This window comes from Campylobacter gracilis (assembly GCF_001190745.1).
GTDB classification, from domain to species: Bacteria; Campylobacterota; Campylobacteria; order Campylobacterales; family Campylobacteraceae; genus Campylobacter_B; species Campylobacter_B gracilis.
Genome location: NZ_CP012196.1, coordinates 2,057,002 through 2,114,672 on the forward strand (window position 1 = coordinate 2,057,002; position 57,671 = coordinate 2,114,672).

General features: G+C 47.5%; 52 protein-coding genes (1 of these 52 running past the window's edge). 26 read left to right on the forward strand and 26 right to left on the reverse strand.

What is annotated here, in order from left to right:
- The 6 genes from CGRAC_RS10210 to CGRAC_RS10235 form a co-directional block, all read right to left on the reverse strand.
- On the reverse strand, window positions 1-87 hold the 5' portion of the coding sequence (locus CGRAC_RS10210) for a DUF2809 domain-containing protein (protein ID WP_050346353.1). 375 nt of this gene lie to the left of the window's left edge; 87 of the gene's 462 nt are visible here — the first part of the coding sequence; it begins with the start codon at window positions 85-87; the stop codon falls past the left edge of the window.
- Between the two features lie 50 nt (window positions 88-137).
- Window positions 138-884, reverse strand: coding sequence for a nickel pincer cofactor biosynthesis protein LarB (gene larB / locus CGRAC_RS10215; protein ID WP_005870827.1), 747 nt, complete (start codon window positions 882-884; stop codon window positions 138-140).
- Entirely contained in the window at window positions 871-1,653 is a 783-nt protein-coding gene (gene larE, locus CGRAC_RS10220; protein ID WP_005870828.1) for an ATP-dependent sacrificial sulfur transferase LarE, read from the reverse strand. Before larE ends, larB begins: the two co-directional genes overlap by 14 nt.
- On the reverse strand, window positions 1,625-2,866 hold the full coding sequence (gene larC, locus CGRAC_RS10225; RefSeq protein WP_005870829.1) for a nickel pincer cofactor biosynthesis protein LarC: 1,242 nt from the start codon (window positions 2,864-2,866) through the stop codon (window positions 1,625-1,627). The genes larE and larC overlap by 29 nt, the downstream gene beginning before the upstream one ends.
- Window positions 2,867-2,868: 2 nt before the next feature.
- On the reverse strand, window positions 2,869-4,119 hold the full coding sequence (locus tag CGRAC_RS10230; RefSeq protein WP_005870830.1) for a lactate racemase domain-containing protein: 1,251 nt from the start codon (window positions 4,117-4,119) through the stop codon (window positions 2,869-2,871).
- A 172-nt stretch (window positions 4,120-4,291) separates the two neighbouring features.
- Window positions 4,292-5,959 (reverse strand): anaerobic C4-dicarboxylate transporter, encoded by a 1,668-nt coding sequence (locus CGRAC_RS10235; RefSeq protein ID WP_005870831.1) that lies wholly within the window; start codon window positions 5,957-5,959, stop codon window positions 4,292-4,294.
- Between the two features lie 294 nt (window positions 5,960-6,253).
- Between CGRAC_RS10235 and CGRAC_RS10240 the strand changes: the two genes are divergently transcribed.
- The 20 genes from CGRAC_RS10240 (at window position 6,254) to CGRAC_RS10330 (ending at window position 28,377) form a co-directional block, all read left to right on the forward strand.
- Window positions 6,254-7,411 carry a hypothetical protein gene (locus tag CGRAC_RS10240; protein WP_005870832.1) on the forward strand — a complete coding sequence of 386 codons (1,158 nt, stop codon included), beginning with the start codon at window positions 6,254-6,256 and terminating at the stop codon, window positions 7,409-7,411.
- Between the two features lie 12 nt (window positions 7,412-7,423).
- Complete coding sequence (gene nosZ, locus CGRAC_RS10245; RefSeq protein WP_005870833.1) at window positions 7,424-10,015, forward strand: Sec-dependent nitrous-oxide reductase; 2,592 nt, start codon at window positions 7,424-7,426, stop codon at window positions 10,013-10,015.
- A 42-nt stretch (window positions 10,016-10,057) separates the two neighbouring features.
- Window positions 10,058-10,834, forward strand: coding sequence for a hypothetical protein (locus tag CGRAC_RS10250; protein ID WP_005870834.1), 777 nt, complete (start codon window positions 10,058-10,060; stop codon window positions 10,832-10,834).
- Window positions 10,831-12,036, forward strand: a complete 1,206-nt coding sequence (locus tag CGRAC_RS10255) for a nitrous oxide reductase family maturation protein NosD (protein WP_005870835.1) — start codon at window positions 10,831-10,833, stop codon at window positions 12,034-12,036. Before CGRAC_RS10250 ends, CGRAC_RS10255 begins: the two co-directional genes overlap by 4 nt.
- Window positions 12,033-12,827: a 4Fe-4S dicluster domain-containing protein gene (locus tag CGRAC_RS10260; RefSeq protein ID WP_100067313.1), complete on the forward strand. Its 795-nt coding sequence runs from the start codon at window positions 12,033-12,035 to the stop codon at window positions 12,825-12,827. Before CGRAC_RS10255 ends, CGRAC_RS10260 begins: the two co-directional genes overlap by 4 nt.
- On the forward strand, window positions 12,824-13,426 hold the full coding sequence (locus CGRAC_RS10265) for a c-type cytochrome (protein WP_005870838.1): 603 nt from the start codon (window positions 12,824-12,826) through the stop codon (window positions 13,424-13,426). Before CGRAC_RS10260 ends, CGRAC_RS10265 begins: the two co-directional genes overlap by 4 nt.
- Entirely contained in the window at window positions 13,423-13,872 is a 450-nt protein-coding gene (locus CGRAC_RS10270; protein ID WP_005870840.1) for a c-type cytochrome, read from the forward strand. The genes CGRAC_RS10265 and CGRAC_RS10270 overlap by 4 nt, the downstream gene beginning before the upstream one ends.
- Before the next feature lie 3 nt (window positions 13,873-13,875).
- Window positions 13,876-14,778 carry a NapH/MauN family ferredoxin-type protein gene (locus tag CGRAC_RS10275; RefSeq protein ID WP_005870842.1) on the forward strand — a complete coding sequence of 301 codons (903 nt, stop codon included), beginning with the start codon at window positions 13,876-13,878 and terminating at the stop codon, window positions 14,776-14,778.
- Between the two features lie 8 nt (window positions 14,779-14,786).
- Window positions 14,787-15,425 (forward strand): ATP-binding cassette domain-containing protein, encoded by a 639-nt coding sequence (locus CGRAC_RS10280; RefSeq protein WP_005870843.1) that lies wholly within the window; start codon window positions 14,787-14,789, stop codon window positions 15,423-15,425.
- Window positions 15,409-16,089, forward strand: coding sequence for a hypothetical protein (locus tag CGRAC_RS10285; RefSeq protein ID WP_005870844.1), 681 nt, complete (start codon window positions 15,409-15,411; stop codon window positions 16,087-16,089). Before CGRAC_RS10280 ends, CGRAC_RS10285 begins: the two co-directional genes overlap by 17 nt.
- 661 nt (window positions 16,090-16,750) lie before the next feature.
- On the forward strand, window positions 16,751-17,578 hold the full coding sequence (locus tag CGRAC_RS10290; protein WP_005870848.1) for an ABC transporter permease: 828 nt from the start codon (window positions 16,751-16,753) through the stop codon (window positions 17,576-17,578).
- A complete protein-coding gene (locus CGRAC_RS10295; protein ID WP_005870849.1) occupies window positions 17,575-18,243 on the forward strand; it encodes a nitrous oxide reductase accessory protein NosL in 669 nt (222 codons plus the stop codon). Before CGRAC_RS10290 ends, CGRAC_RS10295 begins: the two co-directional genes overlap by 4 nt.
- Before the next feature lie 217 nt (window positions 18,244-18,460).
- Window positions 18,461-21,181, forward strand: coding sequence for a carbon monoxide dehydrogenase 1 (locus CGRAC_RS10300; protein WP_005870850.1), 2,721 nt, complete (start codon window positions 18,461-18,463; stop codon window positions 21,179-21,181).
- A gap of 860 nt (window positions 21,182-22,041) precedes the next feature.
- Window positions 22,042-23,034, forward strand: coding sequence for a FecCD family ABC transporter permease (locus CGRAC_RS10305; RefSeq protein ID WP_005870856.1), 993 nt, complete (start codon window positions 22,042-22,044; stop codon window positions 23,032-23,034).
- Window positions 23,027-23,803, forward strand: a complete 777-nt coding sequence (locus CGRAC_RS10310; RefSeq protein ID WP_005870858.1) for an ABC transporter ATP-binding protein — start codon at window positions 23,027-23,029, stop codon at window positions 23,801-23,803. The genes CGRAC_RS10305 and CGRAC_RS10310 overlap by 8 nt, the downstream gene beginning before the upstream one ends.
- A 364-nt stretch (window positions 23,804-24,167) precedes the next feature.
- The gene (locus CGRAC_RS10315) at window positions 24,168-25,607 is read left to right on the forward strand and encodes a DUF4139 domain-containing protein (protein ID WP_005870860.1); all 1,440 of its coding nucleotides are present in this window, start codon (window positions 24,168-24,170) and stop codon (window positions 25,605-25,607) included.
- A gap of 451 nt (window positions 25,608-26,058) precedes the next feature.
- Window positions 26,059-26,886 (forward strand): hypothetical protein, encoded by an 828-nt coding sequence (locus CGRAC_RS10320; protein ID WP_005870865.1) that lies wholly within the window; start codon window positions 26,059-26,061, stop codon window positions 26,884-26,886.
- Between the two features lie 49 nt (window positions 26,887-26,935).
- On the forward strand, window positions 26,936-27,085 hold the full coding sequence (locus CGRAC_RS12095; protein WP_156187210.1) for a hypothetical protein: 150 nt from the start codon (window positions 26,936-26,938) through the stop codon (window positions 27,083-27,085).
- Window positions 27,082-27,843: a hypothetical protein gene (locus tag CGRAC_RS10325; protein WP_005870866.1), complete on the forward strand. Its 762-nt coding sequence runs from the start codon at window positions 27,082-27,084 to the stop codon at window positions 27,841-27,843. Before CGRAC_RS12095 ends, CGRAC_RS10325 begins: the two co-directional genes overlap by 4 nt.
- Before the next feature lie 195 nt (window positions 27,844-28,038).
- Entirely contained in the window at window positions 28,039-28,377 is a 339-nt protein-coding gene (locus CGRAC_RS10330) for a hypothetical protein (RefSeq protein WP_005870867.1), read from the forward strand.
- Between the two features lie 455 nt (window positions 28,378-28,832).
- Here the strand turns inward: CGRAC_RS10330 and CGRAC_RS10335 are convergent, their stop codons facing one another.
- Window positions 28,833-29,405, reverse strand: a complete 573-nt coding sequence (locus CGRAC_RS10335) for an RBBP9/YdeN family alpha/beta hydrolase (RefSeq protein ID WP_005870869.1) — start codon at window positions 29,403-29,405, stop codon at window positions 28,833-28,835.
- 59 nt (window positions 29,406-29,464) lie between these two features.
- Complete coding sequence (locus tag CGRAC_RS10340) at window positions 29,465-30,286, reverse strand: DUF364 domain-containing protein (RefSeq protein WP_005870873.1); 822 nt, start codon at window positions 30,284-30,286, stop codon at window positions 29,465-29,467.
- 241 nt (window positions 30,287-30,527) lie between these two features.
- Here CGRAC_RS10340 and CGRAC_RS10345 point away from each other — a divergent pair, with 241 nt between their 5' ends.
- Together CGRAC_RS10345 and CGRAC_RS10350 are read left to right on the forward strand one after the other, a co-directional pair.
- Window positions 30,528-33,839, forward strand: coding sequence for a S8 family serine peptidase (locus CGRAC_RS10345; protein WP_005870875.1), 3,312 nt, complete (start codon window positions 30,528-30,530; stop codon window positions 33,837-33,839).
- A gap of 317 nt (window positions 33,840-34,156) precedes the next feature.
- Window positions 34,157-34,405 carry a hypothetical protein gene (locus CGRAC_RS10350; protein ID WP_005870877.1) on the forward strand — a complete coding sequence of 83 codons (249 nt, stop codon included), beginning with the start codon at window positions 34,157-34,159 and terminating at the stop codon, window positions 34,403-34,405.
- Window positions 34,406-34,460: 55 nt separating this feature from the next.
- Here CGRAC_RS10350 and CGRAC_RS10355 read toward each other — a convergent pair whose 3' ends face one another.
- The 15 genes from CGRAC_RS10355 to CGRAC_RS12790 form a co-directional block, all read right to left on the reverse strand.
- Entirely contained in the window at window positions 34,461-34,970 is a 510-nt protein-coding gene (locus CGRAC_RS10355; protein WP_005870878.1) for a hypothetical protein, read from the reverse strand.
- Window positions 34,967-35,920: a hypothetical protein gene (locus tag CGRAC_RS10360; protein ID WP_005870879.1), complete on the reverse strand. Its 954-nt coding sequence runs from the start codon at window positions 35,918-35,920 to the stop codon at window positions 34,967-34,969. Before CGRAC_RS10360 ends, CGRAC_RS10355 begins: the two co-directional genes overlap by 4 nt.
- A complete protein-coding gene (locus CGRAC_RS10365; RefSeq protein ID WP_005870880.1) occupies window positions 35,917-36,594 on the reverse strand; it encodes an ABC transporter ATP-binding protein in 678 nt (225 codons plus the stop codon). Before CGRAC_RS10365 ends, CGRAC_RS10360 begins: the two co-directional genes overlap by 4 nt.
- The gene (locus CGRAC_RS10370; RefSeq protein WP_005870881.1) at window positions 36,591-37,700 is read right to left on the reverse strand and encodes an ABC transporter permease; all 1,110 of its coding nucleotides are present in this window, start codon (window positions 37,698-37,700) and stop codon (window positions 36,591-36,593) included. Before CGRAC_RS10370 ends, CGRAC_RS10365 begins: the two co-directional genes overlap by 4 nt.
- A complete protein-coding gene (locus CGRAC_RS10375) occupies window positions 37,690-37,878 on the reverse strand; it encodes a hypothetical protein (protein ID WP_005870883.1) in 189 nt (62 codons plus the stop codon). The genes CGRAC_RS10370 and CGRAC_RS10375 overlap by 11 nt, the downstream gene beginning before the upstream one ends.
- On the reverse strand, window positions 37,875-38,996 hold the full coding sequence (locus tag CGRAC_RS10380) for a nitrous oxide reductase accessory protein NosL (protein ID WP_005870885.1): 1,122 nt from the start codon (window positions 38,994-38,996) through the stop codon (window positions 37,875-37,877). The genes CGRAC_RS10375 and CGRAC_RS10380 overlap by 4 nt, the downstream gene beginning before the upstream one ends.
- Before the next feature lie 31 nt (window positions 38,997-39,027).
- Complete coding sequence (locus CGRAC_RS10385) at window positions 39,028-39,861, reverse strand: tetratricopeptide repeat protein (RefSeq protein ID WP_005870887.1); 834 nt, start codon at window positions 39,859-39,861, stop codon at window positions 39,028-39,030.
- A 10-nt stretch (window positions 39,862-39,871) separates the two neighbouring features.
- The gene (ccsA, locus tag CGRAC_RS10390) at window positions 39,872-42,562 is read right to left on the reverse strand and encodes a cytochrome c biogenesis protein CcsA (RefSeq protein WP_005870889.1); all 2,691 of its coding nucleotides are present in this window, start codon (window positions 42,560-42,562) and stop codon (window positions 39,872-39,874) included.
- 15 nt (window positions 42,563-42,577) lie between these two features.
- Window positions 42,578-43,549, reverse strand: coding sequence for an NrfD/PsrC family molybdoenzyme membrane anchor subunit (gene nrfD / locus CGRAC_RS10395; protein WP_005870890.1), 972 nt, complete (start codon window positions 43,547-43,549; stop codon window positions 42,578-42,580).
- 1 nt (window position 43,550) lies between these two features.
- Entirely contained in the window at window positions 43,551-44,258 is a 708-nt protein-coding gene (locus CGRAC_RS10400) for a 4Fe-4S dicluster domain-containing protein (RefSeq protein WP_005870891.1), read from the reverse strand.
- A gap of 28 nt (window positions 44,259-44,286) precedes the next feature.
- A complete protein-coding gene (locus CGRAC_RS10405; protein WP_005870892.1) occupies window positions 44,287-45,060 on the reverse strand; it encodes an FKBP-type peptidyl-prolyl cis-trans isomerase N-terminal domain-containing protein in 774 nt (257 codons plus the stop codon).
- A gap of 51 nt (window positions 45,061-45,111) precedes the next feature.
- Window positions 45,112-47,187 carry a hypothetical protein gene (locus CGRAC_RS10410; protein ID WP_005870893.1) on the reverse strand — a complete coding sequence of 692 codons (2,076 nt, stop codon included), beginning with the start codon at window positions 47,185-47,187 and terminating at the stop codon, window positions 45,112-45,114.
- Between the two features lie 104 nt (window positions 47,188-47,291).
- On the reverse strand, window positions 47,292-48,710 hold the full coding sequence (locus CGRAC_RS10415) for an ATP-binding protein (protein ID WP_005870894.1): 1,419 nt from the start codon (window positions 48,708-48,710) through the stop codon (window positions 47,292-47,294).
- The gene (locus CGRAC_RS10420) at window positions 48,700-49,389 is read right to left on the reverse strand and encodes a response regulator transcription factor (protein WP_005870895.1); all 690 of its coding nucleotides are present in this window, start codon (window positions 49,387-49,389) and stop codon (window positions 48,700-48,702) included. The genes CGRAC_RS10415 and CGRAC_RS10420 overlap by 11 nt, the downstream gene beginning before the upstream one ends.
- Before the next feature lie 347 nt (window positions 49,390-49,736).
- Entirely contained in the window at window positions 49,737-50,342 is a 606-nt protein-coding gene (locus CGRAC_RS12790) for a DUF6803 family protein (RefSeq protein WP_005870897.1), read from the reverse strand.
- 313 nt (window positions 50,343-50,655) lie between these two features.
- Here CGRAC_RS12790 and CGRAC_RS10435 point away from each other — a divergent pair, with 313 nt between their 5' ends.
- Entirely contained in the window at window positions 50,656-50,874 is a 219-nt protein-coding gene (locus CGRAC_RS10435) for a hypothetical protein (RefSeq protein WP_040303889.1), read from the forward strand.
- A gap of 1,059 nt (window positions 50,875-51,933) precedes the next feature.
- Here CGRAC_RS10435 and CGRAC_RS10450 read toward each other — a convergent pair.
- From CGRAC_RS10450 to CGRAC_RS10460, 3 genes are all read right to left on the reverse strand, one after another.
- Window positions 51,934-52,350 (reverse strand): hypothetical protein, encoded by a 417-nt coding sequence (locus CGRAC_RS10450; protein ID WP_005870906.1) that lies wholly within the window; start codon window positions 52,348-52,350, stop codon window positions 51,934-51,936.
- Window positions 52,351-52,673: 323 nt separating this feature from the next.
- Window positions 52,674-54,074, reverse strand: coding sequence for a multiheme c-type cytochrome (locus CGRAC_RS10455; RefSeq protein ID WP_005870908.1), 1,401 nt, complete (start codon window positions 54,072-54,074; stop codon window positions 52,674-52,676).
- Between the two features lie 10 nt (window positions 54,075-54,084).
- Window positions 54,085-54,642: a cytochrome c3 family protein gene (locus CGRAC_RS10460; protein ID WP_005870909.1), complete on the reverse strand. Its 558-nt coding sequence runs from the start codon at window positions 54,640-54,642 to the stop codon at window positions 54,085-54,087.
- A 199-nt stretch (window positions 54,643-54,841) separates the two neighbouring features.
- Here CGRAC_RS10460 and CGRAC_RS10465 point away from each other — a divergent pair, with 199 nt between their 5' ends.
- The 3 genes from CGRAC_RS10465 to CGRAC_RS10475 all read left to right on the forward strand — a co-directional run bounded on the left by CGRAC_RS10465 (window position 54,842) and on the right by CGRAC_RS10475 (window position 57,664).
- Entirely contained in the window at window positions 54,842-55,687 is an 846-nt protein-coding gene (locus tag CGRAC_RS10465) for a fumarate hydratase (protein WP_005870911.1), read from the forward strand.
- Between the two features lie 10 nt (window positions 55,688-55,697).
- The gene (locus CGRAC_RS10470) at window positions 55,698-56,258 is read left to right on the forward strand and encodes a Fe-S-containing hydro-lyase (protein ID WP_040303892.1); all 561 of its coding nucleotides are present in this window, start codon (window positions 55,698-55,700) and stop codon (window positions 56,256-56,258) included.
- A gap of 377 nt (window positions 56,259-56,635) precedes the next feature.
- Window positions 56,636-57,664: a DUF3137 domain-containing protein gene (locus CGRAC_RS10475; protein WP_005870913.1), complete on the forward strand. Its 1,029-nt coding sequence runs from the start codon at window positions 56,636-56,638 to the stop codon at window positions 57,662-57,664.
- The last annotated feature ends 7 nt before the right edge of the window (window positions 57,665-57,671 follow it).

The following is a 57,671-nucleotide window of genomic DNA, read 5'->3' on the forward strand; positions in this document are numbered from 1 at the left end:
GCTTTGCCTAGTTTGCGGCTTTTGCTCGTGCCTTACTGCGTCCTTCGGCTCGTTTGGTTTTTGTTCTCTTAAATTTTCCTCTCGCAACGCTTTCCTTTTAAATTTAGCCGTTAAATTTGACCCGCGCGGGCGTAAATTTAGAGATGATTTATCAGGCTCGCGTTATATGCAGCGCCGAAACCGTTGTCGATATTTACAACGCTCACGCCGTTTGCGCAGCTGTTTAGCATCGCTAGTAGCGCCGCCAGCCCGCCAAAGCTCGCTCCGTATCCCACGCTGGTGGGCACCGCGATCACGGGCACGCTCACGAGGCCCGCCAGTACGCTAGCTAGCGCGCCCTCCATGCCGGCTACCGCGATCACGACCTTTGCGCCGCGTATTTGCTCTAAATTTGCGATCAGTCTGTGCAGCCCCGCCACGCCCGCGTCGCTAAATTTACGCACGTCGTTGCCTAAAAATCTCGCCGTCTCGTATGCCTCCTCCACTACCGCGCCGTCGGCGGTGCCGGCAGAGACTATCGCGATGTAGCTTTGCGTGAGCGCGGGCTCTTTAAATTTGACGCTGATCACGCGGCCGCGAGCGTTAAACTCCGCCTGCGGCAGCGTCTCGCGCACCAGCCCAAAAACCCGCTCGTTCGTGCGCGTTATCAGGATATTTTGCCCTCTCGCGCCGATCGCACCAGCGATACGTAAAATTTCATCATCAGTCTTGCCCTCGCCGTAGATCACCTCGCCCGCGCCGTTTCGCAGGGCGCGCTGGGTGTCGATCTTTGCGCAGCCCACGTCCTCGTAGGGGTAGTTTTTCAGGTATTTTAGCGCCTCTTGCTCACTCACGCGGCCGCTTTTTATCCCAGCAAAAAGCTCTAAAATTTCATCCTCTCTCATACAAAACATCCTCTCTAAGCCCCTTTAGATCGAGCGTCACATCAGCAGCGCCGAGTGAGACGAGCTGCCTAACGATGCTTTTAAATTTCGCGTCGTTTAGAAAGCTTTGCATGCTAGAAAAGGGCATTTGCAGCTTTATATTTTTGCGGTCGCACCGCGCTCGGACGTTTGTGTAGCCGCTTGCGATGAGCAGATTTTCCGCCGCTTCGATCAAATTTAGCTCGCTCTCATCGATCTTGCGCCCGTGCGGCAGGCGCGTTAGCAAGCACGCATAGCCGGGCTTTTCGGCGGTGGGCAAGCCCAGCTCGCGCGATAGCTCGCGGATTTCTGATTTGGTTAAATTTATTAGCGGCGAGAGCACGCCTAGCTCCTCTTTCGCTTTGAGCCCGGGGCGGTGTTCACCCAGATCGTCTCGGTTCGTGCCGTCTGCGACGTGGCTAAAGCCAAGCTCGCGGGCGCGCTCGATCAGCCTCGAAAACACGGCTTTTTTGCACAGATAGCAGCGGTTTTCGGGATTGTCTTTGATCCTCTCCGCAACGCTGAGTTCTAAAATTTCGTGTCTGATGCCGTAGATGCTAGCAAATTCCACGGCTTCGGCGATCTCGCGCGAGGACATGTAGGGCGATCTTATCGTTATGCCGATCGCTCGCGCACCCAGCGCATCGTGCGCCGCGCGCAGTAGCAGAGAGCTGTCCACACCGCCGCTAAATGCGACTGCTAGCTCGCCCAGCCCGCGCAGATCAGCCTTTAGTTTTTCTAGTTTCGTCATAGATTTTTAGCGCCTCTTTTCGCACACGCTCTATCGTCGTGTCGTGCGCGAGCGCCGCGGCCTTGCACTCGTCAAATTCGGGCTTTGCTTTTTGCGTTTGGCCGCTGCCAGAAATCTTAAGTCCTATCTCGCCGAATTTCGTCTGCACCCGTGCAAACTCGCGCTTTAGCTCGATTTTAGCAATCTCTACCTCGCGAACGCCGATCGCGGTGGTGTGGGTAAATATCAGATCCTTTAAATTTTGCGCGTCCTGCTTGCTGCACAGCGCGTTTAGCTCAAAACCCATGCGCCCCTTTTTCATAAAAATAGAGCGGCTAAACACGTCCAGCGCGCCATTTTCTCGCAAAATTTCGCACGCAAGCGCAAAGCTCTCGGCGTCCATATCGTCGATGTTTGTGGAGATCAGAATTTGCTTGCAAACTGTGCTGCATCCAGCCTGCGTGCTTAAATTTGACTCGCCGCTTTCGTCGCTTAAATGCGACTCGCAGATCATCGCGCGAAGCACGTTTGCAAAGCCCGCGGCATCTTTGTCGCCCGCGCCGTAGCCGATCTTTTCGATCCTAAAGCTCGCGCCGTCTGTAAACTCGTCCGCACAGGCCTTTAAAATCGCCGCACCCGTGGGCGTAGTCATCTCAAAATTTGCGCGTCCGAGGCTTACGGGCACGCCTTTTAAAATTTCGCAAACGGCTGGCGCAGGCACGCTAAGTGCGCCGTGATCGCAGAGCGCTACGCCGCCACCGAGCTCGATTTTGGAGCTTACGACGCGCGAGACGCCGAGTTTTTCAAAAAGATATTCGATGCAGATCGCCGCGCCAGCGACGTCGGCGATGCTATCTATCGCGCCGATTTCGTGAAAATGCACCCGCTCTACCTCTGTGCCGTGAACTTTGGCTTCGGCCTGCGCGATCGTGCGAAATATCGCGCCCGCTCTTTGCTTGCAGCTCCGGCTTAAATTTGAACTTTCTAAAATTTGCCTGATACCCGCGTAGCTTCTGGCGTGAGGCTGCGATTTTAGCGGCACGACGTCGATTTTTGTCGCGGCGATGCCGTTTTTTAGCACGTTCTTGCGCTCTAGCTTAAATTCGCCGGCTAAATTTAACTTCTCTAGCTCGGCGCAAAGATAGTCAAAATCCACTCCGAGCTCCACCAGAGCGGCCAAGTTCATATCGCCGCTGACGCCCGCGCTCGCGTCGTAATATAAAATTTTAGCCAAGCCTAGGCCTTAGGCACCGTCATCGAGCCAAACGGCAGGATGATGATCTTCGCGTCTGCGCCCTTTTGCGCGAGCGCGTCGTCCACCGCCTTTTGGATGTCATGATACGGCTTTAGGTGTACGGCTCGCATCTCATCATCGCTTAGGTCGCTCACCGCCCAGGTCTGCGCCCAGAGCGAGATTTCGGCCATTTTAGCGGCTTTGTGATAGCCGAGCTTAAAGCCCGCGCTGATCTTTTCTAGTACCTTTTTAGGCGTATCGGCGGAAGCCATCAGATCAAAAAACGGCTTTGGTCCGATGCCGGTGCGGCACTTTGCGACCATTATTAAAATTCCATCCTGCGCGAGTGCTAGTTTGCCGTTATCTAGGGCTTTTTGCGCCTGATAGAGATCGACGTCCATCGGATAGGGCGCGACCGAGATCACGATATCTGCCTTGCGCGGGATATTTACGCAAAAGACCTCGTCTGCCTTTTTCACGCAGTCGTAAAAGCTGTCGTTCAAATCGCCCGCGCTTGCGTAATACACGCCGTGCTCGCTGTCAAGCACCGTCTGAATCGAAAAAACATCGATATGCGCAAGAACTTTCATCGCATCGATCATATCCTCGTGCACGGGGTTGCCCTCTAGTCGCAGAGCTTGTGCGTCGGAGCTAAGGGCTAGTTTGTGGTTTTGCGTGATGCTCTCGTACGATGCGGTGCCCGGCAAAAAGGCCTTTCTACCGCCCGTGTAGCCCGCGAAATAGTGCGGCTCGACCGAGCCTATGACGATTACCTTTTTGGCTTCTGCTACGATTTTGTTTAGATACATCTGCGTGCCGTTTTTTGACTCGCCTAAAAACACCATCTCGTCGTGCTTGGAGTCGTGATCGTGAACTTCGTTTTTGGCTCTGATCTCCGCGTAAATTTCTTTGCCGAAGATCATCTCGTACTCATCGAGCGAGCACTGCCTGTGGCAGCCGGTGGCGATGATGAAAATTTTATTTTTCTCGCGGATTTTTGGGTAAATTTGCTTTAAAATTTTTGCCGTCGGCGTAGGTCTCGTGCCGTCGTTTACGATGATAACGATCTTTTGCTCGCCCGCGATAAACTCGTCAAAGCTTTTTTGATTTATCGGATTTGCCAGAGCCTTTGCGATGAGCGCCGTTTCGTCAAATTTAGCCACGGGGTTTGGATCGAAAACGCCGAGCAAATTTTTCTCGTTTATCTCTAGATTTAGATGATCATCTTTGCCGTATGCGATAGGGATTTGCATATCTGCCTCCTGTGTGGAATTTGGCGGGATTATAACGTAAATTTTATTTAAAACGATTTAGCCTCGCGCGGGTTATGAACGGAATTTAGAAAGCTTTAGAATTTAAAAATTTTAAAAGCCGCTGGAGTTTGAAATTTAAAGCTCGCGAGCCGTCTGCCCGCGAGCATAACTATTATAAATAGCCGTAAAGATGTGCAAGCACAAAACCCACACCGCAAGCAGTAAGAACGCCGATCAAGCCAGGGAAAATGAAGCTATGGTTGATGACGAATCTACCGATATGCGTAGTGCCCGAGCGGTCGAACTGGATCGCCGCAAGATCACTTGGATAAGTAGGTAGGATATAGTATCCGTAGCAAGCCGGTGCAAACGCGATTATTAGACCCGGATCGATGCCGATAGTGACAGCAAGCGGAACGAAGGTCGCGATAGCCGCGGCTTGGGAATTTAAAAATTTACTGATGAGCAAAGAGACGATGATGTAGGTCCACGGATAGGCCTTAACGACCTCGCCGAGAGACGCTTTAAGCATCTCGATATGGGCGGTAAACATAGTCTCTGCCATCCATGAAATTCCATAAATGGCTACGAGCGCGATCATACCGCTATGAAAAATTTCGTTTTTAGCGATATTGCCCGCTTTGATACCCGAAGCAATCATCATGATGGACGCCGCTAAGAGCATGAAAATTTGAATGGTTAAGACCATATTTAAATTTGTGGTCTTTTTCATAGTATCTTTTACGACTATACTTGCGTTTGCGATGCTTTCGCTCTTATCGCCTGTCGTGATGACGACGTTTCCGTCTTGAGAGACGATGCTTTGGGTAAGCTTTTTATCTTTGTCGTAAATTTCGACGCTATTAAATTTCGTCGCATCTTTGGCTTTAGACTCTTTGACGTTTGAGACGACCTTGCCGCCGTCTACCATGGAGATGACCTGACCATCTTTGATCGTGATATTTTTGACCATTTTTTTATCGACGATGATCTCTACGGATTTGCCCGGGACATTTTTAGTCCACGCAGGACGCAAGCTTTTTTCGTAACCTAAAACCGCAACTAGCGCAATAGTGGCTAAGAATATCCACATGCAGATCCACTTAATCCTAGGAAGCTTTTGACCTAACAAGGTCGTGCTTTCGCCGTAGATATATTTTTTCTGCTCTGGATCTTTGATCTTTTCTTGAAATTCCGGATCTTTATCTAGATCTTTACCTCTAAAAATCGACCACGTTCCGATCGCAAGCATACCGATGAAAGTAGAAGGGATTGTTAATTTAAGTAGATCCAAATACGTACTAAAGCCCTCGATATGCACGCCTTGACCTAGTAAGATCGCGACCATCGAAACGCCGGCAACCGAAACGGGGCTAGCGATGATAGCAAGCTGCGAGGAGATCGTAGAAGCAGCCATCGGGCGCTCAGGGCGAATCCCGTTTTTAATAGCTACGTCATAGATGATCGGAAGCAGCGTATAGACGGTATGTCCCGTTCCACATAAGATTGTAAGCGTCCACGCAACAGTTGGAGCGATGATACAAACCATCTTTGGATGCTTACGAAGCAATTTCTCCGCTATTTGAAGCATTACATCAAGCCCTCCCGTAGCCTGTAGCGTTGCACTTGCTACGACAACTGCGAGGATAGTTAAAATAACGTCCACTGCCGGCTTACCCGGCTCTAATCTAAATCCAAACACTAAGATCACTAAGCCTATACCGCCTAGAATTCCCAGCGCCATACCGCCTTTTTTAGCACCATAAAACAAACAGCCCAAGACTATAATGAGCTGCAAAAAGAATTGAGTGCTTTCAGACAAACTTGTCAGAAACTCCATAGTTTCTCCTTCAGTAAAATTTAAAACAAACTTTGGCGATTATACTAACTTTTTATTTAAACAAAATTAAAGGAGCATTACGAATTGTAAAAATCTGTCAAAATAAAAATTTACTGAAATTATAATTTTAAAGCGGAATTTATATAACGAAATGCGAAATAAAATTTCACTTAGAGCTGTTTTATATCATAGAATTTCGCAACTTTTAAGAAAACTTAGAATTCCATTATAGCTCAAGCTTTAAACCGATTTTTAAGCCTTGGGGTAGTATCATTTCGCAAAGAGCGGATTAAGATGAATTTTAAAAAATTTTGTATTGCCTTTTTGATTTGTTTATCGCAGATGGCAGCAGCTGATAGCTTTGATCTAAACGCCACGCTGCGTCTGGGTGCATTCGACGCAAGCTCGCACCGACTGCTTTTATGCGGCAGTGGCGGCGAGCTTAGGATGTTTGATACTGCTAAATGGAATGTGGAGTTCGCGCAAAAATACAGCGATAATGAAATTACGGCTCTAAATTTCAAAAACGGCAAAATTTATCTAGCTTGGGGCGGGGCCGAAATCGCGGTGCTAAACGATAGACTAAAGTTTTTACGCACGCTTAAGACGGGGCGTAGCGGCACAGCCCAAATAGATGCGATCTATGCCGCAAAAGACGCGATTTACGCGGTAGTAGATAAGAATCAACTAATAAGATTAGACGAATACCCTGATAACAGCGCGGATGGCGGCTACGCCCCAGGTGAGAATTCCACCGCGAACGGGCAATCTTTAAATAAAAATTCCGCCCCAGATGGGCTGCGCGGAATTTCGTTTCATTACGGCAGGATCAATGCCGTTAGCCTGGGCGCTAACGGACTTTGCGTCGCAAGCTGGAACGGCGTAGCCTGTTTTAGCGCAGATCTTGTCGCGACTAAATTTAGCGGCATCGATACAGCGCCTAATCGCGCCGCGCAGGGAGAGCTTGGTAGCGTGAAATTTAAAGATGCAGAATTTAATAGCACGAGAATCGTGCAAGGCTCCGAGCAAAACGAAACAAAAGCTGGCGGCGCAAAGAGTGCGGAATTTCAAGGCTTAGAATTCAAAGGCGCAAAATTTCAAGACGAGGGGCTTAAAACTCAAAGCGAAATTTCAGCCGAAGCTGGCGATAAAAATTTAAGCGGCTCTATCATCACTGCGCTTGCAGACTGCGACGGGACGCTATTTGCAGGCGATATAGAGGGGAATTTTATAAATTTAAAAAGCGGCGAGCGCAAAAGCGTGGGCTCTTGGATCAAATCCATCGTGTGCGCCCGCGGCACGCAGTTTATCGCTACTAAAGATAAAATTTACGAAAATCAAAAAGTAGGATTAAAGGAGGTTGTGGATTTAAAAAGCGAATTTTTAGCGATGTACGCAGACGGGGAAGCGATCCTCGTAGTCAGCAAATCAGGTAAAATTTTAAAATTCTAAGAAAGGATTAGTATGTTAAAAAGTTTCAAACCCGTGCTTTTGGGCTCGGTTTTGTTCGCCGCAAGCGCCCTGTGTGCCGCAGATAGCGACTTAGAGCGCGTGATGAAAGAACGAAATTTAAGCGAAAAAGACGTTTTGGCGGCGGCTAAGACCTATCAGCCGACCGGTCGGAAGGACGATTATATGGTCTTCTCTTCCGGCGGTCAAAGCGGACAGGTGATCGTTTACGGCGTGCCGTCGATGAGGATCTACAAATATATCGGCGTATTTACCCCGGAGCCTTGGCAGGGATACGGCTTTGACGAGGAGAGCAAGGCGGTCTTAAGATCGGGCTCTATTAACGGCAAAGAGATCAACTGGGGCGATACTCACCATCCAAATTTCAGCGAGAAAAACGGCGAGTATGTGGGCGATTATCTCTTTATCAACGATAAGGCGAACCCAAGAATCGCGGTTATAAATTTATCCGATTTCGAAACCACTCAAATAGTTGTAAATCCCGTAATCAAAAGCGATCACGGCGGCTCTTTCGTAACGCCTAATACCGAATACGTCATCGAAACCAGCCAATACGCAGCCCCTTTTGATAACGACTGGCACCCAATCGAGGAGTATCAGGCGGTTTATCGCGGTGCAGTAACGCTATGGAAATTTGACTACGATAAAGGTAAAATAGACGTAAATAAATCCTTCTCGCTAGAGCTTCCTCCGTATATGCAAGATCTAAGCGACGCAGGTAAGGGCGAGAGCTTCGGCTGGGCGTTTACCAACAGCTTCAACTCCGAAATGTACACAGGCGGCATCGAAAAGGGTCTGCCTCCTATGGAAGCTGGTATGAGTCGCAACGATACTGACTACCTGCACGTTTATAACTGGCAAATTTTAGAAAAGCTTGCTCAAGACAGCAAAAACTACAAGGTTGTAAACGGACACAGAATAGTTACGATAGACGCCGCTGTAAAAGCGGGAGCGCTATTTTTGATCCCTGAAGCTAAATCCCCTCACGGCGTTGACGTTAGCCCTGATGGCCGCTATATCATTATCGGCGGCAAGTTAGATACTCACGCTAGCGTTTATGATTTCAAAAAGATCAAAGAGCTAATTGATAAAAAAGAATACGCAGGCAAGGATCCATACGGAATTCCGATCTTAGATATGCAAAAGACGCTTCACGGACAAGCAGAGCTTGGTCTTGGACCTTTGCATAATACCTTCGATTCGCAAGATGGCGTAATCTATACATCGCTTTACGTTGATAGCCAGATCGTAAAATGGAACTACAAAACGCTAAAGGTTTTAGATAGGATTAACGTCCACTACAATATCGGTCACCTCGACTCCATGGAGGGCAAATCCTCAAAGCCTGTCGGCAAATACGTAATCGCACTGGATAAGCTTTCGATCGATAGATTTAATCCTATCGGACCGCTTCATCCGCAAAATCACCAGCTAATCGACATCACCGGGCCTAAAATGGAGATGCTTTATGATCTTCCTATCGGTCTTGGCGAGCCGCACGACGTAGTTTCTATCGCAGCTAGTAAACTTCATACGAAACCTACCTATACTATGGGAACAAACTCTCGCACCGGCAAACAACACCCTGCTATGACGCTAGCGGGTCAAGAACGCATCGAGCGCGACGGCAAAAACGTAAAAGTCTATGCTACGGCGATCCGCAGCCATATTAATCCTGAGCACATCGAGGTTAATAAGGACGATAACGTAACGATCTATATGACAAATTTAGAGCGTGCCGAGGACGAAACTCACGGCTTTACGGTTGATGATTACGATCTGCATATGTCGCTTGAGCCGGGTAAGACTGCGAGCGTAAATTTCATCGCAGATAAAGAGGGCGTATTTCCTTTCTACTGCACAGAATTCTGCTCTGCGTTGCACCTTGAGATGTTTGGATATCTATATGTAAAAGATCCGAATAAAAAATATACTTCAGCTAAAGCGTCTATGCTAAAAGCTCTTAGCCCAGAAGCTCTAAAAGCCGAATACGACAAGGTAGTAGCTACGAATAAAGCCACCGACGACGTTATTCAATCAGTCGTTAAATTCTTAAAAGAGAAAAACTACGAGAAATATCCTAAGGTCAAGGCTTTAGTCGATGACGCGCTGGATCAATACGGCAAAATTCCTGAAACCAAAGCCAAGGCAGATGCCGCGGTAAAAGCAGGCGATATGAACGGCGCGATACTTTGGGAAGGTCAAGTTTGGCAGTATCTAGTAAAAACCGCAGATGTCGGACTTCGCGCTAAAAACAATCTAATCCGCGAGCTCTCCACCCCTATGAGCGAGGCTGCATCTAACGGCGAGAAGGCTTACCTACGCGGAGGCTGCAATGGCTGCCACGTCATAGGTCAAGTAAGCTCGGGTCCTGATCTAACGGGCGTCCTACTTCGCCATGAAAACGGCGAGAAATGGGTAGCCGATTTTATCAAAGACCCTGCTAAATTCTACGAAGACGACTACGTTAAGGCAATGATAAATTACTTCAACCTTCGCATGCCAAATCAGCATATGAAAGACGAAGAGATCAAAGATATCATCGAATACCTAAAATGGGTCGATGAGAACGCGGGTCTTAACTAGCCCCACTCTCCCCCGCAAGGGGGAGAATTTAAAGGAGACGAAATGCCAAAATATAAAATTTACGCGATTTTAGCGCTGCTTATTATGACGGTCGCTTTTACCATCCCTACGCTCGGATTTTTCAAAGTCCAAGGCAAAATCGTATCGGGGCAGGTTAGCAGCGTCTCGCAGCTGCCCGCATACTCCGCACCGATATGGAATTTTTATACGAAAGCATCGTATAAAAATCACCTAATTCCTAGTGATGTTAAAAACGATCTAGGCGCGATGCTGGAGCATAAATTTGAAGTGGGAGTCCCTAGCATACCGGTGTGGAAAATTTCACTCGAAGCGCCGAACTACCCTAAAGAGGCTTTCCCTGACGGGATTCCGCTCTACGTCCACGTTGACGGCTTTAGCGGCGATGTCGGCGAGATGAATACCCTAAATCACTATATCGGAATGTATCCCGTCTGGCGCGGCGGCACGCTCGAGCACTCGCTATCGCCGTATTATCTCATAATCGCTACGATCGGCATGCTCGCGTTTTTGTACTACGACGGCAAGGGGCAGACCCTGCTTATGATCCTGCCGATCATTGCGCCGCTTATCTTCATCGGCTGCTACGTAGGCTGGCTGTATTGGTTTGGGCACAACCTGCAAGACTGGGGCGCGTTTAAAATAAAGCCTTTTATGCCTACAGCATTTGGCGATGGTAGCGTGGCGCATTTTACTACCCATTCATATCCGGCTCTTGGCTTTTGGCTGATGCTGGCCCTATCGCTGCTATCGGCGTTAGCATTACTATCTAAGAAAAAATTCCTACGAGAGCATAGATGAGGCTTTTGCTTCTAGTAATCTCGCTCGCGCTAAGCTTAGGTGCGGGCGAGCTTCAAGACGCGATCGATAGCGCAAAAGCGGGCGATATTATCGAACTAGCCGCAGGCGAGTACCACGGCAATATTTTAATAGATAAACCCCTTACTATCGACGGACTAGACCGTTCCGCCGTGATCATAGGCGATCGCAACGGAACGGTCATCCGCGTCCGCTCGCCGCATGTTACAATCAAGAATTTAACAATCCAAAACGGAGGCTTCGAGCATCTTAGCGAGGATGCGGGGATCAACGTAAGCGACGTAAACGGCGTAATCATAAAAAATAATCTCATCAAAGACGTGCTCTACGGCGTCGTGCTAAGCAAGGCAAACGACGTAACGATCGAGGGCAACGAAATTTCAAGCAATACCTACCGCACGAGTTTCAAAGGCGACGGCATCAAGCTTTGGTATTCCAATGCCAATAAAATTTTAAATAACGACGTTCATAACGTCCGCGACACCGTTTTTTACTTCTCTAACGGCAATCTCGTCGCAGGTAATAAAGGTCATAGCTGCCGCTATTCGCTGCACTTTATGAACTCCGGGCATAACGTCGTGGAGGATAACTACTACGACGGCAATAGCGTGGGATTATTTTTTATGTTTTCAAGCGATAATATCGCCAGGCGTAACGTCGTGCGTAATGCAGACGGCGCTTACGGCGTAGGTATCGGTATGAAGGATAGCTCAAATTTCAGAGTTACGGATAATAAAGTCGTCTACAACGCCCGCGGGTTTTATCTGGATCAATCCCCCTATCAGCCGGGCTCGCTTAACGTTTTTGAAAACAACGATATCGAATACAACAGCATCGGCGTGCAATTCCACGCCACGCAGCTAAAAAGCGTATTTAAAAACAATAAATTTAAAGGAAATATGGAGATCGTGCTAAACGATACGCCTGAGTCCAAGCTCTTGCAAAACGAATGGAGTGGCAACTACTTCGACGATTACGACGGATTTGATCGCGATGGCGACGGCTACGGCGACGTTAGCTACAGCTCATATGCTTATGCCGACAGACTTTGGGCGCATAAGCCTAGCGTGCGGTTTTTTTACGGCTCCAGCGGGATCGCGCTTTTAAATTTCATCTCCAAACTCGCTCCGTTTTCCGAACCCGAGCTACTGCTAAAAGATCCAAAACCCAGGATGAGGCAATGACAAAGAATAGACGCGAAGCGATAAAACTACTCGGCGGAGCGCTCGGGACACTCGGGGCAGTGAGCTTGTTTGCGGATGAGAATTCTACCAATTCCGCGGGCAGTGAAGCGCAAAATTTAAACGAGCAAAATTCCACAGGGCAAAATTCCGCGCCGAATTCTATAAAACAAAATTCTAGCGGGAATTCCGCCTCTTTATATCTGCGCCCGCCCGGAGCGCTAGCGGAGCGCGGCTTCCGCTCTAGCTGCATCAAGTGCGGCCAATGCGTGCAGGTCTGCCCCTATCACAGCATCTATCTGCTGGATATTACTCATCTTTTTGACATCGGTACGCCCGTCATCGACGCCAAAGAGCGAGGCTGCTATCTTTGCGGCGCGCTTCCTTGCGTGCTCGCCTGTCCAAGCGGAGCGCTCAGCCACGAAACGAACGAGCCTAAAAAGGTTAAAATGGGAATCGCCGTGATTAAAAATTTAAACGCCTGTTTGGCGTATCGCGGGCAGGTTTTAAGACCGGACGATCTGCGCCCAAAACCCGCTAAGACCGAGCAAGAGCGCGAGTTAAACTCAGCGCTGGCGGCGAAAGAGGGCAAACTCTGCGATCTATGTGCGTCGCTGTGCCCTTACCCGCAGCCGCTTGATGCCATCGCTATGATAGAAGCGGGCGCGCATTTCGCTCCGCAGATCCGCAGCGCTTGCGTCGGCTGTGGCGCGTGCGCAGAGCTCTGCCCGGCGCGTATCATCGAGATAATCCCGCGGGCGGATTACAAATCAATCTATGAAGGAAAACAATGAAAAACTCTATTAAATTCTACCTCTGCTCGCTAGCTGCGGCACTTTTGCTATGCGGCTGCGGAGATGACGACGATTCAAGCTCCGCAGGGCAAAATTCCGTTTCGCAAAATTCTGTAAGTTCAAATTCTACGCCGCAGAGCGTGGAACAAAATCATACTGCCAAGCCTCGCATCAGCGTTAAAAGCGGCGAAGCGCCCAAGAAGGACGATAAGTTCGTAAGCTACGATTTTTACGGCGAGCGAAAGGTAAATTTTAACCTAAACGGCGATGTAAACGAAACGACCAAAAATATCGTGGCATATTCGAGCATCAAAAACCAATACGAAAAGCTAAATTTCGACCTGATGAAAAAACGGCTTGGGCACGATTTTATCCTGCGCTGTTCGGCGTGCCACGACGACTACGCCAACGGCATCATCGGTCCGTCGCTTCTGGATAAAACCGACGCGCAGATCGTGGATATGATTAAAAAGTATAAATTCAAAGAAAAGCCTAATCCTCTTATGGTGCAGCTCGTAAACGGCATGAGCGAGCAGCAGATAGAGACGATGGCGAAAGAAATTTACGAGTTCAACAAACAATTTAAGGAGCAGAAATGAAACCGGGCAAAATTTTAGCTTTGATTCTGGGTGTAGCGCTGATCGCGCTGATGATCTTTATGGCAAGCTCGGGCGGCTCCGGCGTGCCGAAACAGGAGCAGGCTAAGCCGCAGGTGCAAACAAAACCAGCGCCGCAGAGTAAAAGCGTCGATCTCATCGACGATAAGGACGTAAAAAATATTAAAATTTTACAGCAGAGCGTTAAAGAGCGCGACTTTGAGGTAAGCAGCTCATATCTGGTAAGCTGTGCGCCTTGCCACGGCGACGACGGACGCGGCAAGATCGCTCCGCCGATCGGAGGCAAGAGCAAGGATCAAATTTTAGCAAGCCTCAAAGATTATAAAGCGGGCAAGATCAAAAACAGCCTGATGAGCGGACTTTTAACCAACGTAAGCGACGAGAGCCTAGATAAGCTCGCGGATGAAATTTCAAAATTTAAAGAGTAGGTCTTGGATAAATATAATTCGCGATGCACGATCAAAAATACGAGCTTTTTCTCGACCTTCGCGCTTAAAAACAGAAGCGGCAAACTGCGCCCCAGTATTCGGGCGCTGCGCTACGCCACGGTATTTTTGGTGCATCTGCTTTTCGTGCTTTCCTTTCGTGCGGATATTCAAATTTTAGAAGGCGACATCAGCGGCTCGCGGATACTTGGCTTTCACCTAGCCGATCCCTTTGCCACTCTTGAGGTGATCGCCGCGCACAAGGATCTGCCGATAAATCTACTTATCGGCTCGGGCACCATTTTGCTGTTTTACTTCATCGCGGGCGGCAAGGCGTTTTGCTCGTGGATCTGTCCTTACGGAGCGCTTAGCGAGATCGGCGAAAAGCTGCATAATACGCTAATTTCAAAGCACGTCATCAAGGAGCGCTCATTGCCGCGCGGTATGCGATATGCGATCTGGGCGGTATTTTTGCTGCTAAGCGCGATTACGGATCTACTCGTTTTTGAAATTTTTAACGTAGTTGGAATTTTATCGCGCCTCATCATCTATGGCTTTTCGCTGGCTGGGCTTTGGATCGTTTTTGTATTTTTGCTCGAAGTGTTTTTTAGCAGGCGAGCGTGGTGCGCGCATCTATGCCCGCTAGGAAGCACCTATTCGCTTGCGGCAAAAGCAAGCCTAAGCAAGATTACTTGGGATAAGAGTAGGTGCGATCACTGCGGCGTTTGCCAAGACGTCTGCTTCGTTTCACACGTGCTAGACATCACCAAAAAAAAGGCATCCGAAAACCTAGGCGATAAGAGCAAATTTATGTTAAAAGGGATCGACTGCACGCTGTGCGGACGCTGTATCGACGTGTGTCACCAAGACGCACTGAGTATCGGCAACAAGCTAAAAGATATGATCTAAGGAAGCCTATGATAGAGATTAAAAACGTAAGCAAGAAATTCGCAGATCAATTCGTTTTAAAAGATATCGATCTAAATATCGATGATGGCGAGCAAGTGCTTTTCGTCGGGCAAAACGGAGCGGGCAAAAGCTCGCTGATGCGGACGATTTTAGGCGAATACATACCCACAAGCGGCAGCGTCGCCATCGACGGATTTGATTCGTTTAAGCAGCGCAGCCGCGCGCTACGCGGTATCAGCTTCGTGCCGCAAACCCCGCCGCCGCTTAAGCTGAGCCTAAATGAGCTCATCTACTTCGCCGAGCGCACGGCTGACGCAAGCAGAGCAGACATCGTAAAATTTTGCGACGAAATGGAGCTTGATCTGGGTTTAAATTTAAACAAGCCCTTTCATAAGCTATCCGGCGGTATGAAGCAGAAATTTTTAATTGCGCTAGCATTCGGCAGAGCCAGCAAGGCGATGATTTTTGACGAACCGACCGCCAATCTCGATCCGAGCGCGCGCGAGCGTTTTAAGACGCTTTTGCACAACCACGCAAAAGATAAGAGCTTGATCTTTATCTCGCATAGGCTCGAGGAAGTGGGAGGACTGGTAAAAAGAATGATTTCAATGGATCTAGGGAGGATCGTAGATGACAAAAATGTTTAAAGCTTTACTTTGCGCACTTATTGCGCTTACGTTTTTAGGCTGCGGCGACGAGAAAGACTACGGCAACGTCCATTACGACAGAGACGTATGCGAGCACTGCCAGATGGCGATCAGCGACAACCGCTTCAGCGTCGATGTGCGCGTGGACGGCAAAAACCACTACTTTGACGACATCGGCTGCTTGGTGGATTTTATGGTTACCAACGACAAACTAAACTGGCTAAAGGACGCCAAAATTTACATCAATGACGCTAGCGGCAACGGCGAGTTTATCGACGCACGCACGGCGCATTTTTACAAGGGCTTTAAAACCCCTATGTCGTTCGGCTGGGGCGCGTTTAAAAACAAACAAGAGGGCAAGCAAGACTTCAGCTTCGATCAAGTAGTCGCGGCACTTAAGGCAGGCGGCGGCTCGCACGGCATGGGAATGGGCGATATGGGTCGCGATGCGCACGGCAATATGGGAAGTATGCACGATCATGGCGATATGGGCGGCATGAAGGACCCTCACTCCGCAGAGCACGGCATGAGCGAACCTAAGCATGATATGGGCGGCGGCGATGCGGGTAGCACGGCACATCCTCAAGGCTCACCGCACGATATGGGGCAGATGCACGAGGGCAACGGCACGGCGCACGATATGCATTCGGGGCACGCGCATTAAGGACGCTTTGGCTAAGACGAAATTTTAAGCGGCTTCGTTTTACGCTAAATTTAAAGCGTAAAATTTTATCGCGCCGCCGTAAACGAGAGCAGACGAGATAAAATTTTACTTTGCAACTTCGGCACGAGGCAAAGCTAGGCTTAGGAAACGGCTGCAAAATTTTATCTTGTAACGTAGCTAAATTTAACGCACGGCGCGAGATTTCGTTCTGCCGAATTAAAATTTACATGGACGCGCTAGCTTAAAATTTCGCCGTAAATTTAAAATTTATCCGGCGCAGAATTCGCCGATGCGGGATTTTTAGAATTTTAAAATTTATGCCGCGGGATACGCCCGGCTTTGAAATTTTGCGGAATTGAAATTTAAGCGGCCCGTCAAACGGCTAAATTTTAAAACTGCGGCGGACGACGGATAGCGGACTGCGAACGACGCGCTGTTTGCAAGCGCCACAAGCAAGCCGTAAATTTAAAATTTATGCGCGATCCGCAGTCGCAGGCGGCGGATAAAATTTCGCCGCCTGTTTAAACGCTAGACGGGCAAAATTTAAGGCCGCGAAATCCGCGCTGCAAAACGAGGCTAAAATTTAAAGACGGGCGGTGCATTTAAGCCGCGCGAGAAATATAAATTTAAAAGCGCGCCTAGGCGCAATAAAGGAATATGAATGAAAAATTTACTCACCATCGCCGCTTTGGATATCAAAGAATCCTTCCGTTCGCGCTGGTTTTTGCTCTATCTGCTGATCTTTAGCGGGCTCGTGGCGGCGTTTTTCATCACGGGGGTGACCGACTCGCGCGTGCTCGGCTTTAGCGGGCTTTCGCGACTGCTGCTGCTGTTTATTCAGATCTGCATCATCATCCTGCCCGTATTCGTGCTCGTAACCACTAGCAAGGCGATCCTAGCCGACCGCGACCTAAATATCTTAGAATACCTGCTAAGCTTTCCGATCTCGCAGGCGCAGTATTACTACGGCAAGGCGCTGGGAAGGCTGTTTGGAGTGTTCGTGCCGATATTTTTATCGCTGCTGCTCGCAATCGTTTGGGGCGCGATCAAGGGCACAGGCATTCCGTGGGCGATCTGCCTGCTTTATACGGGGCTGCTTTTTAGCTTGTGCGCAGCGTTTTTGGGGATCGCGTTTTTGATCTGTGCCGTTTCAAAAAGCCAAGAGATGGGGCTTGGGCTTGCGTTTTTCGTCTGGCTTTTCTGCCTTGCGTTTTTGGATCTCGTGCTGATCGGACTGCTCGCAAAAACGGGCGTAAACGAAAATCTCATTTTCGCAATCGCCCTAGCAAACCCGATGGAGGACTTCCGCATCGCCGCTATCAGCCTATTTGATCCCGATCTTGCGGTCATCGGCACGACGGCGTATTTTATCCTAGATCACTTCGGGCGCGGGCTTTTCATCGCCTTTTCGCTACTCTATCCGATTGCGCTGGGCGCGGCGAGCCTGATTTTGGGCTATTTTATCTTTAGATCGAAGGATTTGGCGTGAAATTTACACTCATTTTGACGGCATTTATAGCGCTTTGCGGCGCAGCGGAGATGCAAAATTCTGCGCCGCAAAGCTCTAGCTCGGCACAGAATTTAGGCGCATCAGATAAGACAGGCTCCGATTCGGCGCAAAATTCTAAAAGCGTGCGCGAGCCCGCGTGGCTTAAAGACGTAAATCTTACCTGCGCCAAATACGGCATCGATACTAGCGCGCATCCCGAATTTCGCGCCTATGCAAGACTTAAAGACAGCAGCGCGCTAGCGTTTGCTTCGCCCAAGGCGATGTTTGCATATTTTTTTGAAAGTGAGAGCTCGGGCGCAAATTTTAACGGAGCTTCCGCAGAGATGAATTCTGAGAATGAAAATTCTTTGGGAGCGAATTCTGCGAACAAAAATCCCGCTAACGGCAATTTAGGCGAGGCAAATTCCACGGACGTAAATTTCGGCGGCGCGGAGCTTTACGTCACCGATTATGCAAGCGGCGAAATTTTGCGGGCGCAGGACGCGTTTTATGTCTTCGGCAGCGTGCTGCAAAGCGCCAGAGGCGACGATCTCATCACGTTTGCTAGACTTCAGGACGCACAAAATTTCATGCGCGAGAAAAAGGGGCATAAAATTTTGCAGTTTCACGAAATCTCCGCCAAGCTAATCGATTATCTAAGATGATCGAGCCGCTTGGCAAAATTTAAATCCAGCTATTTTAGTATATTTTATTCATAAAAATTTATCTTTTATTTTAGTGCGCTATTAAGGGAATTTAAAGCAATTAAAAAATACAATCACGTTAAATTTTATCTATAAGAATTAAATAATGTAGTTTTTAAGTATATTTATTGAGGGCTGCATTCTCGCTTATTTTTAAAATAAATTTTAAGGAGACGTCATGGCAAACGACAAAATCGCAAAACAAAAAGGCTCACGCAAGAAAGCTGCGACGGATGAAAATTCCGCTGCGAATACGGGAGAAAATTCCGTCGCAGACGCAGCCAAAAGCTCAGCCGCATCCGTTTTTGATAAAAGCACAAATATCGCTCAAAATTCCGCAGCAAATTCTACGACTTCTGCCTCACATGCTCGCGACAAAATTTCTAAAAATCGCGCCGCAGGTGAGAATTCCTGCGACGAGTGCGACTGCGAAGCCAGAAATTCCGCGTCTGGCTACGATGATAGCGCACGCTCTGCTTCAGGCACGAACCCTGCGGCGCACTCAAGCACTCAAAGCGCAGGCAACGCTAAAAAATCCGCAATAAACTCTACGACAAATTCCATGGCTGATTCTTTGACAAATTCCATCTCAAATCCTGCGAAGAGCCCAAGCAGCAAAGACCACTTCTCTTGCTCGCACGAGCATAGCGATAACTCCGCAATCCATTCGCATCTACACGACGAAGATCTTGCGACCCACCCACACGATCAAGAAGAAAACCTCGCAGCTTATTTGCACGAATACGGCGTAAATTCTGCAGCGTCTTCGCATGAGTGCGACGAGAATTCCGCCATCAGCTCGCACGAGCACGACAAACATTGCCATGATCACAAGCCCCACTCTCATCGCGCGATTATTGGATTTGACGAGCACGGTATCCCAAAAGTTTTAGTGCCCGCAGAGGCTAGTCCGCACACACATAAAGGCGCACAGGGCAATCTTTTCGAGCATTTTCACGAGGCGGAATTTACGGCGGATTATATGAAGGCGGTGCTTGAATACAAAAAGACCTTCCCCACAAAGCAAGAGGTACTTGAGAAAACCCCTGATCCCGCCGTGCGCGAAATGATGCTTAGGATGGAGCAGATCGGTGTAGATACGGCGTTTGATCGTTTCGACAAACAGATGCCTATGTGTAGCTATGGACTTACCGGAGTATGCTGTAAGATCTGCAATATGGGACCTTGCAAAATTACTAAAAAGGCCGATCGCGGCACTTGCGGTGCGGACGCCGATCTCATCGTATCGCGCAACCTACTGCGTCAAGTAGCTGCAGGCGTAGCTCAACATGGCGCGCACGCTAGAGAGCTTCTACTATCGCTAAAATGGGCAGCACAAGGCAAGCTAGATCTGCCCATAATAGGCGAATACAAAATCATCAATACCGCCAAAGCCTTTGGAATTCCAACTGAAGGCAGAGAGTTAAAAGAGGTAGCGATCGAGCTTGCCGATACGCTTTTGACAGATCTTTCGCAAAGCAGCGGCGAGTATAAAACCATCACTGCGCTCGCACCCAAGGAGCGTCAAGAAGTATGGCGGAAGCTAGATATCTTGCCGATTAGTGCGTATAACGAAGTCTTTGAGGCGTATCACCGAACGGGTGTAGGCACGGACGGAGACTGGCGCAGCGTGATGCAGCATCTTTTGCGCTGCGGGCTTGCTTTTACCTTCACCGGCGTAGTAGCTGCGAATATCGCTACGGATGCGCTATTTGGCGTAGGAGATCGCGTAACTTCCAAAAGCAATATGGGCGCACTTAAAAAAGGCTGGGTCAATATCGCCGTGCACGGACATCTGCCGACATTAGTAAGCCTAATAGTGGAGATCGGAAATTCTAAGGAGTACCAAGACAAGGCTCGCGCAATAGGCGCACAGGGTATCGCATTTTACGGCGTGTGCTGTTCTGGGCTATCGGCGATGTATCGCAACTGGGGCGTCGTGCCGCTCTCAAACGCCGTAACTGCCGAACTCGTCATAGGCACAGGCGCACTTGATCTGTGGGTCGCCGATGTCCAAGATGTCTATCCTGCGATCATGGATGTAGCTAACTGCTTCCAGACCAAGGTCGTTACCACAAGCTCATCAGCTAGGCTTCCCGGAGCCGAGCATATAGGCTACGATCATCACCATAGTAATATCGCCGAGACTAGGAATTTGGCGCGTAAAATTCTAGATCGCGCATTGCAATCTCACGAAAAGCGCAAAGGACTGCCGGTATATATCCCGCCGTATGAAGTCGAGGCCGAAGTGGGCTTTTCGGTAGAATTCGTCCATAAACACTACGGCGGTATGGAGCCGTTAGCGCACGCGCTAAAAAGCGGTGAAATTTTAGGCATCGTAAATATGGTCGGCTGCACCAATCCTAAAGTGCCTTATGAGCGCGCTATCATAGATGTCGCACAAACCCTAATCGAAAATAACGTCCTAATCCTAACCAACGGCTGCGCGTCGTTCCCGCTAATGAAGCTGGGCTTTTGCCAAAAAAGCGCGTATAAAAAAGCAGGCGCGTCGCTACGGGCGTTTTTAGAAAAAGATGAGCTTCCGCCGGTGTGGCACGTGGGCGAGTGCATCGATAATACCCGCTCCAGCGGAATTTTCGCAGGTATCGCAGGAGTGCTAGGCAAAAATCTCTACGAGCTGCCGCTTGCCTTCACCTCTCCCGAGTGGGCGAACGAAAAGGGCGTCGATGCCTCGCTTGGATTCCGTCTAATGGGCATCGACTCGTATCACTGCGTCGAGTATCAAATCCACGGCTCCGCAAATGTCATACACTTTTTCAAAGAGGGCACCAGGCGTGCGCTTGGCTCTGTGATGCACGTAGATACCGATCCAGTCGCACTTGCGCTAAAAATGGTAAGCGACATGCGCTTAAAACGCAAAGCCCTAGGCTGGCAGTAGCGACGACGGATTCATTTCGCATCGCATTTTAAGCGATGCGAAATTTCATGATAAAATTTAACCTCTTGCGGGCAAATAAAATCCCGCGGCCAAACGGCAAGTAAAATTCTACGACTAAGTAGCTAGCAAAACCGGGGTCAAATAAAGAGAAAATTTTCGCGCAGTATCCGTTTACGGAATTCTAAATCAAATCTTAAAATCCTACGTAAAATTTCGCCGCGCGCTGTCTGCTGCTAAATAGGCGAAATTTAGCCAGGCAAAATTCTGCCATCAGGTTTAAGTCTATCTTTCGCGAACGGATGAAATTTTAAAATTCCATCTCAGCATAAATTTCGTAGACGCTCATCTGAAATCCGCAAGCTAAATTTTGCTAAAAGCCTTATTACACGGAGCTGCACGCCATTAAATTTCGCTCGCGTATATGAAAGCTAAAATCATAAAAATTTAATATGATATATGCTAAAATGCCACATCTGTTTAAGGATTTAGATGTATAAATCAAAGTCGCTGCAGTCTCTGCGTCATCATCGATAGAAAATGTCGTGCGAGGCGGAGGCGCTGCTGTCAAGTCCTGCGTTTCGCAGCTTGAGGCGGTGCGACAAAAGCGCGTCTATGCTGCGCCTGCAAACATTTTCGGCTGGGACTGCACGGGCGCGAGGACGTCACTACAAATCTTGTAGGCGGCTAAAATTTTCATCCGGATCTTTTCTGAAATATTGATCTTGGAGCCATCACGAAGGAATTTTACTGCAAGCCTTTCGCCTACGAGCCGAAGGGCGGAATTTTAAACAGGTTTCAACGAGGCGAAATTTCAAAGATTAAATTTAAGGCAAAAGATAAAATTTAAAGCAAGGGAAGGTATGAAAAATTTTAAATTTATGCTCCTGCTGCTGATACTGGCGACGATTGCAACGATTGCGATATCGCTTTGTATAGGGCGCTTCGGCCTAAGCATCGCCGAGGTTTTAAAAGCGCTTAGCGGCGGCGAAGTAGCGCAAAACGTCCACAACGTCGTTATGGATGTGCGCTTGCCGCGCATCATCGCCGCGGTGCTCGTGGGCGCGGCGCTGGGCATCAGCGGCACGGCGTATCAGGGTGTCTTTAAAAACCAACTCGTCTCGCCAGATCTCTTAGGCGTCAGCGCCGGAGCCTGCGTAGGCGCGGCGATCGCGATCCTGCTTGATCTAAATATCCTTTTGATCCAGCTTTTCGCCTTCGTTTTTGGGCTTGCGGCGGTTTGCATTACGCTTCTGATTACGCGCGCGCTGCGTTCGAGCGCCACCATAATGCTTGTGCTTGCCGGCATCATCGTAAGCGGTCTGATGGGCGCGTTGATTGGGTTTTTAAAATTTATGGCGGATCCCGAGACGAAGCTTGCAGACATCGTGTATTGGCAGCTAGGAAGCCTCGCGAAGGTCGATCCCTCCGTGCTGGCGATGATAGCGCCGGTGATGGGGGTTTGTATCGCTATCTTGGTGCTGATGAGCTACCGCATAAACGTCCTATCCATGGGCGATGCGACGGCAGCGAAGCTCGGCGTAAACGTCGTGCTGGAGCGGGGCATCATCATCGTCTGCGCGACGCTGCTAACCGCAAGTAGCGTGTGTATCAGCGGCATAGTCGCGTGGGTGGGGCTTTTGATGCCGCATCTAACGCGCATGATCGTGGGCGTTAGCAACACCAAGGCGATCCCGGCGAGCATATTTTTAAGCGCGATCTTCGTGCTCATCGTAGACGACGTAGCGCGCAGCATAAATCAAAGCGAGATCCCGCTAGGCGTGCTTACGGGCTTTATCGGCACGCTATTTTTTATATTCATCCTACTTAAAAACAAAAGGAAGCTAAATGGTTAGGGTTGAGAGCTTAGACTTCGGCTACGTAAAATCCGCCCCTCTAACACTGCGCGACGTGAATTTCAACCTCGAAGCGGGCGCGATGCTGACGATTTTGGGGCAAAACGGCGCGGGCAAATCGACGCTTTTAAATTTAATCAGCGGCACGCTTGAGCCTCTGCGCGGTAAAATTTCAATCGACGGCAAGGATATGGCGAGCCTCAGCGCCAAAGGGCGCGCCGAGATCATCGGCTACGTCTCGCAAAGCGAGGTCTGCGAGTACGATTACAGCGTCTTCGAATACGTCCTGATGGGGCGCACGGCGCATATCGGGATCTTTTCGCAGCCGAGCGAAAACGACTACAAGTTCGCGCAGCACTACATGAAAATGCTTGAAATTTGGCATCTAAAAGACAAGATCATCACGCGTCTAAGCGGCGGCCAGAGGCAGATGGCGTCCATCGCGCGCGCCCTTTGCAGCGAGCCTAAGATCGTGATCTTCGACGAGCCCACCTCGGCGTTAGACTTTGCCAACCAATACAAATTCCTCCGTGCCACAAAAGAGCTTCTCAAAAACGGCTACACCGTCGTTTTAGCCACGCACAATCCGGACTTCGCGCTGCTTTTGGGCGGATACGTCGCGCTCGTAAAAGGCGGCGGCGAGGTCGCATACGGCAAGGCCGAGCAGATCATAAAAAGCGAAATTTTAAGCAAGCTATACGATCTGAAGCTTGACGTCAGCTACAACGAAAAGGTCGGCAGGGTGTGTTGCTTGACGTATCCATTCTAGTCTTTACTTCTCGGCCCGAACAAAGTCCGAGCCTGCGAGTGGGGCTCTGCCCCACGCCCCGCTAAAGTTACGGCAGGCTAGCGCCTGCATTTTTATCGGTTTGACTTCGCGGAGGGGTACAGCTCATCCTTAAAATAGAAGCTTCTTAAATTTAAAATTTTATCGCTTAGGCTGCGCGAGTGAGAGGACTTAATGAACGCTAGCGGCGGTAAAATTTTAGCGTCCGCGGCGGGGATTTTGAGGCGGCGAAATTTTAAAATTTCAAAGCGGGCGGCGGGGCCGGAATTTTAAAATTCACTCCAAATTTTAAGCATAAAAATCAAAATTTATCGTTACAATTACGTAAAATTTTTAAGGAGCAAAAATGAAAAAAATAGTGCTTTTAAGCGCAGCTGCGGCGCTTGCCGTAAATTTAAGCGCGCAGGAAAATAGCCTTGAGATCTACGCGAACTCCGCCTTCTTGTACCAAAACTTCGGCGCGCAAAAATCAAACTTCAGCGTGAACGTGCCGGAGTACTTGGATATCCGCAGCATCGAGATCGCGGGCTCTTGCGAAGTGCGCGAATTGTCTTTGGGAGAGATTGAGCCCGTGAAAAACGCGGAATTCGCCAAAAAAGAGGCGGACGAAAAGAGCTTGCGCGAGCTAAACGACCGCCTGGTCGCGCTTAAGGCGCAGCAGCGCTTTTTAAGCGACTTCGCAAGCCTAAAAGATAGAAGTTTGGCGAGCCTAAAAGCGGATTCGCAAAAAATTTACGACGAAGTCCTGCTCGTAGCAGGCGAAATTTCAAAGACGGACGAGCAGATCGGAAAGCTCAAAGAGAAAATTTCAAAATACGTGATCAAAAACGAGCGCAGCTTAAACGCGAACTTTGACTGCGATCCGAGCTTTGTAAAAATAAGCTACCCCGTTGACGTAAGCGCCTACACGCACAACGAGCTCTCTGCCGATCTTGCAAGCGGCAAAATCGAAGTCGCGCAAAAGCTCTCGGTGCAAAATCCGCTAAACGCGGAGCTAGCGAATTTAACGATCGCGCTGTATCCTTACGAATACTCCTCGCAGACCGCGCCGCAGCCGTTTTACCCGTGGTACGAGGGCGAGCCTGCAAGACCAGCGCCTGCGGCGGCTTATAAAAAGGATGTGATGCTAGAGGAAGCGACTATGGATAGGGTCGCGCCTGCGATGGAGGCTAGATCATCGTATCAAAGGACGGGCGCAAATATCGAAAACTCGCTCTCAAAGGTATGGAAAATTAGCGGCGTAAGCCTCAAAGCGGGCGAGACGGGCGAGTTTAGCTTCGATAAACAGAGCCTGGATGCGAAATTTGATCTGCTCATCGACGGCTACGGCAGCGAGGCGGCCTACGTGCGAGCTAAATTTAGTCCCGAAAGAAACATAGAGGAGAGCGAAACGCTAATAAAGCTCGACGGCGTGCAGATCGGACTCGTGCATCTAGGCTTTGCCGCAAACGCGGAGGCTACGGCGTATCTGGGTAAAAATAGCCTGATCGAAGTCAAAAAAGAGCAGGCGAACAACTTCACGAAAAACTCCTTTTTCGGCGGAGAAAGCAAAAATTCCATGGCTTGGGACTACGAGATCAAAAACGGCTCCAAGCGCGCGTGGAACGTGGTTTTACAAGAGCGGGCGCCCGTCTCGACGCATGAGGACGTAAAGGTCGCGCTGAAAAACTCGCCCGAGCAGAGCAGCCTCGGCAAGGACGGACTGCTTAGCTGGGACTTTGAGCTAAAGCCGGGCGAGAGCAAAAAGATCCGCTTCGGCTATGAGCTAAGCAAGCCGAAGAAATAACGAGCTTTGGCGCGGCGCGGTTAAATTTTGCGCAGCGGAGTAGCTTTTGCGGTGCGGCTAAATTTTATGCGGCACCGCTTTATGAGACGGGCTCCTTTCGCCGCGCCGCTGAATTTTACGCGCAGACTGACTTTTTGCGGTGCGATTAAATTTTGCGAGCATAAAACCAAGGCGTGGCTTTAGAGCTTATCTGAAATTTTTGGTGCCGCGCCAAGTAAAATTTGAGCGCCGCGAAAACCAAAATTTAAATGCTGCAGCAATTTAAAATTGGCTAGCGCAAGATATAAAATTTAGCGATGCAAAGAGGTTTAGCGCAGATAGAAAAACTTTGAGCATCGCGTAAATTTATCTCAAATTTAAAAAGCTCAGGGCGATGAAGGCGGAGCAAAGGTATAAATTTAACGAGGTGGTGAGGTGCGTTTGCTTCGCTGGCGGCATTTAAAGGATCGTTATGAAATTTCGCAAACTTAAATTTAAAATTCTAGCCGCAGTGCTACTTTTCTGCGCCCTATTTGTCCGCATCGTGCCCGATTACTCCACTTCGCAAGGCTTCGCCGTGGTTACTATTTTTGACTACAACAAATACAAGCAAGGATACTGCCTAAAAGAGAATAGAGCTTTAAGCAACGAAGAATTGCTTCAAAATGCCGCTATAAATTATTTTAAAAGATATCACGACTATGAGGTTCTGCGAAATACCATTATCGATGAGCACGATATAAAAATTTTCGGCCATAGTTTTTATACGGCGCACATCTCCAAGCTCTATCTAATCGGCGATTTTAATGAAGAAAACTGGTTTGATTTTTTGGTTGAAAATACCGATAGAAAGAGTTTTGATTATGAGATAAAAGACAAGACGCAAATAGATATCTCCGATCTATCCAAATACTTTGTGTATAAGGATGAAATTTTAGGCTTTAAAAAGCCTATCATCTTATCCGAAGAGAAAAATCCATTTCATAACGGAAAAATGTTTTTAGAAAAATCATTTTTAATAAAAGAGAATCAATTTTTTGTGAATTATGCTAGACCTGATTATATAAGTTGGTATATTGAGCTTAACAATAAAGAAGATTTAACAAAAATCAAAAGCAAAGAAAATTTAATGCGAATAAAAAACGGATATGAGAACTTAGAAAGCTTTAACGAAGTCTTGGCTTATACCCATATGAAAAATCTGCGACGTAAATTCTCATACGATAATTGTGGAAATATAAATTTTGATATCAAAGCTCCGGCGGAACAGGAACTGGATATGTGGATTCACGGCGGATAAAGTTAGTTAAAATTTTATCTTAACGAATGTAGCCGAAAAAGGATAAGAGATGAGCAAAAAAGAAACTGATTTGAGATTAGAATTAGAGGGTAATTACGGAGCCGATATATTGAGTTATTATTTGTGGGGGAAGAAAACTCCTCCTGGTCCGAAAGAATTAGCCTCTAACGAATGGATGGATAGAAAAGAAACGATATGAAATTCTACAGGTCTATTAAATTTAAAACCCTGGCAGGCACGCTACTTCTTATAATAATACTTTGCGCCGCATTTATCCGTATAATCCCCGATTATTCCACTTCACGAGGTTTCGCTGTCGTTTCTCTTTCCGACTATAACAAATACAAGCAAGGATACTGCCTCAAAGAGGATAGAATTTTACCCAAAGAGGAGCTATATAAAAGAGTAGCCGGGGCATATTTGGACTATGATGTAAAGCTATATTGGATGATTGATGCTTATAGGTTGAAAACCTTCGGTAGTCTTTGGTCTAGCAAATACGAGGTTGCATACTATGAACTAGAAAATATAAACTTATCAAATTGTTTTGAAGTATTAGAAAAATATTACCAAGAGGGAAAAACGACCGAGGAGATACTGATGAAAGAGCTAAAGGCTAAAAAAACCGATCCAAAGAAATATTTAAAAATAAATTTGAAAGATACGAGCGTTGGATTTGACAGACCGATAGTTATGGTTAACGGCGACGATAAAGCTGTTACAGGCACTTTGTTCCTTGATAAATTCGCTATATTTAACGGTAATTATATGCAATTTAACCATTCGGAGTATATTTATGACTTGGTAACAAATTTTGACATTACTAGAGAATACTATAAAGAGAGAAAAAATGCCGTAGTCGGTATTGGAAAAGGTTTTAAATTTGATAACTGCGGCAATATAAACTATCCGCTGGAAGAATATTATTTGGGCGGTAGAGATATAGAGATGCGCTAAAAGTTTTATAATAAACTTTATTAAAATTTTGAAATAAAAAATTTCATATAAAACTTTAGAAGACTTAAGGTGATGGATGCAGAGCAAAGGTATAAATTTCACAGGATAGCGAGATATTTGCTCGCTTAGCAGGTGGTCTTCTTGCTTGGCGGGCGGCATCTTTGATCGGTTCGGTTTTGTAGGTGGGCGGCAGCTTTGATTTTGGCGGTTTTGCCTTTTGAGGGCGCGCTAAGGATTGCCGTTTTTGCGGCGACATTTGCGATTTTGGCTTGCGCGCCGCTTTGGTATCTGCTCAAAAGGTATAAAAATTTTAAGCACAGCAAACTGTTTGTAAAAAATCCAAATCTTAGTTTACTGCTTTTTGCGGTAGAAAATTTATCGCTCGGTGCTTTTTACGGTGGGTTTTTGGCATGCCTCGCGGCGGGATATTTTTGGGGCGAGCATGCCGCCGGCTGGAGCGCGGTGTTTGCATTTGCGCCCGTTTGTCTGATCGTTTTCGTGATTTCGTATATGTTTAACGAAAAGAGAAGCTAAGCCTATGCGCCTTTCGCGCCCGTTAAATTTTATCTCTCGCGCGGCGCGGGCTTAGGCACGGATTTAACCCGCGCGAGTTGGGCGAGATTTAAAATTTAGCTCATCCCGCTTGCTTTAAAATTTTAAAATTCTATCGTCGCAAAAGCTCCGCCGCGAGCGCTAAATTTTATCTTGCCGCAACCAGAAACCCGTCAACTGCTGCGTTTTGACATTTATGCATAACACGCTTATGTCGCTGCGACATTTACAAAATTTTAAAACCGCGCGGAACTTGCTTTTGCAAACGACGATTGCGCCGCGGGCTTATCTATTTATTTATGCGGGTAGCGGAGCCTTCGGTGGGCTAAATACGAGACCTTTATCTTAGCCGCAAAGCAAATCCGAGCTTTAGCATAGAAAAATGCGAGCGGCGCGAATGCGGAAGCAAAAACCGAGCAGGTGCGTTTGCCTAAAGCCTAGCCCTTTAGCTTCATCATTTTTTCTAAAATTTCATACACGAGATCAAGCTTCGTAAAGCCGTCTCTATCCAAAAAATGCCCACCCTTTTGCACCTCGTAAAACTTAGCATCGATCTGCCCCGCTAGCTCACAACTGAAGCTAAACGGCACGATATAATCGTCCTTTGCGGCAACCACCGCGCGCCGTTTTGCGGCGGCTTTTATGCGCTCAAAATCAAAGCCTTTATCCATAAACTCGTCTAAAATTTTAAACTGCGGATCACTAAGCGGCTTTGCAAGCCCCGAGACCAGCACTACGCCCTCTACTGCGCCGCTTGCAGCGCTACTTTGCAAAAAATTTAAGATCGTAGGACAGCCGAGGCTGTGTCCGACCAGATAAACTTCGCCTTCAAATTTTACGCTTTCTCGCAGGGTTTTCAACCACTCATCAAGCCTCGGATGCGCAGGCGTGGGCATCGCTAAAATTTCCGCCCTCGCGCCCGATTTTTCGATCTCGCTTTTAAGCCAAGGAAACCAGTGCTTCTTAGGCGAAGCGTCGTAGCCGTGCACGATATAGACGCACTTTTGCATATTTTCTCCTTTAAATTTAAGCCCTTTGCGCGCAGAATTTTAAAATTTCAATCTGCGCGCTAGCCCTTACAGATCGTGATTTTATCGGCAAATTTACCCAAAAAGTGATACCCCGAGCCTGCCTGCGCGATGATATCGAGCACCGCGTCGGCATCCCGCACGAGCGTGCCACCCGCAAAGTCCACGCCGCGCTCAAACAGCGCCTGCGGCAGTAGCGGCGTGGTAGGCCCCACGAGCACGAGCTTGGCGCCGCTTTTTTTCAGATGCAAAAGCCCATCCAGCGTGTCGTTGATGAGCGTCGTAGCCGTGATTATCACGTTATCGGCGCGCGGCACGACGCTTGCGGCCTCGCTTGCAGGCAGGTAAAACGGCAGCTCCGCCTGCTTGAGCGTGGTTTTGTCAAGCTCTAAAATTTTAAAATCCGCGCCCTTTTTCATCAGCGTCTTGATGTAGGGCACCAGCGCACCCACGACGACGCTAAAGCTGCCGCGCTCGATCTGCAGCTGCTCAAAGGGATCGGCGCCGAATTTCACGTCGTAATCCGCGCTGATTTTATCGAAACACGCCCTTCCAAGCGCATTTAGCGCGGCGAGCGCGAGCGTCTTTTTAAGCGGCGCGGCAGAGCCCAAATCGCGCAGCAGATAGCGCACGCTTTTGCCCGCGATATTGCCCGAATCGGGCATCGCGCTTGCTTGCGAGGGGCAGCAAACGGCGCCCGATAAGGACTTTAGCGGCGTATAGCTAAGCCCGCACGCGCCTCCTTGCAGCTTCACGCCGCTAAAAAATAGCCCCACGACCGCGCGCTCAATCTTAAGATCCAGCGCCTCCGCTCCTAAAATTTCTTTCGCACGCTCTAGCGTCTGATCTAAAATTTCGCTCATTTTCGCTCCTTTGATATGGAATTTAGCGCCATTATAACTTAAAATTTCGGCGCCCGTATTGATATAAATTTATTTGTTGAGCATTTATTTTATATGCCGTAATATATAAAAAGTTTAACTTACGCAAGCTCATTCCTTCTGGTATTATCTAAAATTTGTAATTGAAATTTCTTATTTATAATAATTAATATTTAATTTTAAGCAATGTATAATTAAATAAATTTTTTACGAAAGGATACCTATGAATTACGATCTAACATCGAAATTTACAAATTTGCACTGCAAAGAGCGCTTAAACCTACCTACGCTATCCATAGCGGCATGCTTGCTGTTGTCGGGTACTTGTCTAGGCGCCTATACCGAAACGGGAATGCTCGGTAATACGAGTAGTTGGGAGAGTGACGAATATAAAAAAGATTGGGGTTTAACCTCAATGAATGCTTCTACGGCTTATGCGCTAGGCTTTGACGGTAGCGGCGTAAAAATCGGCGTTATGGACTCGGGCGTACTGCTTAGCCACCCAGAATTTGGAGGCGGAAGAATTCACATCGTAAAAACGATCGGAAACTATGACAAAGACGGGATGAGATACCCTGATGCCGCTTATGGCAATGGACCGATAAATAAAAATCAGCCTGTAAAAAACGGCAAAAAGAATTTTGATACTACGGATAACGGCGCATTTAAAAAAGGAGAAGCCTTTGATATAGATGGTGCATGGATAAGGGGTGTAAACGACGCCCACGGCACACACGTGGGTGGCACTATGGCAGCAAATAGAGACGGTAGTGGTATGCATGGCGTAGCTTACGGAGCGCAGCTCTACTCCGCCAACACGGGTGGCAACGATAATATGACCTACGGTCCAAATCAGGACTATAACTACTTCCTAAAAGCATACACCGCCCTATCTGATGCAGGAGCTAGAGTTATAAATAATAGTTGGGGTTCAAATAGGCGCGTGAATTCATCATTTTCTGGTGCTCTAGGCTATAAATCTACCTACGGCTGGCGCGCTGTACCTGAATATGGCGTAGAATTTTACGATGTAACGGTAGCTAATCAAACTACTGAAGCCAAAGATCATATAAATTTAAAAGATATCGAAGAAGCCAAAAAAGCCTATTATCAATTTGTTACTAAAGACGAGAAAAGCTTCATAGACGCCGCTTACGAAGTAGCGGTCAAAAGGCAGGTCATTCAGGTTTTTACGGCGGGAAATAGAAGTCTTATGGCGGAGTCTTTTACACGTGCAGCCCTACCGTATTTCAGGCCCGATGCAGAAAAATACTGGGTAAATGTCACGGGACAAGCCGGTGGAGAAGGCTATCCAAACGATTCAAGTGAATATATCAGAGGCTACGCTTCCGCATCCGATATACAAGAGTTTAACTACGCTGGACACTCCAAATGGTGGACAATCGCCGCACCTGCCGAGGAGATATATTCCGCCTATGTCGAGCTTACGAATGATGCTACCTATGGCAATGCGATTTATAAGTCCTCGGGTGGTACCTCTATGGCGGCTCCACACGTAAGCGGTGCGTTAGGTGTCATATTCCAGCGCTATCCATATATGAATGCGGCACAGGTCCGCGATACGATGCTTACTACCGCAAGACAAACGACGCTTAGAGCAGGTCACGAAGGGCAACCCTTGGAGCGCTGGGGCAGTGACGGGCTCGGCGTACCAAGCAAAGTCTGGGGCTGGGGTATCTTAGACCTTGGCAAAGCAATGTTTGGTCCTGGGCAATTTTTAGGAAATTTCGACATTACTATGGATCAAGACGATATATGGAGCAACGATATATCTGATAAAGCTATCAAATTTAGAAAAATCGAGGATCAAAACGAAGCAGCCGTTTGGGCAGCAAGAAAAGCCGTCCTTGCTTCAAAACAAAATTTAAGCCCAGAGGAAAAAGCTGAGCTTACTTTTGAGACCGCAAGAGAGAAGGCGAGAGCCGAGCGGGCCGCACAGGGCTATGAGGGTGCGCTCATCAAAAGAGGCAGCGGCACCTTAACACTTACGGGCGACAACACTTTCACCGGAATTACCACTATCTATGGTGGCAAAATTTCGGCGCTCAATCAATCAATCGGTAAAAGCAAACATATCGATGTACAAAATGGCGGCGAACTTGAAATTTTGCACTCTGCAGTATATAGGGTACCTGAAAGGAACGGCTGGCGAAGCGTGAGCAAGGCAAGCGATGCAACCACCGTAAAAGCAACAATCAATAGCGGTGGTGCATTCATAGTAAATGATGGCGTGAATAATTTAAATTTAAGCTTTAAACAAGGCTCATTACTAAGAGCAGGGCAAGTTAATACTAGCGATCTTCAAAACCTCGTCGACAACCCCGGCTCTAAGAAAATTTTAACCGCCACGGGCACATTTAGCGGTGCAAATTTAGCAAACACTCAGGATAGCTATGCGTTTTTCAAAACGAGCAAAGAGGAGGCGAGTGGCTCAAATTTACGCCTTTCGATCCAAAGTGGAACAAGTATGCAAGATTTTGCACTAAGCTCTTCGCAAAGGGCGTTCGCAGATCTACTCGTCGCCAATCGCGGCAGCGGAATTTATACGCAAATTTTAGGCTCAAACCATGCTCAAGCGCGAGAGTATTATAGCGCGTTCGCAAATGATGCTGAATTTGCTGCGGCAAATAATTCCGCGATAAATTCCATAATGATGGCAAGCATCGTTAAAAACCGAGGTGGCGCGAATGCTGTAAATATTGATAAAGACACTAGATTTTGGATCTTTTCGGGCACAAATCGAATTAAATCTGATAAAGATACCGGTATTGGCAAATTGCATTCCGATTCGTTCGTAAATTTAATCGGTATTGACTCTTTAATCGGCGATAGTTCAAGCGTCGGTGTATTTGTAGGCGCAGGGCGTACGGACGATAAAATAAGCGGCACCAAGGAAGTCAAAAGCAAGGATTTTCATAGCGGAATTTATTCCGACATCGGTTTTGAACCCGTTAAATTTAGCTTCGGTGCGATATATTCGAAATATGATCGAGATAGAAAGCTAATCTCATCGGTTTCGCCTATAGCTTACGAATATGTAGGCTCAAATGCCTCTAGTTTAAGTGCATTCGCACAGGTTTCTTATATGGGTTTTAGCAACGCGGACAGCTTTAGTGTAGAACCCTACGCTGGTGTTTCGCATACTCGCACGAAAATAGATAGCGTCAGCAACTCTTTGATTCGCATTGAAAACAAAACGCGAAATTTACAAGCCGTAAGCATTGGTATAAAACCTAGCGTTCCGTTTAGAATCGGCGGAGTAGGTTTAAGAGCAAGTGCAGACGTGGCATATAATCGCTTCTTTTCGGATAAGCAGCCGCAGGCTTATTTATACGTAAACGGGCTAGGTGGTACGCAGCTAAAAGGTGAGAAGTTGCAAAACCTAACGACTGCCGAAGCAGGAATCGAGGCATCTCTTTCAAGCCGCGCTACGCTTAAGCTCTCCTACGTCGGAGCATATGGAAGCGATATTAAATCTAACGGCATAGGACTAAGATTTAGACTGGAATTTTAGTAGAAAGGTAACGATGAATTTCAGTGGCACCGAATTTTGAGCCAAGCGTTTTAATTTGGATCGAATTAGACATTTTTTAATTCTATGGCAAGACGGCATAGGAGGTGTGAATTTCGCATTTTAAAGGCGATAATTTTCGCGCCTCACACCGAAAACCGCATAAAATTTAACGAGCGAGTACAGTTTAAAATTTTAAACTGTTCGGCGGTGCGGGCGGGTCAAATTTAACGAGCAAGCCGATGTGAGCCCAGGTAAATGCGAGCTAAATTCCATGAGGACGAATGAGTGAGGGTTCGGGTCGGGCTGGCTAAATTTCAATGAATACGAATGGGCGCGAGCTTGGGCAAATACGAGCAAATTTAATAATTGCGAGCGAACGCAGACTCGGACGCGAGATAAATTTAACGAAAGAGGCGGGAGTGAGCAAAATTTTAATAAAAGGTGCGGGCACGGGTAAAATTTACGCGGCGGCCGTATCTGCGACAAGTCGCGCCCGCTGCGGGGTTAAATTTTATTTCCTACCTGCCGCACGGCTAAATTTTATTTCATATCCGCCGAAGAGTTAAATTTTATTTCCCATCCATCGCGGAGCTAAATTTCATTTTCCGATCCGCCGCGAGGCTAAATTTTATTTTCAGATAGCAGGATGTTGATGAGTGGATTTAGCAGCGTCTCGCCGCGAGCGGCGCACAGCACGATCTCGTCGTAGTAGTAGTCGCTCCTGCCGTAGTTGTGAAACTCATACGCTCCAAAGCCGTAGCCCATCGGCGTGATCTCGACGCGCGAGTACCAGGCGTCCTTGGCGATGATGTATTTCTCGGTGTCTTGCGAATAAACCCACACCACGATCTCATCTTTGTTTTTTTGCCGCATCAGCCACATGAAGACGTTTGCGATGTCGTTGAAAAAATATGTATCGCCGTTTGGCATAACGGCCTGAGCGGTGTTGTACAGATCGTTTATCACCGTGCCGCTCTCGTGGCATAGATATTTGCCGAATTCGATCTGCAGCGGCTGCTTATCGGTGTTGCCGTGGCGCACGGAGATTTTGGATTCGGCTATATCCATGGACGATATGAGCAGCCCCATCACGCAGGCGAGCAAAACCGCGGCAAAAATTTTCTTAATCATAGCAGAGCGCCCCGCACGAAGTAGTATTTGACGACGTAGGCGCTGCAGATGAGCGCGTTTAGAATGAGCCAGAACGAGGAGTATTTAAGCAGGTGGGTGTAGGCGCGCTTGGTGATAAGCTCCGTTAAAAAGGGCACGATGCCGAAAAATATACCCAAAAATAGCGAGCCCCAGATCGCATAGCCGACGAAGTAATAATCCTTCAAAAGCATGCAATACGGGCATTTGTGATTGGGCTGCTCGTAAACGTAAAGCCCGAAAAAATAGGTGATCGCGTAGTATGCGACGAACAAAAAGAGCAAATTCAGAGCAAAGCTCGCCATCGACTGCTTTAAGAAATTTAAGATCAAAATGGCGCCTAATATCGCGTAGAAAAAGGTTGCTAAAAGCGCCTGCGTGTAGCCAAACGGGAGCTTCGGCGCGCGAAATACGACCGAGCAGCAAAACACCGGCACGCGTAGCGGGATATTGGTAAAAAATAGAATTTCTAAAATGAACTCCGCCAAAACGCCCGTAAAAAGGATGGTAAAGATCAGGTATTTGCGCTTTAGATAGGGAAATTTGCCCGCTTTAAGATCGAGACTGTTTAAAATAAGCCAGAGCCCAAAGCCGAAGATCAATAAAATTTTTAAAAGCAGTAGGATGTTGCCGTAGCGGTTCGAGCCCACGACGCCTGCGGAACACATCGCGCCCGGCACGATCGAAGAGAGCTCGTTTAAGCATAGCGCGAAAAATATAAACAAAATGATCTTGCACGCTATCGTGAAGAACAAAATGGTGTTGATGAGATAGTTTCTTTTCTCCAGGGCGTATTGTAAATTTGAGGTGGCGTTAAAATCCCAGTAGCGCATGATCCGCACGATATAAAACTGCGAGATCGTCATCAGCGCTATTACGATCAGCTCCACGGCCAAAAACGCGATCACGCTACCCGATAAAAATACGCTCATGCAGAAATTTCTCCATCTTTTAAAAACACGCGCTGGTCCACGAAACTTAGCTCGTCGAAGAGTATATCGTGCGTCGCGATCAAAACAGTCTTTTTAAGCTCTTTGAGCTTTGAAAGCATCTCGATGAAACCGAGCGAGTTTTGTTTGTCTAAATTTGCCGTCGGCTCGTCGGCCAAGATGATCTGCGGATTCATCACGAGCGCCCTTGCGATAGCGCAGCGCTGCTTCTCGCCGCCGCTAAGGCTGGAGACGATCTGATCTTTTTTATGCGCGATATTAGCGATCTGCATCGCTTCGTCTATGCGCGCGCCAAGCTCATCTCTGCTCAGCCGCTCAAGACTAAGCGGCGCAAGGACGTTTTTATAGACGCTAAGCGCCTCAAGCAGATTGAAAGACTGAAAGATAAAGCCGATTTTTTTATGGCGATACGCGGAGCTTTCGATATCGGCGAGCTTAGAGACGTTTGCGCCGTCTACTAAAACCTCGCCGCTACTCGGCTTAGAAAGCGCGCCTATGATGGATAGAAGCGTACTTTTGCCGCTACCGCTAACGCCTTTTAAGATTACGATCTGCCCTTCCTCGACGCTTAAGCTTATATTTTTCAAAGCGAGAAATTCATTCGCCCTGCCCTCGTTGTAAATTTTATAAAGCTGTTTGATCTCTATTTTGCTCATTTGACCGCCTCGCTCATATCGCCTATAGCGATGCGCCAGGATGGGATGATGACGAACGCCAAAAACGGGATCACGCTAAAGACGAAGATCAAAAAGAGCATATTGAAATTTATCGCGGGCGTGAAGGTGATGAAATTTCGCAGCTCGCCGCCTAAAAATATATCGCGCAAAAGCGGCGCATCCAGGATAAAAACATAAGCATACGCGCCCGCGACGCCGAGCAGATAAGCGCTTAGCGAGACTATGAAATTTTGAATAAATTTCATCGCGATGATGTCCTTTATACAAAAGCCGATGCTGCGCAAGATCGCAATCTCCTTTTTCTTCTCGCCGTATGCGAGCGAAATTTGATTTTTCAGTAAGATAAAAAACGAGATCATCGCCACGGCGTAAAGCACCATAAAAATTCCGCCTTTGTAATAATACAGATGCCTCACTTCGGCTACCGCGTCCTCGGCACTAAGGGCTTGCGTGTTGGGGTATAAATTTACGATCTTAAGCGCTACTTCGCTTACTTCGTTGGGGTTGGGCACGCTTACGTAGAGCTTGGTGTATTCGCCCTCCTTCAGGCTTAGCACCTCGCGCGCGGTAGCGGGATTTAGATAGATCACGTCGTTTGAGACGATGCTGCTTTCGTGCGGCGAAATTTTATTAATCTTAATCGCAATTAGGCGCTGTTCGGTCAAGAAGTGAAACTCGTCCTCATAGTACCACTCGCCCATCGCCGCCTTTACTCCCTCGCCTACGATCATTTCGTTTTCGCTCAGGCTTTCGTCGCCTACGATATGAAACCAAACGCGCTTTTGAGCGAAGTAATACATCCCGTCCACGGCGCCCTGCACTTCGCTGACGCCTGCGATCTTAGAGACGTCGTAGATATAGCCGTCGTGCATCAGATCGCGTTTGCCCGCGCGTAGAGCCTCTACTACGATGTCGGGTCTGAGCTTGATGACCTTTTCAAGATCGTTTTGAATGGAGCCCGAGATGAAAAGCACCGAGCTTAAAATAAAAACGATAAAGGCAAATATCGCGAAGCTAAAGGAGTGATCGGCTCTATCTTTTCGCAGCAGAGTTACGGAGTAGTCGATGAAGCTTTTACTTATCATAGACGAACTCCGCGTAGGCTTTGCTCTTAAAGCTGCTTGAGAGCCGCACGTCCTTTATCTCGCGCGCGATCTTTTGTAGGCACTGCTCGCCCTTTGCTCGATCAAAGCTTACGTAATGCACCGCAATGAGCGCGTAAAGGGCGGCAAAAAAGATAATTAAAGCGCAAATGAGCCTCATAGCCCTTCTATTACGCTCTCTTTGATTTCGTCAAATTTAAGCATCTTGCCTCCGTGATCTTTGGCGAAGGTCTTAGCCGCGCTCTCGCTCTCAAATGGAATGAGCTCGTCGCCCATCGGCCCTAAGACGTTGGAGCCGAGCACGAAAAAGGCGCTTTTAGCGTCGATCTTGTGTAGCTTGTAGTAGTCGGTTACGAAAATTTTATCAAAGCCTTTGCCCTTTTGGAAGTAGTACTTCATCAGATCTTTCACGCCGTCAAAATACAGGTTCTCGCCGCCTTGGATCTCTATCATCGCCGCCCAGTTAGGGTTTTTGCCCACTAGCATACCGCAGACCGGGCATTTAGCGCCCTCGGGCACGACGATCTTTTCAGGTTTTTTCGCTTTTGTATCTTTACCGCTACTGCCTAAATTTGCCGGCGCATCCCATAGATACAGCGCCGCGGCTTGCAGGTGTTTGTCGTACTCAGGCTCCTTGCTCGCGCCTTTTGCGTCGCAAACATTTTTGAGATGAGCTTTAAGCTCGGAGATAGCTTTGAAGTTTTTCGCTTCGGTTTTAGCGCAGTTTGTCTCATAAAATTCCTTACCGTGCGCGTAAACGCCGCCCTCACGGTTGGCTTTAATCATCTTATTATCGCCCGCGAAGTCCTGTCCCGCAATCTCGTAGGCTTTGGCAAAGTTCACTATCTCGCCGCCGTTTTCGGCTTGGAATTCTTTCGCGTCGGCTTCGGTTGAGAAGGCGTATTTGCTGTTACGCGTCATCGTGCCTTTGACCTTGCTACCCACGACGTAAAAGGTTTTATTTACGTCGATCAAATTTAGATTTTTCGTATCGACGACCTGCGCATCGCTTGGAATTTTGCCGCCCGTAATCTCGTACAAGCAGTGCAGAGAAGCTACTTGCTTGCCGTTCCAAACGTGGTTGGTTTTATAAAATTTAACCAGGCTCATTCCGCAAACGGCGCAGTATTCTTTGCCCTCGCCGCTTCCTACAAGCGTAGCCTTACTAGGATCCACGCTTTGAAACATAGGCTTTGCCGGTTTATTGGCCCCGTCCATGGAGGCGCCGCAAACGAGCGCAACAAGCGCAGCCGAAACTAAAAACGAACGTAAAATCATACTGTCTCCTTAAAAATTTGATGTTTTAAATCTACTTACTAATCGAATTTAAAAATTCCAAATTCTCGCATCCCATCTTGATGCCGCCGTCGCAGCTTTTTTTGAAAAGCTCTTTTGCTTTGGCGTTATCGGACTTCACCCCTTTTCCTTCGGCATACATTATGGCTAAGTTATTGCAGCCGTCGAAGTGACCGAGGTTGCACGCCTTCTCATACTGCTGCTTTGCCTGCTTATAATCCTGGCTTACCCCCTGCCCAAAGGCGTATAGATAGCCTAAATTGTTGCAGCCGATGCCGATGTCGCCGCCGCAAGCTTTTTCGTAAAAAATTTTAGCCTTTGCGAAGCTTTGCTGCACGCCTTCGCCCTTTAGATACAGATAGCCCAGGTTGTTGCAGCCCATCATATCGCCGTAGGTGCAGGCCTTCTCATAAAGGCTCGCCGCCTTGGCGACATCCTTTGCGAGCCCCGCGCCGTTTGCGTATAAAAGTCCGAGCGAGGTGCAGCCTTCGTTATCTTTGCAGGCTTTTTCGTAATAAGCCGCGGCTTTGGTAAAATTTTGATCCGCGCCGTTGCCGCTTTCGTAGATATAGCCTAGATTGTTGCATGCAAGCGCAAATTTAGCGCTGCACGCCTTCTCGTAGAGGCTGATCGCTTTTTCGAAATTTTTCTCTACGTTGCCGGTGCCCTCAAAATACAAAACGGCTAGATTATAGCATCCCGAAGCTTTATTTTCCAAACCGCACGCTCGCTCGTAAATTTCTGCGAGTTTTTTATGATCGCCGCTTTGCTGCGCCTGAATGCCCTCGCTGATAAAGCCCGCATTTGCCGCGGCAGCCAAAATCAGCGCTATTATAAATTTTTTCAAATTTACTCCTTTATATCGTTTTTACGTCCCTGCCCCTGAAAGCAAGAGCGATTATTAAAATTATCGCCGCTATTATACAATAAAACGGCGCGGGTATCTGCGGCGCATCGCCCGCGGCATAAGAGTGCATGCCGGTGAGGTAGAAATTTACGCCGAAATAGGTCATTATGATTGAGCTATACGCGAGCGTCGAGCTTACGCAATAAACGTAGATCGAGCCGAGCTTCGGGATAAGCTTTAGATGCAGCACGATCGCATAGACGATGATCGAAACATACGACCAGGTCTCTTTGCTATCCCAGCCCCAGTATCGCCCCCAGCTCTCATTCGCCCACACGCCGCCGAAGAAATTTCCGAGCGTCAGCATCGAAAGCCCCACGATGAGGCTGATCTCGTTGATCGCCGTTATATATCTGATCTGAGCATTGAGCCGCTCGCAATTGGCGCTGTTTTTAAGAGCCATCAAAACAAGAGCCAAAAGACCGAGCAGACAGCTAAGCCCTAAAAATCCGTAGCTAGCCGTGATAACAGATACGTGGATGCTGAGCCAATACGATTTTAGCACCGGCACGAGGTTGGTAATCTGCGGATTTACGAAGCTCATATGCGCTACGAGCATCACGATGCTAGCTAGTAAGCAGCTCGCGCTTAGCGTAAGTAGGGACTTTCTAAAAAATATGATCCCCGCAAGCGCCGCCGACCAGCCGATGTAGATCATCGACTCATAGCTATCGCTCCACGGCACGTGAGCCGCGACGTACCAGCGCAGCGCAAGCGCTAGGGTATGTGCGGCAAAACATATCGCAAAGGCCGCAAATAAAATTTTTTGCGCGAGCGCGAAGCTCTTGCCGCAAAGCGCGCCCAAAAGCGCCAATATTAGAGCTACGCCGCCTAGGATCATATAGAAATAAACTAGCTTTTTGAAAACCGAAGCTTTGTTATAAAACACCTCGGCCTTGACGCGGCTAACGCTAGGAAGAATAGCCGCCGAGGTGACTCTTTGGTAGTTTTTCAGCTCCGCTAACGCGGCGTCCGCTTTAGCCCAATCATTATCCGAAATTCCGTCTTGCAAGCCGTTTAGATAGTCGTTTAGCACGCCTTTGATCTGCGGAGCGATACTATAATCCGCGAAGGCGTCGTTCGGCGAGAGCCACGCGTTTTGCGGGTCGTTCGGCACGGGGATAAATTTAAAAAATACCCCTCTGAAAGTCAGATACGCGATGTTTAGCCGCTCGTCGAATTTAATCAGCTCGTTATCGAGCACGCCGCGGCGCGAGGCGCTTTTTTCATTCGCCTCGTCCAGGGCGTGGGCGAGCTTGTAGTTGCCGTTTTCATCAAAGACCGAATTAAAGCTCGCATATCGCTCCTGCGGCGCCAAGCCCAGCATCTTTTTGATCTCGTCGTTTTTGATCTTGATGATCTTTTGATCGCGCCAGAACGCGGGATTTAGGCTCATTCCTAGAATCATCTGCTCGGCGCTTAAGCCGTAAAGCGAATCCGTGCCTGAAATTTTATTTACGATCTCGCTTGCTTCGGTGCTAAGCGGCTTGATCCTGCCCATGTAATCTTGTACCAAAAGCTCCGCGAACGCGCCGTTTGCATGAACTCGCGAGTTAGCTTTAAGATTTGCCAGATAGTTTTCGTCCGCGGCGCGAAGCTCAATGCCGAAAAAAAACGGCGCGATCAAAAGAAGCGCGGCAGGCGCGTTGTTTTTGATAAATTTAGCGAGCTTTTTAAATCTGCTGCCGGCGGTAAAAAGATTGCCGATAAATCCGACGCAAAGCAAGAAATAGCCGAAATAGGTAGGAATTTTACCCGGATCGCGGTTAAGCTCCAGCACTGTACCTAGCTCGTCGGTGTCGTAGGAGGATTGAAAGAGCTTGAAACCGTCAAAGTTTAGCGGATGATTCATATAAATTTCATGCTCCCCCGCGCTCTTGCCCTCTTTTAAAATTTCAACGTCGCTGGCGTAGGATGACGGGCTTTGCGAGCCCGGATAGCGCTCGAGCTTAAATTTCAAAAGCTTTACCGCAAACGGAAGCTCTATGAGTTTCGAGCCCCAGCTTAGCATTATCTCCTCGCCGTCAAAGCTTAAAATTTTAGGTTCCCCGAGCCAGCCCGCGCCTCCGCGCAGCTGCGCTTCTTGCTCGCTTCCGCCCTCAAAGCCCGCTTTTACCGCAAGCGTGCCCTGCTCGCCTTTGGGCGCGGGTTTGTAGGAGCTAAATTTGACGGTGAAGCTTTTAGAATTTATACTTTGCGTGAAGCTAAAATCGTTATCGCCGATCTGAGATAGATTTAGCGGATGCTCAAACAGCGCGTCTTGCGTGCGGATTTGCAAGTATGGTTTGACGCTTACCATCTCGCTTTCGCTCTCGCCCGCCCTTACGTGCAGCACGCCTTCAGTGCCGAAATAGCGCGTCAGCGCCGCGCCGATAAAGATGATGATAAAAGCAGCGTGAAGGACGAAGGAGCCAAAGCGGCGCCACATTTTGGTTTTAATTATAATGCCGAGCAGGCTCAGCGTCGCCGCACCCATGACGCACTCGTACCAGCGCGCCTCATAGACTAAAATTTTAGCAGTTTGCGTATCGTAAATGCTCTCTAAAAAGGTTGCGACGCCGGCACCTGCGGCAAGGATAAAAAGGAGGCAGAGCGCGAACTTGTAAGAGATGAAAAATTTTAATATTTTTAGCGCGCTCATTAACCCTCCGCAGTTTTACATTATTATATCGTAAGTTTGTCCTGCGTATAGTATAAACATTCTAAGAAGTAATACTCCGACCACGCTGGCAAGCGCGCTAACGTAGAACGCAAACGCGGTGTGAGCGATCTTTTTGCCCAGTGCAAAATTTAAAACTAGCGGTACGCAAAAACCTACGCCCACGACGCCTAGCCAAAACAGCTGAGCGTAAACGCCTTCGCTAAAGGCTACGCTGGCGGCTTTTTGCACGTCGCTGCCCGTGATGAGCGAAACAAAAATCATGCCGATTAGTAAAATTTCCATCGCCAAAACCGGCCACTCGACGGCATGCAAGGTTTTTAGATCGCCGCCGTGCGGGTCCGCTTTAAAGAAAAGCGCGGCTATTAGGCTTGAGCCCGCAATGCCCGCCGATAAGCCAGACGCCACGAAAAGCGCAGGTAAAACGGCGGTATTAAGGATAGGAAATCTAACTAAAACCGAGATCAAAAAGCCCGTATAGGCGCAGATCGCGACCGCAAAAACTAGCGTAAGCGCAAGAAACAGCGGACGAAGCGCGTTTAAAATTTTCATCGCAAGCTCGAAAAGCCCTTTTAAAAAGCTAAGATTATGCGTCAAAAACTCTCTAAGGCACTCTTCAAACGCATAAAGGCAGGCTACGAAGGTAAGCGGAATATAGACGCAAAGCGCCGCCACGCCCACGGACATAACCGATGTGAAGTTATAGTTAATCAAAATTTTCCAAAAAAGTAGTGGTCGCTCTAAATCGGCTACCAGACAAACCATACCGAGTAAGATCGCTACGAAAGATAGCAGCGACGCGGCCTTAAACAGCGGCGTACTTGCAGTCTGTTTTTTGTAAAATTTAACGAGGATCGCGACTATCAAGGCGCCGCCGCTCATACCCGCTAGCAAAAGATAAACCGCGATCGGCCAGCCCCACTCAACGCCGTGCGAGAAGGTCGCAGTGAAATTTATAGCTCCGTTCATATCACACCCCTAGTTTTACCGCAGGAATATAGCGCAGGCTCGGCTTCGTGCCGCACTCAGGATGCATTCGTAGGCTATCTTTTACGCGAAGTAGCTTGCTGATGTGCGAGCCTTCGTCGTTTAGATCGCCAAACACGATCGCCTCGTATCTGCACGCCTCGATGCAGGCAGGCTCATGGCCATCTTTTAAATTTGTATCCAAGCAGAAGTTGCAGCTCTCTGCGGCTTTGGTTTCGTGGTTTATAAAGCGCACGTCGTAAGGACAGGCAACGATGCAGTATTTACAGGCGATGCAATCATCGGTGTTCATCGTCGTGATGCCGGTTTTTTCATCTTTGTGGCAGGCTTTCGTCGGGCAAACTTTTACGCACGGCGCGTCCTCGCACTGCTGACAAGATACTCTAACGTAGCGCTTTTCTTTCAAATTTAGCGGATCGGTTTTATCCTGGATAAAAAGCCTCATTTGGCCTTTTGGGACCAAATTTACCTTTTTACAGGCGATCTCGCAGTCGGTACAGCCGACGCATTTGTTCTGATCGAAGATCATGCCGTAGTGCGGCTTTTTCGGCTCTTGCTTTTTGGCGCTTGCATTTGCGTCTTGCGCGATTTTATCCGCGCTGTTTTGTGCGAGTAGGCTTGAGGCGATTGCGCCAAGCCCCAAAGAGCCGAGTGCGGCGGATTTTATAAAATTTCTTCTTTGCTTTTGCATATTCTCCTCCGACTAAATTTAAGCAAAACTACTTTGTTTTATTCGCGTCGTGAAAGCTTTTAGCCTCGCTCTCGCTAAGCTTTTTCGCCGCATCGGCAAGCTCGCCGGGCTTTAAAACCTTTAGTAGTTCGGCTTCAAAAATTACCACAGAACCCGCAGGAATTCTATCTACGTCCACGTTGCCATAGGCTAAATTACTAGGGATTGTAAATTTATATTTAGAGCCTGTATTCATCAAAAGCAATCCCTCGCGCAATCCATCGATTAAGCCTATCATAGAAAGATGCGCCGGAATTTTAGATGCGAAAGTATCGTCAAATACGCTGCCGTTCGTCAAATACGCCTTGTAGTTCATCACCACTACGCTCTCAGGCTTTGGCTTCTCGCCCATGCCTAGCTTTAGAATTTCATATTGAAGACCGGATTTCGTGGTTTTAACATCCGGATTTTTGGCATTTTTCGCCATAAATTCCTTGCCCGCTTTTAAATTTTTATCAAGCTCCGCTTTGGAATTTGTTTCTACGATCTTATTTAGCTTATCGGCTCTTTGATTCAAAAGCGCAATAATTTCCTCATCTTTTAGCTTCTGCTGCTTTTTAAGAGCGTCCAAAAACCCCTCTATTACCGCATCTAAGTCGTATTTGACGCCTAATGCGGCTTGTGAATGCAGCTGGTTTGAAACATAGCTTCCGGTAGAAGCTCCAATGCTATAAGATTCTTTTTGTTCTTGCGTAGTTAAATTCGCGCCCAACGCGCAGCTTGCCAAAACGATAGGCAAGAAAATTTTTAGTCTTTTTTGCATACATTTGCCTTTTAAATTTCGGGGCCGCGAGCTTACGCGACCCCGAAAGAATTATAAATTATTATTTAGAATTCTTTGAGCCTCTTTAATATACTCTTTAGCTGCCTCTAGCCTTTGCTTAGTATATTTAAAGCCATGCATACCCCATGAGCCGTCTTTTTCGATAAGATCGACGGTGTCTTGAGCTTTTTCGATCAGCTCGTAAACGCGAGTTTTATCACTGGAGTTAAGCTTTTTAGTCTCAAGGATAGAGTAAATTCCTTGAATACCGATCTTAACTTGCGAGAAATCGCTCTTAATTGGAGTTTGCCAGCCCATAACCTCATCGTAAACCTGCTTTTGATTCTTGAAGTGAAGTGTCTCTTTTAGCTCGGAAACGACAGGGCTGTGGCAGCCTTTGGTATCTTGCATATCTTTATCCGCCCAAGATGTTCGTGCGCACGACCACATAAGATCGACGAAATTTCGTCCATCTTTATTTCTTTGGAAGTGCCAATCTTTCGCATCTCTCGGACCTTTGGCGGCATCGCCTGCGACTAGAGATTTTCTAGCAGGATCGATGTCGATCTTCCAGATGTGTGATCTTCTTTGAGTATCAAATCCCGCATTGTCTTGGAACTGAATAGCGTAGAAGTTCTCGCAGCTCATCATAAACGGCATGTGGCAAGATGCGCAGGTGTTGTCTTTATGCGTATCGGCTCTTGCAGCGATATAAGCTTGCTCTTGGTGGCAATCTTTGCACTCTTTTGTGATCTTAGGCTTTGTATAAAACGCGCTCAAATAGCCCTGCTCGGAGTTGTAATTTACGCCCTTGACGGTTTTATCGCCAACTACCGGTCCGGTGTTATCGTGCGGATCGTGGCAGGTTACGCAGCGCATACCCTTCTCGTAGTGAGCGGTAAAGTATGATTGAGAGCCTTCAGAGCCACAGCCCGGTCCCATAGATTTAAATTTAGAGCTAAGAGATAGGTCGGGATTTCCGTTGTTTAGCGGATTAGCACGAGCTAAATCTGGGCTATAGTTAAATCTTTGGTGGCAGCGTTCGCAGTTTGAGGTTCTAAAATTTGTAGCGCCGTCAAGGTGACCGCCCGCTCCATGGCACTCTTCACAGGTGATACCCTTGGAGATAGTGTGCTTTTGAAGCTCTTTTGCGTTACCCAAAGCAGCATAGAATTCTTTCTTAGTTTTAAAATCGAATTTAAATGGGTGGCAGACCTCGCAATACGAGCTGTTTGCTTGGAAAAACATCGATTTTTTGTATTTTGCAGCATACGACGCAAGACCTCTTACGTAACCGCCGTTATCGCCATAATCGGCTAGAGTTTCCGGGAATTCCGGAACGATCTTTTTGATCTTTTTGACCGTCTCATCGTCTAAATTTAACGCCCAAGTCCTTTGGAATTGGTTGCCGCCGGCTACGATTTGACCGGTACCATCTCTTAGCAAGCCGCCCTCTACGTGATAGGTTCCTCGTAGCAACCACGCATCTACGTAGCCGAATTTTGTCCTTAGGTGCCCCACGGTCGCATAAATTACGTCAGGGGTAATACCTTTTGGAAGGATCGACGCCGTATCCGGGCTAAATACAGGATCGGTTAGGTTGTTATTAACCTCCGGGTGCTCGCCCGGGAAGCGGATAGTAGTGGCATGGCGCGATCTGCTCCATGTCTCATACTGTGCGGGGTGGCACTCGCCGCATTTTTCAGGACCTATGAATTTATTTGGGAATTGCAAAGAAGAGCCCGCAGGGATTCTATACATCATAGAGCTATAGCCCTTGCCGTCGTCTCTTTTACTCGCCTTTGAAAAGTCAAATCCATGACCTTCCGCAAGCCACTCCAAACCTCGGTCGTGTACATCCATCTTGCCGACCGTCTTACCGCCGTATTTGGTAAAAATCGGGTGATTTTTAAATAGCCAGTCATACATCTCTCGCTCTTCTACGACGTAGTCCTGCAAGGATATGACGCCTCTGCTTTGCAACGTGCCCTTAGGATTTGCGATGACGTCGCGCGATTTTTGCGACATTTCCATCTCATGCCCCATGCCTTCATCAGCACAGGCTCCTGCGGCAAAAATGCTAATACAGGCTAGCGCGCCTAGTAGCATCTTATTCCATTTTTTCATGGCTCCTCCTTTGAAAATCGAAATTTTAAATTAGCAAAGTTCTACGCTCGAAATAATATCAACAAAAAAGGGTGAAAAAGGGAGAAATTTAATGAAGTCTAAATTTAACGAAAAGCAATCGTAAATATCGCGCCTTCGTCAGAATTCGCAGCGCTTATGCTCCCTCCGTTTTTTTCGATTATCATCTTGCTCATATATAGCCCTAGCCCGCTGCCCTGCTGTTTTGTCGTAAAGTGCGGCTCAAAAATTTTATCTAACTGCGCTTCGTCGATGCGGCTTGCGTTATTTTCGATCGTGATTACCCGCTCGCCCTGTTTTAAAAACGAGCGGATTTTAATCTCGCGCCGTTTAAGCGGTACGTCCAAAAACGCCTCCTTTGCGTTGTTTATGATATTTATGATCACCTGGATTAGCTCGTTTACGTTGCCGTAAAGGGTGAAATTTTCCTCTATCCGCACGCTTATATCGATGACGTGTTTTTTAAGCGAGGCGTTTAAAATTTTACGCGCCTGCTCGATCGCTTCGCCGGCGCTAAATTCCCTCTTCGGCATGTTTGGGTTGAAGAAATTTTTAAAATCCTCGATCGTATCGCTCATAAATTTCACCTGCTCGCCCGCATCTTTTATGCCGTCTTCGAGCCTTTCTTTTGAGAGCTTGCCCCGTTCGTTGTAAAGCTCTAAATTTATGAGCGTAGAGCTGATCTGCGATAGCGGCTGGCGCCACTGGTGCGAGATATTGCCGATCATCTCGCCCATGAGCGCGAGGCGGCTTTGATTTATCAGTAAAAGCTGAGTCTGCATCTTTAAGGTCTCGTTTTTTTTGTGAATTTTATAGATACAAAATATGCAGATCAAAAACACTGCAAGCAAGCTTAGGCCGCTAACGACGAACTCTTTGGTGTGATAGAGCAGAATGCTTTTTATCGGAATTCTAAAGCTTATCATCGCAATCGTATCGCCTAGGCCGCCTTTGAAATTTCCCACGTCTCCATAGAGCTCTTGCATCTTTTTAGGCGCTGCGTTGATGCTGTGGCACTCGGTGCACGAAGGCTGAGAGTTTGTTATCGGCAGACTCAAAAGATACGAGGCGCCACCTTTATCATATATGACCCTGGAGTATTCTTTATATTTGTTTTCTTTGAAGCCCTCTAAAATTTCATTCTCAAACTCGCTTCCCTCGTGCTCGGGATTGAGCGGATCGGTAGCGACGAGCTTGTAGTCGTAGTTAATGTGATTTTTGGCGAGCTGAATTTTATAAATTTCGCGCGTTATGTAGGTCGAAGACATCAGTCTCGGATCGAAAAAATCCTCGCTTAGAAGCTTTTTTTCTTTAAGCTCGTTTATTAGCGGGCGCTGCACGGTCGAGACGTAATCGCGCACCGCATTCATCGTATCTAGGATATAAAACGCCTCGCGCCGCGTGTCCTTTAGCGCAAGCTCGCGATAGAAGTTAAAAACCAAAGCCGTAATTACGATATATAGCAGCACGAAAAGCGCTACGATAAATTTAAATTTATACTTCAAAGAGATACCCCACCGCATATAAATTTTTGATCACGTCCTTGCCGATCTTGCGGCGCAATTCTTTGACGATCGCCTTGATCGCCTCTTTGCTGGGCTGCTCGAACTCCCACATATAGTCAAATAGCTGCTCGTAGGTTACGGTTTGATTTTTGCGCGCTAAGAAGTACTCCAAAAGCTTGCTCTCGCTTTTGGAAAGATGACAGGCGCTGTCTTTTACGTAGATGATCTTTTTGGCAAAATCATACTTCAGCTCATCGTTTATGCTAAATATCGGCGCGTGATTTATCAGCTCCGCAGCGACGTCTTGCAACGCCTTTATAAAGGCGTTTTTGTCATACGGCTTAGGCAGATACCTAGTGATCTTAAGCTCCACCGCTCGCCACAGATACTCCTGCTCGGTATGGCTCGAAAGTATCACGATCGGCACTGAGATGCCGGCAGCTCGAATCTTTTTGACGACCTCTAGCCCGTCCATATGCGGCACGCCGATATCAAAAACCAGCGCGTCGTACGAGCCGCTCATCGCTTCATCGAGCGCCTCCAGCCCGTCCTTGACCCCCACTACTTCGCCGAAAAACAGCTGTAGCGATTCGATTATATTTTTTAAAATACCGGGCTCGTCCTCTAGGCAAAGAACCCTTTTATTGGACAAAACGTCCAATAACTCGTAATCTTGCATCTCATGCCCCCAAATTTAGCGCATTTCATTCTTAATCGTCTCTTAAAATATAACTCGCTTAAATTATATAAATTTAGCATTAAACTAACGTTAAAAAAATATACCAAAGCGGTTTGCGCGCAAATTTAAACTGAAAACTACCTATACGTGAGCTTTACGTCTGTATAAGTCGAATAAAAATATCACAAGAACGTAAAAAGGTGGGGCGATAAGCTTGATATTAAATTTTAGAGGTGCTTGCATATGTATTTTATAGACGAAAAGCAATCAAATCATGAAGTATTTATCAACCCTACGCTATCGGCGGAATAGAATTTAAAATTTAGCCCAAGCTGGGCATGCTAAAGTTAATACGAATGCTCCATCTTTGAGTGATCCATGCTGCCGTGATCCATGTTCTCCATCGAGCCATGATCCATATGCGAATGATCCATCCCCTCCATTGAGCCCATATCGTGGCTCATCCCGCTCATCGAGCCATGATCCATCATAGAATGATCCATGCCACTCATACCTGGATCGGTCATTCCAAAAATCATCGCGACGTGCCCTAACACCAAAAATACAATCAGCGCCAAGAAATGAAATTTAAGCCTAGCTCTAAATTCCGCTCCTTTTGCGATAACTCCGAGCTCCAAAAGTAGCAGCACCAGCGCAGGCAGCGCCGCTGCTGCGTATGCAGCCAAAGCTAAAGTGTCCGCAGCGCCACGTAAATGAATGACGGGCAAAATTTTAACCGCTACGTAAATAATTAATATCGTAAAATAAGCGCCGAGAATGATGCTAAGGCATTTATTGATTTTTAGCGCCAAAGAGCCCTCCTTCGCGCGGTATAAGCTAAAAAATTCGCTCGCTACTATCGCTTCTGCTAAGCCCATCGGCACCGCCATAAATAAAATCAAATTCCACGGCTGATTTGCCATCAAAAGTTCCATGTAATTCGTCATTGCCATATTTTCTCCTTATTTTGGTTTAAAGGGCGCAATTCTAGCGGCTTTCGGTAAAAAATTTTAAAACGATAGATAAGATTAAGTGCGCCTTTAATCTTATGTCTTTCCGTAAAACGATTTGGGCTGCGTCTTAAAGCTCGCCCGCAAATATTAAATTTATCTCGCCTCGCACGCCGCCCCTTCGTATCTAACGCAAAATTTAGAAAATTTATATTTGCAGATGCAGATACATTAAATTTAGCCAAAACGCTTTAAATTCCGTAAAATTTCAGTTTTACAAAGATAAAATTACAAAATTTTTTTAAAAGGATTTAAAATGAAAAATGCTCTTTTATTCGCCTGCGCAGCGCTATTTATATGCGCTTGCTCCAATCCTGAGCAGCCAAAGCCAGGCGTTTCGCATTGCAGCGAGCCCAAAATGGACGAGGCGTCGCATCAGATGATTCAAATTTGCGGCAAAAGCGAGGATCCGCAAATCGAAAATATGCAGTGCGACAAAAACGGGCTTTGCTTCGGCACCGCAAAAATCAGGTAGCCGAAACGTCTTGCGGGCGCAGAACTAAATTTAACTATTTTAAAGCCAAGATCGAGCGCCCGCAAGCGGTCTAGGCCGCGCTTTAAAATATTTAGCCAGCAATTTAAATTTAGCCCCGCTTCACGCGCGCCGATGAATTTTATATATACTTAATTTTTAACTGCGTCCGCCGATTGATCGAGCTGCTCTTGGCGCGATAAAATTTTAAAATTTCATCGCCAAGCACGGCGCGTAATCAGGATTTAAAAGTAAGCGCGGCTCAAATTTCATAAGTTTAAAATTTTAAAGCGATATGCGATTTAAAATTTTACGCTTCTTGAATGCTAGCGGTGCAAAATTTCGCGCAAGCTCAAAATCCGCACCAGGCAATTTTGTGCCGCTGCAAAATTTCTAGATCGCAACTCCGCTCAGTAGAATTTTTAGTGGTGCAGATGGGGGTGCAAAATCTGCGCCGTGTGGTAGGAGTTCTCGGCGCAAAAGACGCGGTATCCTCTACCGACGGTGCGAGTTTATAATCTAACTCACGCCTTAGAATTCCGCCTCAAACTCATTACTTAAAATTTCGTCTCAAAAAAATCGCGTATGAGAAATTCCGCCTTATCTTTACAGCTTAAAATTTCGTACGGATCGCACCGAGCGAAATCTCACCACTGCGCGAAGCAAGCTTAAAATTTCAGCGTCGTGCTCGCCGCATATTAAATTCTGCTTCATTATTACGACTTAAATTCTACCACAAGCCCGCAGATTTAAAATTTTACTTCAAACGACGCCGTGAAATTTCTACCCTCCCTAGATACATATCTCTCGGTGCCTACGCCGCTCGCACTTAGCGGCGACGCTATTCTTTGCCGATAGCAATCCTCGCACAGAGCGCCTGCCACAGCGCATAGAAAATAAAGCGCGCCTCTTTCATAATCGCCGCCTCTAGAAATTTCAAGCGACCGCAAAATTTTAAAATTTAAAAGCAGCCTGTGATTAAGCCAATTTTTATAAATTTGGATTTGCTTTGCAATGCGCAATCTGTCGAGTAAGGCGCAATCATAAGTTACGCAGCTAACTTTACGTCAGCTGTTTAAACATTTCGATCTGTTCCTTTGTAAGCTCGATCAAATCATCGTTTGCGTATTTAAGCGATGTCTCCAGACTTGCGATGAGCTCCTTACGGACGAAGCTCACGCTAAAAAGCGTCGCCCAAAATCGCGCTCCGCTGCCCGTGCTCGGATCCTCCAAGACCGCTCTAATCGCAGCTACCGCAGCAGCATCGTCCGCCGCACCTAGCACCTCGTCCACGAGTGGATATTCACCTGCGCCGTCGCCCTCGTTTAGCGAGCGCAAAAGCGGCTCAAGCGCTTCATCACATGGATTATCACGCAAAAACTCCCGTACCGCGCGAAACTCTGCCGCGAGCTGATCCGAAAGCTGCGCAGGCATCGGCTGATGAAGTCTCAAAAAATCTAATGCCGTTTGCTTGTCCATACAATTCCTTTTAAATGATATGCGCGATTGTAGCTAATTTTGGATTGCGAAGAGATAAATTTACTCTAATTTATCAGCTACTTCCGTCATAAATTCTCAATGATCTTAAATAATTAGACAGTGATTTTGTAGTGGCTTTTAGGGGCGATTTTCGATGGGCTTTGCAGCGTTTGAAATTTCAAAGCGGCGAGTAAAATTTCAAGCGCAATTTCGGCGTAAAATAAAATTCCAAAATTTTATGCAAATAAAAAAGCCCCCGCGAAGTGCAGGGGCTTACAAGCTTGATCTGTTTAGTCTGGCAAAATTTAGCAGACTAAGAAGGATTATTCCTCGATCTTGCCGGTTTTGATGCGGCGCTCGTAGATTTCGCGCATCTCTCTGATGTCGTTTTTGACCTCGAATACGCCGTGCCAATGCGAATAATCAGGTCCGCCCATTAGCGCGCCTTGGCGCATTCTGCGACCCTCGTGATGCCATGAAACATAATAGATTCGCTGGAACGCATCCGCCCAAGGATCGTCTTTTAGAAGTTTCTTTTCCTTAAGCTCTTTTAGCATCTTAGTCGCTTCGTCGTTGTAAACGTTATATAGAAGCACCTGCTTATCGCCCACCTCAAAGAAATTATTCGCGTGGGTGCTTGCGTGGCACTCTTTGCAGACTTGCTTCATCTCAGCACGCGCTGCCTCAGGACCGTTTAGGTTACCCGCCAAAGGATTGCCGACATTTAGTTTGCCGGTATTTAAAAACTCGCTTACCGCGGTCTCATTACCGCCGGTTCGTAGATTGCTCTTAGGCTGCCACAAATTCCACTTCAAGCGTTGAGATACGTTGTGAGTGGAGTTTAGATCGCCCACACCGCCGCTCATATGGCAGGTTGCACATGTAGGAGCGCGGTAATCAGGAACTGCCCAAGTACCAGGAGCGCTGTCAAATTTCCACTCATTGCCTTCAGCGTTAAATACGTGTCCGTGCATTGAGTTATTGTAAATTTCGATATCCGGATGATCAGGTCCTAAGTGGCAAGATGCGCAAGCAGCAGGCTTACGAGCTTCGGCGATCGAAAATTTATGACCCGAGTGGCACGATTTGCATCCGCCTACGCCACCATCCGGATAAACCGTACCGATGCCATATATAGGCCAGGTCTCTTTGGTAGGCTTGTTATGCTCATCCATTTTAACGACGCTACCGTGGCATTGAGAGCAGCCGGTAATATCAGGTGCATGTTTAAGATCAGGGATATCACGTCCTTCATAGTGATACATTAGATCAACTATTCCTTTGTTGGCTTGCATCTGCATAGCGCCTCTTGCGTGACCGCTGTTTTCAAAATCTTTAACCTCGTTACTATGGCATTTAGCACAGGTTTTTGGGCTAACTAGTACCGAAATATGATTATCTGTGTCTTTCGGATGCGGCTCTTTAGCTGCCATAGGGCTATCTGCTGGCTGCGAGTGGCAGTCGGTACAGCTAACGCCTACGTGAGCGTGGCGGCTCATCTTCCAATCCGCAACGACGCCCGGAGTTTTTTCAGCATGGCACTCAACGCAGCGTCTAGCTAGCGGCGTAAGCTGCCTATTTACCTTTAAATTCTTCGTAAGACTAACGTTTACGGAATTGCTTACGTTCGCGTCCGACGCGGACATATTCGCATGCTGCGCGGGCATTTCTGCGAATGCAAACGATGCGATACAGGCTATTAAAATAGCGACTTTTTTTAGCATTGCTTCTCCTTTACTTGGTTTTGTTATTTTCTCGGTTGTATTTATCCCAATATTTGGTGATCTCTATACCCATATTTTTGTGGCCGACGTTTTCGTGGCACTGCACACAGGTTTTGCCGATAGTGCCCGCGAAATAATCCCTATGTGCGAGCCAGGCTTTATTTACTTGATTATTCTGCTCTTTTAAATTTCGATGGCAGCTTAGGCAGCCGCTTTCATAAACGAAATGATTTCGCTCCTTGCGTTTTTCTTGCCAATCGATCTTATCGGCATCGGTAAAGACCGTCTTGTAGACATCATTTGCGGAGGTTAGAGCCTTGGTCCAAAGATACATAAAGGTATTTTCATGAGAGACATGACAGGCGACGCAATCGGCCTTGAAGCCTTGCGGGTTATTGCCGCCGTGAACATCGTTGTGAAATGCGTTTGCCATCGGCTGCATCGTATGACAGGATACGCAGAATTTATCGGTGCCCGTAAGGTGAACCATCTCCGCAATCCCAAGAGAAAGTATCATTCCTATAAGCACACAAGCGCCCACGAGCAGCACAAGAGTTTTCTTTTTCATAGGTTTCCTTGATTTTAAAATTTCTTCGCAAAATTTTTAGTATTTGATAATTCGAAAAGCTGTATTTTATTATAAAAAGATTAAAAACCGCTTATTTTCTAGCCTTTTGTTAAAATTTATTAAATGAATATAAAATTTTAAACTAAGTTTTTAGTTTAACGGAATATAATCCATTAAAATTTCAATATAAGGAGAGATCATGAAAACGATCCAAGCGGATGAAATTACCAAAGTAGTCAGCGAGCTTTGCAAAAAAGCCTGTTATCAAGTCACGCCCGATATGCGCGCGGCGTTTGAAAAAGCACGCGAAAATGAAATTTCGCCTATCGGCAAAGATATCTTAGGCAAGCTCTTGCAAAATGCCGATTTAGCGGCGAAAGAGGTCGCACCGATCTGCCAAGATACCGGTATGACGGTGGTTTTTGTCGAACTCGGTCAGGACGTACATATCGAGGGCGGATATTTAGAGGATGCTATCAACGCAGGCGTTGCGGACGGCTACATAGGCGGTTATCTGCGCAAATCCGTGGTCGCAGAGCCACTTTTTGAGCGCAAAAACACCACAAACAATACCCCCGCGGTCATCAATACCCGCATCGTCCCAGGCGACAAGCTTAAGATCAAAGTGGCCCCGAAGGGCTTTGGCAGCGAAAACAAATCGGTACTAAAAATGCTCGTTCCTGCAGACGGCATCGAGGGGGTAAAAAAGGTATTTTTAGAGGCGGTCAAATACGCTGGTCCTAACGCTTGCCCTCCTATGGTCGTAGGCGTCGGTATCGGTGGCACGATGGATAAGGCGGCGCTTTTAGCCAAACAAGCCGCAGTTCGCTCGATCGACAGCAGAAATCCCGACGAGCGCTACGCCAAGCTAGAGGATGAACTACTGGAGATGGCTCGCGCTACGGGCGTCGGTCCGCAGGGTTTGGGCGGCATAAACACCGCCGTTAAGGTAAATGTAGAGTGGTATCCGACCCACATAGCGGGGCTTCCGGTCGCCGTTAATATCAACTGCCACGCGGCTCGCCATGCCGACGCTGAACTATAAGGAGGAAATCATGTCAGAAGTTAAAAGAATTACCGCACCTTTTGATAAAAGCGTAGTAAAAAGCCTAAAGGCGGGCGATAACGTCCTAATTAGCGGCACCATCATCGCAGCTCGCGATGCCGCGCACAAGGCTCTAACCGAAACTCTCGCTCGCGGCGAGAAGCTACCCGTAAACTTAGCCGGCGAGACTATATATTACCTGGGACCAACCCCCGCCAAACCGGGTCAGGCAATCGGTGCCGCAGGACCTACGACTAGCGGACGTATGGATAAATACACTCCGACGATGATAAACGAAGTGGGCATAAACGGCATGATCGGCAAGGGCTACCGCAGCGATGCCGTCGTCGAGGCGATGAAAAAATCAGGCTGCGTCTATATGGTCGCTATCGGCGGCGCGGGCGCGCTAATCAGCCAAAGCATCAAAAAATATGAAGTATTAGCCTATCCAGAGCTTGGCCCCGAGGCGGTCGCGCGACTTACGGTCGAGGATTTCCCAGCTATCGTAGCGATCGACAGCGAGGGCAATAACTTCTACGAAGTCGGACAGGCGCCTTATAGAAAAATTTAAATTTTGCTAGCGGCGTCCGCGCGGCGCTTTTTGCCGCGCGAGCGTTCGTAAATTTATCGGCGTTGCTCGGGCGCCCTAAATTTCGCAGCATAATTTACGGCGTTTATTTCGCGAAATTTTACGGCTCGGCGTAGTGAAATTTTATAGCGAATTTAAATCGCGCCTGTAAAGTTTTATCTCTCTTACGGCACGGAATTTTAAAATTTCGTGCCGCTTAAATTTCTACCAAGATTCCGCCTTCGCTCCATTTAGACGATCCGCCACTAAAATTTAACCGTAAATTTACGCAAGTCTAAATTTCAAAATTTCGCCGCCGTTCCTAAGCGAATTTAAAGCTCGCTAGCGCCATAATCGGATTTAAATTTTAGGAGGGGCGATTGAGCGCGAGCGAGCTGGAGCAGATCAGGCTGGGGCTTTTGTATAAGGCGAAAAGAAATACGATCTTCGCGGCGGCGTGCATGCTCGGCTACGGCGCGTTTTTGTTATACAAGCTACGCGACGGAGGAGGCATGGCGGATTTGTTGCCGTTTATCGGATTATTCACGGTTGTTCTTATAGTAGCCGTTTTGTGCGATCAGGCCTCTATAAAAGCTACGATAATCCAAGCCGCGGGTCTTTTTATAATTTGCCTATTTCTAGATGATTTACAAAATCGCCCCACGATTTCCAAATATATCTTACTCGCGATTATAACTTTAATCTTGGCTGCTTCGAGCTTATTCGTATTGTTTAGAGGCTTTAAACAAGATTATTCGGTAAAATTTCAGTGCGCTTTTAAAGAGCACTATCTAATGCCTTATTTCAAGGCGTTCGGCTATCGATACGATATTGGAGGCAGTATCGATCCCGCCAAGCTTAAGCTCTCGGGGCTCTTTTTTCGACTAGATAAATTCAAAGGCGGCAACGACAGGGTCTCGGGCGTTTATAACGGCGTGAAGTTCGCATTTTGTGACGTAAGTTTATTTAATAGATTTTCGGAAAGCGAAATCCTCGGCACCTTTTTCTACGCGGAATTTCACAAACGCATAAGCTCCAAAACCCTGATCTTCCCCGCTTGCGCCGGCGCGCCGAACACCCTCGGGCTAAAAAAGATCGATATGGACGATACGGAGTTTAACGCCGCCTTCGCCGTGTATTGCGAGGACGCGGCGGGCGCGATGCATATTCTAGCGCCCGCCTTTATGCGGAGGCTCTTGCGCTTCGCAGGTGCCGTAGCCGCGCCCGTTAGCCTTAGCTTCGCAGATAGCAAAATTTACATTTTCGTAAATACGGGGCGCGATAATTTCGAGCCCGACATCGGCGAAAGCGTGCTACGCCGCGACCCTGCCGCGCAGCTCAAGCGCGAGCTTTCGCACTTTTTAGCGATCGTAAAAAACCTAAAACTAAACGAAAGAATTTGGAGCTAGCGGGCGG

What these genes read in the sequence shown, in the direction of transcription:
- CGRAC_RS10325 (WP_005870866.1), top strand. Translation starts at nt 27,082, where the DNA reads ATGAAATTCTACAGGTCTATTAAATTTAAAACCCTGGCAGGCACGCTA.
- CGRAC_RS10265 (WP_005870838.1), top strand. Translation starts at nt 12,824, where the DNA reads ATGAAAAACTCTATTAAATTCTACCTCTGCTCGCTAGCTGCGGCACTT.
- CGRAC_RS10350 (WP_005870877.1), top strand. Translation starts at nt 34,157, where the DNA reads ATGAATACGAATGGGCGCGAGCTTGGGCAAATACGAGCAAATTTAATA.
- CGRAC_RS10260 (WP_100067313.1), top strand. Translation starts at nt 12,033, where the DNA reads ATGACAAAGAATAGACGCGAAGCGATAAAACTACTCGGCGGAGCGCTC.
- CGRAC_RS10365 (WP_005870880.1), bottom strand. Translation starts at nt 36,594, where the DNA reads ATGAGCAAAATAGAGATCAAACAGCTTTATAAAATTTACAACGAGGGC.
- CGRAC_RS10460 (WP_005870909.1), bottom strand. Translation starts at nt 54,642, where the DNA reads ATGAAAAAGAAAACTCTTGTGCTGCTCGTGGGCGCTTGTGTGCTTATA.
- CGRAC_RS10300 (WP_005870850.1), top strand. Translation starts at nt 18,461, where the DNA reads ATGGCAAACGACAAAATCGCAAAACAAAAAGGCTCACGCAAGAAAGCT.
- CGRAC_RS10315 (WP_005870860.1), top strand. Translation starts at nt 24,168, where the DNA reads ATGAAAAAAATAGTGCTTTTAAGCGCAGCTGCGGCGCTTGCCGTAAAT.
- nosZ (WP_005870833.1), top strand. Translation starts at nt 7,424, where the DNA reads ATGTTAAAAAGTTTCAAACCCGTGCTTTTGGGCTCGGTTTTGTTCGCC.
- CGRAC_RS10465 (WP_005870911.1), top strand. Translation starts at nt 54,842, where the DNA reads ATGAAAACGATCCAAGCGGATGAAATTACCAAAGTAGTCAGCGAGCTT.
- CGRAC_RS10235 (WP_005870831.1), bottom strand. Translation starts at nt 5,959, where the DNA reads ATGGAGTTTCTGACAAGTTTGTCTGAAAGCACTCAATTCTTTTTGCAG.
- CGRAC_RS10355 (WP_005870878.1), bottom strand. Translation starts at nt 34,970, where the DNA reads ATGATTAAGAAAATTTTTGCCGCGGTTTTGCTCGCCTGCGTGATGGGG.
- CGRAC_RS12095 (WP_156187210.1), top strand. Translation starts at nt 26,936, where the DNA reads ATGAGCAAAAAAGAAACTGATTTGAGATTAGAATTAGAGGGTAATTAC.
- CGRAC_RS10255 (WP_005870835.1), top strand. Translation starts at nt 10,831, where the DNA reads ATGAGGCTTTTGCTTCTAGTAATCTCGCTCGCGCTAAGCTTAGGTGCG.
- CGRAC_RS10380 (WP_005870885.1), bottom strand. Translation starts at nt 38,996, where the DNA reads ATGATTTTACGTTCGTTTTTAGTTTCGGCTGCGCTTGTTGCGCTCGTT.
- CGRAC_RS10280 (WP_005870843.1), top strand. Translation starts at nt 14,787, where the DNA reads ATGATAGAGATTAAAAACGTAAGCAAGAAATTCGCAGATCAATTCGTT.
- CGRAC_RS10345 (WP_005870875.1), top strand. Translation starts at nt 30,528, where the DNA reads ATGAATTACGATCTAACATCGAAATTTACAAATTTGCACTGCAAAGAG.
- CGRAC_RS10435 (WP_040303889.1), top strand. Translation starts at nt 50,656, where the DNA reads ATGAAAAATGCTCTTTTATTCGCCTGCGCAGCGCTATTTATATGCGCT.
- CGRAC_RS10375 (WP_005870883.1), bottom strand. Translation starts at nt 37,878, where the DNA reads ATGAGGCTCATTTGCGCTTTAATTATCTTTTTTGCCGCCCTTTACGCG.
- CGRAC_RS10470 (WP_040303892.1), top strand. Translation starts at nt 55,698, where the DNA reads ATGTCAGAAGTTAAAAGAATTACCGCACCTTTTGATAAAAGCGTAGTA.
- CGRAC_RS10305 (WP_005870856.1), top strand. Translation starts at nt 22,042, where the DNA reads ATGAAAAATTTTAAATTTATGCTCCTGCTGCTGATACTGGCGACGATT.
- CGRAC_RS10240 (WP_005870832.1), top strand. Translation starts at nt 6,254, where the DNA reads ATGAATTTTAAAAAATTTTGTATTGCCTTTTTGATTTGTTTATCGCAG.
- CGRAC_RS10420 (WP_005870895.1), bottom strand. Translation starts at nt 49,389, where the DNA reads ATGCAAGATTACGAGTTATTGGACGTTTTGTCCAATAAAAGGGTTCTT.
- CGRAC_RS10285 (WP_005870844.1), top strand. Translation starts at nt 15,409, where the DNA reads ATGACAAAAATGTTTAAAGCTTTACTTTGCGCACTTATTGCGCTTACG.
- larB (WP_005870827.1), bottom strand. Translation starts at nt 884, where the DNA reads ATGAGAGAGGATGAAATTTTAGAGCTTTTTGCTGGGATAAAAAGCGGC.
- CGRAC_RS12790 (WP_005870897.1), bottom strand. Translation starts at nt 50,342, where the DNA reads ATGGCAATGACGAATTACATGGAACTTTTGATGGCAAATCAGCCGTGG.
- larE (WP_005870828.1), bottom strand. Translation starts at nt 1,653, where the DNA reads ATGACGAAACTAGAAAAACTAAAGGCTGATCTGCGCGGGCTGGGCGAG.
- CGRAC_RS10250 (WP_005870834.1), top strand. Translation starts at nt 10,058, where the DNA reads ATGCCAAAATATAAAATTTACGCGATTTTAGCGCTGCTTATTATGACG.
- nrfD (WP_005870890.1), bottom strand. Translation starts at nt 43,549, where the DNA reads ATGAACGGAGCTATAAATTTCACTGCGACCTTCTCGCACGGCGTTGAG.
- CGRAC_RS10310 (WP_005870858.1), top strand. Translation starts at nt 23,027, where the DNA reads ATGGTTAGGGTTGAGAGCTTAGACTTCGGCTACGTAAAATCCGCCCCT.
- CGRAC_RS10400 (WP_005870891.1), bottom strand. Translation starts at nt 44,258, where the DNA reads ATGCAAAAGCAAAGAAGAAATTTTATAAAATCCGCCGCACTCGGCTCT.
- CGRAC_RS10335 (WP_005870869.1), bottom strand. Translation starts at nt 29,405, where the DNA reads ATGCAAAAGTGCGTCTATATCGTGCACGGCTACGACGCTTCGCCTAAG.
- CGRAC_RS10360 (WP_005870879.1), bottom strand. Translation starts at nt 35,920, where the DNA reads ATGAGCGTATTTTTATCGGGTAGCGTGATCGCGTTTTTGGCCGTGGAG.
- CGRAC_RS10370 (WP_005870881.1), bottom strand. Translation starts at nt 37,700, where the DNA reads ATGATAAGTAAAAGCTTCATCGACTACTCCGTAACTCTGCTGCGAAAA.
- CGRAC_RS10230 (WP_005870830.1), bottom strand. Translation starts at nt 4,119, where the DNA reads ATGCAAATCCCTATCGCATACGGCAAAGATGATCATCTAAATCTAGAG.
- CGRAC_RS10410 (WP_005870893.1), bottom strand. Translation starts at nt 47,187, where the DNA reads ATGAAAAAATGGAATAAGATGCTACTAGGCGCGCTAGCCTGTATTAGC.
- CGRAC_RS10450 (WP_005870906.1), bottom strand. Translation starts at nt 52,350, where the DNA reads ATGGACAAGCAAACGGCATTAGATTTTTTGAGACTTCATCAGCCGATG.
- CGRAC_RS10290 (WP_005870848.1), top strand. Translation starts at nt 16,751, where the DNA reads ATGAAAAATTTACTCACCATCGCCGCTTTGGATATCAAAGAATCCTTC.
- CGRAC_RS10405 (WP_005870892.1), bottom strand. Translation starts at nt 45,060, where the DNA reads ATGCAAAAAAGACTAAAAATTTTCTTGCCTATCGTTTTGGCAAGCTGC.
- CGRAC_RS10270 (WP_005870840.1), top strand. Translation starts at nt 13,423, where the DNA reads ATGAAACCGGGCAAAATTTTAGCTTTGATTCTGGGTGTAGCGCTGATC.
- CGRAC_RS10340 (WP_005870873.1), bottom strand. Translation starts at nt 30,286, where the DNA reads ATGAGCGAAATTTTAGATCAGACGCTAGAGCGTGCGAAAGAAATTTTA.
- CGRAC_RS10455 (WP_005870908.1), bottom strand. Translation starts at nt 54,074, where the DNA reads ATGCTAAAAAAAGTCGCTATTTTAATAGCCTGTATCGCATCGTTTGCA.
- CGRAC_RS10320 (WP_005870865.1), top strand. Translation starts at nt 26,059, where the DNA reads ATGAAATTTCGCAAACTTAAATTTAAAATTCTAGCCGCAGTGCTACTT.
- ccsA (WP_005870889.1), bottom strand. Translation starts at nt 42,562, where the DNA reads ATGAGCGCGCTAAAAATATTAAAATTTTTCATCTCTTACAAGTTCGCG.